Annotated in this window: 53 protein-coding genes and 1 tRNA gene (2 of these 54 cut by a window edge); 24 read left to right on the top strand and 30 right to left on the bottom strand. The window is 73.5% G+C overall.

The window, feature by feature from the left end; translation table 11 throughout:
- Positions 1-108 carry the start of an HhH-GPD-type base excision DNA repair protein gene (locus FZC61_RS13885; protein ID WP_148614769.1) on the bottom strand. 462 nt of this gene lie to the left of the window's left edge, so 108 of the gene's 570 nt are visible here — the first part of the coding sequence; it begins with the start codon at positions 106-108; its stop codon lies off the left edge, out of view.
- Positions 109-183: 75 nt separating this feature from the next.
- Here FZC61_RS13885 and FZC61_RS13880 point away from each other — a divergent pair, with 75 nt between their 5' ends.
- Positions 184-1,071 carry an alpha/beta fold hydrolase gene (locus tag FZC61_RS13880; protein ID WP_148614768.1) on the top strand — a complete coding sequence of 296 codons (888 nt, stop codon included), beginning with the start codon at positions 184-186 and terminating at the stop codon, positions 1,069-1,071.
- Positions 1,072-1,119: 48 nt separating this feature from the next.
- Here FZC61_RS13880 and FZC61_RS13875 read toward each other — a convergent pair whose 3' ends face one another.
- Complete coding sequence (locus FZC61_RS13875) at positions 1,120-1,497, bottom strand: universal stress protein (protein ID WP_148614767.1); 378 nt, start codon at positions 1,495-1,497, stop codon at positions 1,120-1,122.
- 86 nt (positions 1,498-1,583) lie between these two features.
- Here FZC61_RS13875 and FZC61_RS13870 point away from each other — a divergent pair, with 86 nt between their 5' ends.
- Complete coding sequence (locus FZC61_RS13870; protein ID WP_211357252.1) at positions 1,584-2,093, top strand: hypothetical protein; 510 nt, start codon at positions 1,584-1,586, stop codon at positions 2,091-2,093.
- Between the two features lie 115 nt (positions 2,094-2,208).
- On the opposite strand, the gene FZC61_RS13865 is transcribed toward FZC61_RS13870, so the two are convergent.
- Positions 2,209-3,684: a glutamate-cysteine ligase family protein gene (locus FZC61_RS13865; RefSeq protein WP_148614766.1), complete on the bottom strand. Its 1,476-nt coding sequence runs from the start codon at positions 3,682-3,684 to the stop codon at positions 2,209-2,211.
- A 100-nt stretch (positions 3,685-3,784) separates the two neighbouring features.
- Positions 3,785-4,825 carry a DUF4192 domain-containing protein gene (locus FZC61_RS13860; RefSeq protein WP_148614765.1) on the bottom strand — a complete coding sequence of 347 codons (1,041 nt, stop codon included), beginning with the start codon at positions 4,823-4,825 and terminating at the stop codon, positions 3,785-3,787.
- Between the two features lie 130 nt (positions 4,826-4,955).
- Between FZC61_RS13860 and FZC61_RS13855 the strand changes: the two genes are divergently transcribed.
- A complete protein-coding gene (locus FZC61_RS13855) occupies positions 4,956-6,308 on the top strand; it encodes a DNA polymerase IV (protein WP_148614764.1) in 1,353 nt (450 codons plus the stop codon).
- 11 nt (positions 6,309-6,319) lie between these two features.
- Positions 6,320-7,324: a GNAT family N-acetyltransferase gene (locus FZC61_RS13850; protein ID WP_148614763.1), complete on the top strand. Its 1,005-nt coding sequence runs from the start codon at positions 6,320-6,322 to the stop codon at positions 7,322-7,324.
- Here the strand turns inward: FZC61_RS13850 and FZC61_RS13845 are convergent.
- From FZC61_RS13845 to FZC61_RS13830, 4 genes are read right to left on the bottom strand one after another with little or no spacing between them, the layout of a single operon-like run.
- The gene (locus tag FZC61_RS13845; protein WP_148614762.1) at positions 7,311-8,168 is read right to left on the bottom strand and encodes a 5-oxoprolinase subunit C family protein; all 858 of its coding nucleotides are present in this window, start codon (positions 8,166-8,168) and stop codon (positions 7,311-7,313) included. The two genes, FZC61_RS13850 and FZC61_RS13845, sit on opposite strands and share 14 nt — an antisense overlap.
- Positions 8,165-8,758, bottom strand: a complete 594-nt coding sequence (locus tag FZC61_RS13840) for a 5-oxoprolinase subunit B family protein (RefSeq protein ID WP_148614761.1) — start codon at positions 8,756-8,758, stop codon at positions 8,165-8,167. Before FZC61_RS13840 ends, FZC61_RS13845 begins: the two co-directional genes overlap by 4 nt.
- Before the next feature lie 19 nt (positions 8,759-8,777).
- The gene (locus FZC61_RS13835; RefSeq protein ID WP_148614760.1) at positions 8,778-9,476 is read right to left on the bottom strand and encodes a 5-oxoprolinase subunit PxpA; all 699 of its coding nucleotides are present in this window, start codon (positions 9,474-9,476) and stop codon (positions 8,778-8,780) included.
- Positions 9,473-10,360 carry a GNAT family N-acetyltransferase gene (locus tag FZC61_RS13830; RefSeq protein WP_148614759.1) on the bottom strand — a complete coding sequence of 296 codons (888 nt, stop codon included), beginning with the start codon at positions 10,358-10,360 and terminating at the stop codon, positions 9,473-9,475. The genes FZC61_RS13835 and FZC61_RS13830 overlap by 4 nt, the downstream gene beginning before the upstream one ends.
- A gap of 73 nt (positions 10,361-10,433) precedes the next feature.
- Between FZC61_RS13830 and FZC61_RS13825 the strand changes: the two genes are divergently transcribed.
- The 3 genes from FZC61_RS13825 (at position 10,434) to FZC61_RS13815 (ending at position 14,289) form a co-directional block, all read left to right on the top strand.
- On the top strand, positions 10,434-12,587 hold the full coding sequence (locus FZC61_RS13825; protein WP_148614758.1) for a S9 family peptidase: 2,154 nt from the start codon (positions 10,434-10,436) through the stop codon (positions 12,585-12,587).
- 202 nt (positions 12,588-12,789) lie between these two features.
- Positions 12,790-13,737, top strand: a complete 948-nt coding sequence (locus FZC61_RS13820) for a sigma-70 family RNA polymerase sigma factor (protein ID WP_148614757.1) — start codon at positions 12,790-12,792, stop codon at positions 13,735-13,737.
- 96 nt (positions 13,738-13,833) lie between these two features.
- A complete protein-coding gene (locus tag FZC61_RS13815) occupies positions 13,834-14,289 on the top strand; it encodes a GNAT family N-acetyltransferase (RefSeq protein WP_148614756.1) in 456 nt (151 codons plus the stop codon).
- Here FZC61_RS13815 and FZC61_RS13810 read toward each other — a convergent pair.
- From FZC61_RS13810 to FZC61_RS13795, 4 genes are all read right to left on the bottom strand, one after another.
- Positions 14,270-15,493: an MFS transporter gene (locus FZC61_RS13810; protein ID WP_246142689.1), complete on the bottom strand. Its 1,224-nt coding sequence runs from the start codon at positions 15,491-15,493 to the stop codon at positions 14,270-14,272. The two genes, FZC61_RS13815 and FZC61_RS13810, sit on opposite strands and share 20 nt — an antisense overlap.
- Positions 15,490-16,074, bottom strand: a complete 585-nt coding sequence (gene coaE / locus FZC61_RS13805) for a dephospho-CoA kinase (protein WP_148614755.1) — start codon at positions 16,072-16,074, stop codon at positions 15,490-15,492. The genes FZC61_RS13810 and coaE overlap by 4 nt, the downstream gene beginning before the upstream one ends.
- 21 nt (positions 16,075-16,095) lie before the next feature.
- Positions 16,096-16,377: a hypothetical protein gene (locus tag FZC61_RS23440; RefSeq protein WP_148614754.1), complete on the bottom strand. Its 282-nt coding sequence runs from the start codon at positions 16,375-16,377 to the stop codon at positions 16,096-16,098.
- 70 nt (positions 16,378-16,447) lie between these two features.
- Complete coding sequence (locus FZC61_RS13795) at positions 16,448-17,410, bottom strand: NAD-dependent epimerase/dehydratase family protein (protein WP_148614753.1); 963 nt, start codon at positions 17,408-17,410, stop codon at positions 16,448-16,450.
- A 125-nt stretch (positions 17,411-17,535) separates the two neighbouring features.
- Between FZC61_RS13795 and FZC61_RS13790 the strand changes: the two genes are divergently transcribed.
- Complete coding sequence (locus FZC61_RS13790; protein WP_148614752.1) at positions 17,536-18,231, top strand: TetR/AcrR family transcriptional regulator; 696 nt, start codon at positions 17,536-17,538, stop codon at positions 18,229-18,231.
- Positions 18,228-19,496, top strand: a complete 1,269-nt coding sequence (locus FZC61_RS13785; protein ID WP_148614751.1) for a class I adenylate-forming enzyme family protein — start codon at positions 18,228-18,230, stop codon at positions 19,494-19,496. The genes FZC61_RS13790 and FZC61_RS13785 overlap by 4 nt, the downstream gene beginning before the upstream one ends.
- Before the next feature lie 15 nt (positions 19,497-19,511).
- Here FZC61_RS13785 and FZC61_RS13780 read toward each other — a convergent pair whose 3' ends face one another.
- Positions 19,512-20,864: a GDSL-type esterase/lipase family protein gene (locus tag FZC61_RS13780; protein WP_148614750.1), complete on the bottom strand. Its 1,353-nt coding sequence runs from the start codon at positions 20,862-20,864 to the stop codon at positions 19,512-19,514.
- 49 nt (positions 20,865-20,913) lie between these two features.
- Positions 20,914-21,858 (bottom strand): GlxA family transcriptional regulator, encoded by a 945-nt coding sequence (locus tag FZC61_RS13775; protein ID WP_148614749.1) that lies wholly within the window; start codon positions 21,856-21,858, stop codon positions 20,914-20,916.
- 93 nt (positions 21,859-21,951) lie between these two features.
- Here FZC61_RS13775 and FZC61_RS23120 point away from each other — a divergent pair, with 93 nt between their 5' ends.
- Positions 21,952-22,101, top strand: a complete 150-nt coding sequence (locus FZC61_RS23120) for a hypothetical protein (protein ID WP_170286111.1) — start codon at positions 21,952-21,954, stop codon at positions 22,099-22,101.
- Positions 22,102-22,219: 118 nt separating this feature from the next.
- On the opposite strand, the gene rpsA is transcribed toward FZC61_RS23120, so the two are convergent.
- From rpsA to FZC61_RS23115, 3 genes are all read right to left on the bottom strand, one after another.
- Positions 22,220-23,698: a 30S ribosomal protein S1 gene (gene rpsA / locus FZC61_RS13770; protein ID WP_148614748.1), complete on the bottom strand. Its 1,479-nt coding sequence runs from the start codon at positions 23,696-23,698 to the stop codon at positions 22,220-22,222.
- A gap of 184 nt (positions 23,699-23,882) precedes the next feature.
- Complete coding sequence (locus FZC61_RS13765; RefSeq protein WP_246142688.1) at positions 23,883-24,797, bottom strand: phosphotransferase family protein; 915 nt, start codon at positions 24,795-24,797, stop codon at positions 23,883-23,885.
- Complete coding sequence (locus FZC61_RS23115) at positions 24,794-25,222, bottom strand: hypothetical protein (RefSeq protein WP_170286110.1); 429 nt, start codon at positions 25,220-25,222, stop codon at positions 24,794-24,796. Before FZC61_RS23115 ends, FZC61_RS13765 begins: the two co-directional genes overlap by 4 nt.
- A gap of 32 nt (positions 25,223-25,254) precedes the next feature.
- Between FZC61_RS23115 and FZC61_RS13755 the strand changes: the two genes are divergently transcribed.
- From FZC61_RS13755 to FZC61_RS13740, 4 genes are read left to right on the top strand one after another with little or no spacing between them, the layout of a single operon-like run.
- The gene (locus FZC61_RS13755; protein WP_148614747.1) at positions 25,255-26,001 is read left to right on the top strand and encodes an ABC transporter; all 747 of its coding nucleotides are present in this window, start codon (positions 25,255-25,257) and stop codon (positions 25,999-26,001) included.
- A complete protein-coding gene (locus FZC61_RS13750) occupies positions 25,998-26,855 on the top strand; it encodes a class I SAM-dependent methyltransferase (RefSeq protein ID WP_170286109.1) in 858 nt (285 codons plus the stop codon). The genes FZC61_RS13755 and FZC61_RS13750 overlap by 4 nt, the downstream gene beginning before the upstream one ends.
- Before the next feature lie 9 nt (positions 26,856-26,864).
- Positions 26,865-27,563, top strand: coding sequence for a class I SAM-dependent methyltransferase (locus FZC61_RS13745; RefSeq protein WP_148614746.1), 699 nt, complete (start codon positions 26,865-26,867; stop codon positions 27,561-27,563).
- Positions 27,560-28,525, top strand: coding sequence for a hypothetical protein (locus FZC61_RS13740; RefSeq protein ID WP_148614745.1), 966 nt, complete (start codon positions 27,560-27,562; stop codon positions 28,523-28,525). The genes FZC61_RS13745 and FZC61_RS13740 overlap by 4 nt, the downstream gene beginning before the upstream one ends.
- A 116-nt stretch (positions 28,526-28,641) precedes the next feature.
- Here the strand turns inward: FZC61_RS13740 and pgfA are convergent, their stop codons facing one another.
- From pgfA to FZC61_RS13705, 7 genes are all read right to left on the bottom strand, one after another.
- Positions 28,642-29,658, bottom strand: coding sequence for a cell envelope lipid trafficking protein PgfA (pgfA, locus tag FZC61_RS13735; RefSeq protein WP_148614744.1), 1,017 nt, complete (start codon positions 29,656-29,658; stop codon positions 28,642-28,644).
- Between the two features lies 1 nt (position 29,659).
- A complete protein-coding gene (locus FZC61_RS13730; protein ID WP_148614743.1) occupies positions 29,660-30,910 on the bottom strand; it encodes a glycosyltransferase family 4 protein in 1,251 nt (416 codons plus the stop codon).
- Between the two features lies 1 nt (position 30,911).
- Positions 30,912-31,706, bottom strand: a complete 795-nt coding sequence (locus FZC61_RS13725) for a glycosyltransferase (RefSeq protein WP_148614742.1) — start codon at positions 31,704-31,706, stop codon at positions 30,912-30,914.
- Between the two features lie 141 nt (positions 31,707-31,847).
- Positions 31,848-31,979, bottom strand: a complete 132-nt coding sequence (locus FZC61_RS13720) for a DUF2613 family protein (protein ID WP_148614741.1) — start codon at positions 31,977-31,979, stop codon at positions 31,848-31,850.
- 2 nt (positions 31,980-31,981) lie between these two features.
- Complete coding sequence (locus tag FZC61_RS13715; RefSeq protein ID WP_148614740.1) at positions 31,982-33,775, bottom strand: MmpA family trehalose lipid delivery protein; 1,794 nt, start codon at positions 33,773-33,775, stop codon at positions 31,982-31,984.
- Positions 33,772-35,535 carry a hypothetical protein gene (locus FZC61_RS13710; protein ID WP_148614739.1) on the bottom strand — a complete coding sequence of 588 codons (1,764 nt, stop codon included), beginning with the start codon at positions 35,533-35,535 and terminating at the stop codon, positions 33,772-33,774. The genes FZC61_RS13715 and FZC61_RS13710 overlap by 4 nt, the downstream gene beginning before the upstream one ends.
- A gap of 5 nt (positions 35,536-35,540) precedes the next feature.
- Positions 35,541-39,656, bottom strand: a complete 4,116-nt coding sequence (locus FZC61_RS13705; RefSeq protein WP_148614738.1) for an alpha-(1->3)-arabinofuranosyltransferase domain-containing protein — start codon at positions 39,654-39,656, stop codon at positions 35,541-35,543.
- Between the two features lie 129 nt (positions 39,657-39,785).
- On the opposite strand from FZC61_RS13705, the gene FZC61_RS13700 reads away from it, so the two are divergent.
- Both FZC61_RS13700 and FZC61_RS13695 read left to right on the top strand, forming a co-directional pair.
- Positions 39,786-41,063: a lipopolysaccharide biosynthesis protein gene (locus tag FZC61_RS13700; protein ID WP_148614737.1), complete on the top strand. Its 1,278-nt coding sequence runs from the start codon at positions 39,786-39,788 to the stop codon at positions 41,061-41,063.
- A gap of 46 nt (positions 41,064-41,109) precedes the next feature.
- Entirely contained in the window at positions 41,110-42,138 is a 1,029-nt protein-coding gene (locus FZC61_RS13695; protein ID WP_148614736.1) for an Atu2307/SP_0267 family LLM class monooxygenase, read from the top strand.
- Between the two features lie 218 nt (positions 42,139-42,356).
- Here the strand turns inward: FZC61_RS13695 and polA are convergent, their stop codons facing one another.
- Positions 42,357-45,035 carry a DNA polymerase I gene (polA, locus tag FZC61_RS13690; protein ID WP_148614735.1) on the bottom strand — a complete coding sequence of 893 codons (2,679 nt, stop codon included), beginning with the start codon at positions 45,033-45,035 and terminating at the stop codon, positions 42,357-42,359.
- A 54-nt stretch (positions 45,036-45,089) separates the two neighbouring features.
- Here polA and FZC61_RS13685 point away from each other — a divergent pair, with 54 nt between their 5' ends.
- Complete coding sequence (locus FZC61_RS13685; protein WP_148614734.1) at positions 45,090-45,521, top strand: hotdog fold thioesterase; 432 nt, start codon at positions 45,090-45,092, stop codon at positions 45,519-45,521.
- Positions 45,522-45,554: 33 nt separating this feature from the next.
- Here the strand turns inward: FZC61_RS13685 and FZC61_RS13680 are convergent, their stop codons facing one another.
- Entirely contained in the window at positions 45,555-46,148 is a 594-nt protein-coding gene (locus FZC61_RS13680) for a GNAT family N-acetyltransferase (protein ID WP_148614733.1), read from the bottom strand.
- Between the two features lie 102 nt (positions 46,149-46,250).
- Between FZC61_RS13680 and FZC61_RS13675 the strand changes: the two genes are divergently transcribed.
- The 5 genes from FZC61_RS13675 to FZC61_RS13655 all read left to right on the top strand — a co-directional run bounded on the left by FZC61_RS13675 (position 46,251) and on the right by FZC61_RS13655 (position 51,338).
- Positions 46,251-46,997, top strand: coding sequence for a DUF554 domain-containing protein (locus FZC61_RS13675; protein WP_148614732.1), 747 nt, complete (start codon positions 46,251-46,253; stop codon positions 46,995-46,997).
- Between the two features lie 194 nt (positions 46,998-47,191).
- A complete protein-coding gene (locus FZC61_RS13670; RefSeq protein WP_170286108.1) occupies positions 47,192-48,574 on the top strand; it encodes a branched-chain amino acid ABC transporter permease in 1,383 nt (460 codons plus the stop codon).
- A 16-nt stretch (positions 48,575-48,590) separates the two neighbouring features.
- The gene (locus FZC61_RS13665; protein ID WP_148614730.1) at positions 48,591-49,568 is read left to right on the top strand and encodes a branched-chain amino acid ABC transporter permease; all 978 of its coding nucleotides are present in this window, start codon (positions 48,591-48,593) and stop codon (positions 49,566-49,568) included.
- Complete coding sequence (locus FZC61_RS13660) at positions 49,558-50,493, top strand: ABC transporter ATP-binding protein (protein WP_148614729.1); 936 nt, start codon at positions 49,558-49,560, stop codon at positions 50,491-50,493. Before FZC61_RS13665 ends, FZC61_RS13660 begins: the two co-directional genes overlap by 11 nt.
- Positions 50,490-51,338 (top strand): ABC transporter ATP-binding protein, encoded by an 849-nt coding sequence (locus FZC61_RS13655; RefSeq protein ID WP_148614728.1) that lies wholly within the window; start codon positions 50,490-50,492, stop codon positions 51,336-51,338. Before FZC61_RS13660 ends, FZC61_RS13655 begins: the two co-directional genes overlap by 4 nt.
- A gap of 177 nt (positions 51,339-51,515) precedes the next feature.
- Here the strand turns inward: FZC61_RS13655 and FZC61_RS23710 are convergent, their stop codons facing one another.
- Both FZC61_RS23710 and FZC61_RS13645 read right to left on the bottom strand, forming a co-directional pair.
- Positions 51,516-52,871, bottom strand: a complete 1,356-nt coding sequence (locus FZC61_RS23710; RefSeq protein WP_246142687.1) for an ABC transporter substrate-binding protein — start codon at positions 52,869-52,871, stop codon at positions 51,516-51,518.
- A 133-nt stretch (positions 52,872-53,004) separates the two neighbouring features.
- Positions 53,005-53,619 carry an ANTAR domain-containing response regulator gene (locus FZC61_RS13645; protein WP_211357250.1) on the bottom strand — a complete coding sequence of 205 codons (615 nt, stop codon included), beginning with the start codon at positions 53,617-53,619 and terminating at the stop codon, positions 53,005-53,007.
- A 153-nt stretch (positions 53,620-53,772) separates the two neighbouring features.
- Between FZC61_RS13645 and FZC61_RS13640 the strand changes: the two genes are divergently transcribed.
- Positions 53,773-53,854 (top strand) — tRNA-Leu (locus FZC61_RS13640).
- A 99-nt stretch (positions 53,855-53,953) separates the two neighbouring features.
- Positions 53,954-54,517: a hypothetical protein gene (locus tag FZC61_RS13635; protein ID WP_148614727.1), complete on the top strand. Its 564-nt coding sequence runs from the start codon at positions 53,954-53,956 to the stop codon at positions 54,515-54,517.
- A gap of 15 nt (positions 54,518-54,532) precedes the next feature.
- On the opposite strand, the gene pyk is transcribed toward FZC61_RS13635, so the two are convergent.
- The gene (gene pyk / locus FZC61_RS13630) at positions 54,533-55,996 is read right to left on the bottom strand and encodes a pyruvate kinase (protein ID WP_148614726.1); all 1,464 of its coding nucleotides are present in this window, start codon (positions 55,994-55,996) and stop codon (positions 54,533-54,535) included.
- 135 nt (positions 55,997-56,131) lie between these two features.
- Positions 56,132-57,235, bottom strand: the 3' portion of a protein-coding gene (locus FZC61_RS13625; protein ID WP_148614725.1) for a glutamate synthase subunit beta. Its footprint extends 384 nt past the window's final position; 1,104 of the gene's 1,488 nt are visible here — the last part of the coding sequence; the start codon falls outside the window, past its right edge; it ends in the stop codon at positions 56,132-56,134.

The following is a 57,235-nucleotide window of genomic DNA, read 5'->3' as shown; positions in this document are numbered from 1 at the left end:
GTGCTCCATGGGGTACTGCTGGTCCAGCATCATCGCCGCGAGCACCGCGAACGGCGACCCGTCGAGGACCTGGTCGGCTGCTGGATCACCGGTGATGTGGAAGCCCATGGCGGTCATCCTCTCGCAGCTCCGGTCAGCTCCCGTCGGCCGCACCATGCCGGCGGGCCGCCTAGGGTGATCGGCGTGGAGAACCTGACGCTTCCCGACGGACGCCTGCTCGCCTACGACCTCGGCCCCGGGGACGCCTCGCTGCCGGTCGCGGTCGCGCACCACGGCACCCCCGGCGCCGGTACCCGCGACCGCCACCTCGACGGCGCCGCCGCAGCGGTCGGCCTGCGGGTGGTGACGTTCTCGCGGGCCGGGTACGGCGGCTCCACGCGCCGGCCCGGGCGCTCGGTCGCCGACGTCGCCGACGACGTCGCGGCCCTGCTGGACCACCTCGGGGTCGAGCGCTGCGTGACCCTGGGCTCCTCCGGCGGCGGACCGCACGCGCTGGCGACCGCGGCCCTGCTGCCGCACCGGGTGGCCGGGGTGCTGAGCATCGCCGGGGTCGGGCCCTGGGACGCAGCCGACCTCGACTTCCTGACGGGGATGGGCGAGGACAACCTCGAGGAGTTCGGCCTCGCCGTCGACGGCGAGGACGCCCTGCGTCCGTGGCTGCAGGCGCAGGCCGAGGCCCTGCGCGAGGCGACCCCCGCCCAGATCGTCGACTCGATGACCTCGTTGCTGCCGCAGGTCGACCGCGACGCGATCCTCGACCCCCGCGGAGCCGGGGTGGGCGAGGACCTCGCCGCGTCCTTCGCCGAGGCGCTGCGCCTCGGCGTCGACGGGTGGGTCGACGACGACCTGGCCTTCACCCGCGCCTGGGGCTTCGACCCGGCCGACGTGCGCGTGCCCGCGTTCGTGTGGCAGGGCGACGCCGACCTGATGGTTCCGGCCGGCCACGGGGCGTGGCTGGCGAGCCACGTGCCCGGGGCGACAGGGCACCTGCTCGTCGGCGAGGGCCACCTGTCGATCGAGCTCGGCCACACCGAGCAGATGCTCGGCGAGCTGCGCGCGACGCTGGGCTGACGCTTGGGTGAGGCTGGGGTGAGGCTGGGGTGAGGTCCGGCTGACCGGTCAGGCCTTGACGGCCAGCACCGGGCAGTGGGCGTCGAGCAGCACGCGCTGGGCGTTGGAGCCCAAGATGAGCTTGCCGACCGGCGTACGGCGGCGCAGGCCGATCACGATGAGGTCGGCGTCCTGCGCCTCGGCGACGCTCACGAGGTCCTCGGCCGCCTCGAAGCCACGCACCAGCTGGCGGACCTCGTAGGTCACGCCCGACGCGTCGAGGCGGGCCCGCACAGCCGTGAGGTCGGGCTCGGCCTCGTCGCCGCGGGCCCGGTGGGAGTGGACGACGATCAGCTCCGAGCCCCGCAGCCTGGCCTCCTCGACGGCCTTGTCGAGGGCGGCTTCACCCTCGGGCTTGGGCACGTATCCCACGACCACGATCGACATGCCGTGCACGTTACCGCGCGCGACCGCACCGAGGGCTGTGGAGAACGCCGCCGGGCCGTCGTCGGGCTGGGGCAGGCTTGCGCGCCATGGACCCCGCCACCGTCGCACCGCCGCGCGTGATCACCGAGCCGGTCGACCGCGGGCTCCTGGCCCTGCTGCGTCGTGCGGTGCTGGCCCACGCCACCAGCGAGCCGCGCCGGGTGTTCCCGCCCGCGGTGCACGTGGGGGTGCCGGGAGCCTCGAGCGTCGTGCTGACCCTCGGCGACCAGCGTCTCGACCACGCCCTGCGCACCGACGCGCTCGAGGCGATGGCGCGTCGTGCGCGAGCGCCGTCGGCCGCGTCCACCCTGGTGTGGCTGACCCGACCCGGAGACCCTCTCGAGACCCGCGACGTCGACCTGGCGTGGTCGGCCGCGGCCCGCTCGGCCGCCGCCGAGCTGGGTCGGCCCCTGCCGATGGTGGTCGTCGGACGACGCAGCTGGTGCGACCCGGTGAGCGGCGTCCACCGCGCCTGGGTGCGCCTACGTCGCGCCGAGACCCACGACCCGGTGGGTCACGCCACCGGCCCGCGTGGTCAGGCTGGCGAGGCGGGCTGAGGGGTCGCCCTGGCGGGTTCGGCGTCGGAGGTCTCGACGCTCGGCCGCGGGCGGCCTCGCACCTCGACCACCGTGGGACGCCCGACGCTGCCGAGACCCACCGTGGCGGTCGGCGTCAGCTCCAGGTGTGGACGGGCTCGTTGGTGTGCATCCGCTCGCGGTAGTCGAGCAGCGTCGCGCGCAGCGCGTCGAACCGGTCCTGGCTCCCCCGCTGCTCCATCTCGCGCACGAACCACTCCGCCCCGTTGGTGCCGAGCAGGCAGCGCTGCTCGATGATGCCGAGGAGCCGGTCGCTGGTGCCGGCGTCGACCCCCCAGGCGTCGAGGCCCTGCTGGGCCAGCGGCAGCAGCCGGCGCAGCACCAGCTCGGTGGCCCGCACCTGGCCGACGCCGGGCCAGTAGACCTGTGCGTCGATGCCGTGCTGGGCCGCGAGGTGGAAGTTCTCCTCGGCGGCGCTGAACGACATCTGCGACCACAGCGGCCGCTCGCTCTCGGCCAGGTGGCGCACCAGCCCGAAGTAGAACGCCGCGTTGGCCATGGTGTCGGCCACCGTCGGGCCCGCGGCGAGCACCCTGTTCTCGACCCGCAGGTGGGGCGCGCGCTCGTCCGGCGGCCCGGTGACGTCGTAGACCGGACGGTTCCAGCGGTAGATCGTGCCGTTGTGCAGCCGCAGCTCGTGGAGCTCGGGGGTGCCGCCGGCCTCGAGCACCGCCAGCGGGTCCTCGGCGTCGGTGATCGGCAGCAGCGCGGAGAAGTAGCGGACGTTCTCCTCGAAGAGGTCGAAGACCGAGGTGATCCAGCGCTCGCCGAACCAGACTCGGGGGCGGACCCCCTGGGCCTTGAGCTCGATGCTGCGCGTGTCGGTGGCCTGCTCGAACAGCGGGATCCGGGTCTCGCGCCACAGCTGGCGACCCAGCAGGTAGGGCGAGTTGGCGCCGACGGCCAGCTGGATCGCCGAGATGGCCTGCGAGGCGTTCCAGTAGGAGGCGAACTGGTCGGGCGAGGTCTGCACGTGCAGCTGGGTGCTGGTGCAGGCCGCCTCCGGCAGGATCGAGTCGGAGGTGGTGTCGAGCCGGTCGACGCCGCTGATCGAGATCGCGAGGTCCTCGCCCCGGGCGTCGAGGATCTGCTCGCTCAGCAGCCGGTAGCGCGGGTTGGCGCTGATGCTCTGCGGCGCCATGTGGCCCGCGGCCAGCGTCGGCAGGATGCCGATCATCACCAGGTGCGCGCCGACCTCGGCCGACTTGGCCTCGGCGTCGTTGAGGCTGCGCCGCAGGTGGCCCTCGAACGTGTCGAGCCCGCCCTCGCGCAGCTTGGCGGGAGGGACGTTGATCTCGATGTTGAACTGACCCAGCTCGGTCTGGAAGTCGGGGTCGGCGATCGCCGCGAGGGCCTCGGCGTTCTTGAGCGCCGGGTCGCCCCGGTCGTCGACCAGGTTGAGCTCGACCTCGAGCCCGGTCATCGGGTCGTCGGTGTCGAACGCCGAGTCGCGCAGCATCCGGGCGAACACGTCGAGGCACCGACGCACCTTCTCGCGGTGACGGGTGCGGTCGGCGGGGGTGAACTCCTGGAGGTCGACCTCTTCGCCCATGACCTGAACCTAGGGCACGACGACCCTCCCAGGCTCGACACGAGGGGTGGAGCCGCGTCCCGGACCGACCTCAGCCGGCCTCAGCCGGCCTCAGCCGGCCTCAGCCGGTCTCGGTCGCGTCGAGACCGTCCCTCCAGTCGAAGCCCTCGGCCATCACCGTCGGGGGCACCGCGCGCTCGAGCGCCTCGGCGATGAGCGCGGCGAGCCCGTAGCCCGGGTCGACCGCCTCGCAGCGGTCGAGGGCGCACCAGGCCAGCGCACCGTCACCGGCCTGCCACGCCGCCCAGGCCAGCAGCGCCGCGGGCGCCGGCACCAGCTCGCGCGGCGTACGGCGCAGGACGTCGGTGAAGAGGGCCACCGCCGGGCGGGCCGCAGCCCGGGTGATGGCCGACCACGCCGCGTCGCGCACGCGCAACGACCGCATGCCGCACAGCAGGCGCGCAACCTCGGCGTCGGTCGGCGGAGGCGCCGGGTGCACCGGGTGCACCGGGGACGGCGGGGCCGCCGCGGCCGCGAGGTAGCGCGTCACGAGCGCGTGGGTCCAGGTGCCCTCGGCGAGCTCGGTCGACACCGAGGGCGGGTGGGTCGGTGCCCCGGCCACGAGCGCGGCGAGTCGGGCGACGGCCGCGGGGTCGGGCTCGAGGGCGGCGGCGAGGTCACCGCGCGAGCGGTGCAGGACCCGGCCGTCGACGACGGCCTGGGCCAGGAACGGGTGGACGGCCAGCCTCGCTGCGTCGAACGCGACGCCGACGCCGTCCTCGCCGTGGTCGTCGAGCAGGGGCCACCACCGGTCGCTGCCGACCCGCAGCGCCTCGACGACGACGATGTCGTGCTGCGCGAAGGCCGACCGCAGGGCGCGCCACGCGAGCCGGGCGCGCTCGGGGTGTGCGGTGTGGAGCATCAGCACGACCCGGCCGACGCCGTGGTGGGCCGCCGGCTGCACCAGGGTCCGGGCCAGCGCGGGCATCGCGGCTGCCTCGGGCGGTAGGTCGACGCGGGCGTGGAAGGGGTGGGCGGCGTCGAAGGTGAGCATGACGACCGACTCGCTGGGCCAAAAGCCCAGGACGACCGCGCTCGCGGCGAGCAGGTCCTCGGGGCAGCGGGCGGTGAGGCGGGTGGGCGGCGGGGTGGAAGGGGTCATGGGCCGACGGTCCCCACGCCCACCGACACCTGCTCCTCGGCGCCGTCGGGCCTGTGGAGGGCCCGCTCGGGAGGGCGCCTGTGGACCGCTCGTGGTCAGGTCGGCCGGTCCGCGGAGGTAGTTTCGGCCCGTGCGGAAGCAGGCGTCGATCCTCCACCTCGACCTCGACGCCTTCTACGCCTCGGTCGAGCAGCGCGACAAGCCGTCGCTGCGCGGCAAGCCGGTGGTCGTGGGGGGCGTGGGCGGTCGCGGGGTGGTGGCGACGGCCTCCTACGAGGCCCGCCGCTACGGCGTCCGCTCGGCCATGTCGACGCGCGAGGCGCGCTCGCGCTGCCCCCACGCGGCCTTCCTCACCGGCCGTTTCCACGCCTACCACGAGGCGAGCGCGATCGTGATGGGGCTGCTGCGCGAGGTGTCGCCGCTGGTGGAGCCGCTGTCGCTCGACGAGGCGTTCGTCGACCTCGCGCAGGCCGACCTGCCCGACCTCGAGGTGGCGACCGTGACGGCGTACGCCGCCGCCCTGCGCGACCGCGTCGCCGAGGCCACCGGCGGGCTGACCGCGTCGGTCGGGCTGGGCACCTCGAAGTTCATCGCCAAGGTGGCCAGCGACCTGGAGAAGCCCGACGCCCTGGTGGTGGTGCCCCCGGGCACCGAGCAGGAGCTGCTGCGCCCGATGAGCGTGACCGTCATCCCCGGGGTCGGCCCGGTGACCTCCGAGCGCCTGCGTCGCGCCGGAATCCTCACCGTCGCCGACCTCGAGGCCGTCGACCTCGAGGAGCTGGTCCGCCTCGTCGGTCAGGCCCAGGGCACCGGGCTGCACTCCCTGGCCCGCGCGCTCGACGACCGCCCGGTCGTCGCCGAGCGCGAGGCCAAGTCGGTCAGCGCCGAGGGCACCTACGAGACCGACCTGACCGACCGCCGGCTGATGGAGGGGCTGCTGACCCGCCAGGCCAGCGAGGTCGCCGCGCGGCTGCGCAAGCACGGGCTGTCGGGGCGCACCGTGACGATCAAGGTGCGCCTGCACGACTTCACCACGCTCAACCGCTCCACGACCCTGCCCGCGCCCACCGACAGCGCCGCCGTCGTCGGCCGGCTCGCACGCGCCCTGCTGACCGACCTCGACACCTCCGGCGGCGTCCGGCTGCTGGGGGTGGGCGTCTCGGGCCTGGCCGACTGGATCCAGGACGACCTGTTCGGCGAGTCGGCCGAGGGCGAGCCGCAGGACGCGGACCCGCCCGGCCTCGACGCCGTGGAGGCCGGCGTGCGGGCACGGCGCGCGACCTACGCCCCCGGCCAGGACGTCGAGCACGACGAGATGGGTCGCGGCTGGGTGTGGGGGTCGGGTCGCGGGGTGGTGACGGTGCGCTTCGAGACCGCCGGTACGCCGTCGGGCCCGGTGCGGTCCTTCGCGCTCGACGACCCGGCGCTGCACCCGTGGGCCCCGCCGGAAATGCAGGTGCTCGAGGACCCGCCGCACGCGTAGCGTCGATCGTCGTGGACATCACCCCCGTCGACCTCGACAGCGACCTGGCGCTGCGCGCCGCCTACGACGTCGAGCGCCGCGCGATGCTCGTGGGCCGCGAGGACCTGCCCCACTGGTCGTGGCCCGAGATGGCCTCGAGCTGGCGCCACGACGACGTCGGCGAGAAGAAGGTGCTGCTCGGCGGCTGGGAGGACGGCCGGATGGTCGCCACCGGCGGGCTGGTCGGCGGGCTGCTCGACAACACCGAGAAGTGCTGGCTGGGCGTCTGCGTCGACCCCGACCACCAGGGTCGCGGACTGGGCCGGCAGCTGCTCGAGGCGGTCGAGCGGCTCGCCGTCGACGACGGACGCACCGTGCTCCTCGCCGAGACCAAGCTGCCCTTCGACCAGGTCACCTCGCACCGCAACCGTCGCTTCGCCGAGGAGGCCGGCTACTCCTTCTCCAACGTCGAGGTCGTGCGCCACCTGGCGCTGCCGGTCGCCACCTCCGCGCTCGAGCGCTGGGCCGCGCAGGCGGCGGTCGAGCACGAGGGCTACCGGATCGAGACGTTCCGCGACCGCGTCCCCGACGATCTGCTCGACTCGCTGGCCGCGATCTACGGCCAGCTCTCGGTCGACGCGCCCACCGGCGAGGTCGACTGGGAGGAGGAGGTGGTGACCCCCGAGCGGCTGCGCGACCAGGAGGACATGCTCGTCTCGTCGGGCCGGCGCGTGCACTGCACGCTGGCGCTCGCCCCGGACGGCTCGGTGGCGGCGTACTCCACCATCGCGGTGCCGCCGGCCGGCGGTCGCACCGACGCCTCGCAGTGGGGCACCTTCGTGGGGCGCGAGCACCGCGGACGCCGGCTGGGCCTGGCCACCAAGGCCGCCAACCTGCGCTCGGTGCAGGAGGCGCACCCCGAGATCCGCCGCGTCGTCACCCAGAACGCCGAGGCCAACGACTGGATGGTCGCGATCAACGAGCAGATGGGCTTCGAGCCCGTGGAGGCGTCGGTCGAGCTGGTCAAGCGGGTCTGAACCGCACCGGGTCGCCGGGGCGCAGCTGGGCGACCCGGGCGAGGTCGTCGGCGGGCACCACCGCGACCACGGGGTAGCCGCCGGTCGCCGGGTGGTCGGCCAGGAGCACGACGGGCTGCCCGTCGGGCGGTACCTGCACCGCGCCGAGCACCATCCCCTCGCTGGCCAGCTCGCGGACGTCGGTCCGTTCGAGCACCTCGCCCGCCACGGCGGCCAGGCGCAGGCCGACGCGGTCGGACGCCGGCCCGACGGCGTACGACGTGGCGCAGAGCCGCGCGAGGGTGCCGGCCGCGAACCGGTCGAGCCGGGGGCCGGGGTGCACGCGCAGGACCACGGGGCCGGGCGACCAGCGACCCGGCACCTCGACGGTCGCGGGCGGGCCCGCCGGCGGGCCGACCGGCAGCAGGGTGCCGGCCAGGACGCGCGGCGGTCCGACCCAGGCCAGCGTGTCGGTCGAGCGCGAGCCCAGCACGGGCTCGACCGCCCAGCCGCCGGCGACGGCGAGGTAGGAGCGCACGCCGGCCGTCGCGGGGCCCAGGCGCAGGACCGCACCGGCGGGCACCCGCTCGGCTCGCCCGTGGCCGCGGGCGCGCCCGTCGACGGTGACCTCGCAGGCCGCCCCGGTGACCGCGACCCAGCGCGCCTCGCCTGCCCGCAGCACCAGGCCGCTGAGGGTGACCTCGAGGACCGCCGCGTGCGGCGGGTTGCCGACCAGGCGCCCGGCGAGCCCCGCCGCCGGGCGGTCCAGCGGCCCCGCGCGGGGCACGCCCAGGTGGGCCAGGCCCGTGCGGCCGCCGTCCTGCACGGTGACCAGGCCGGGGGCCTCGAGCACCTCCCAGGTCATGCGGGCACGAACCGGACGCGGGTGCCCGGCGCGAGCAGCGCGGGCTGCGGGCGGGCCGGGTCCCACAGCGACACGTCGGTGCGGCCCAGCAGCCGCCAGCCCCCCGGCGACGACGTCGGGTAGACCCCGCACCACGACCCCGCCAGGCCCACCGACCCCGCGGGCACGCGGGGGCGCGGGCTGTCGAGCCGGGGCACGGCGAGCCCGTCGGGCAACCCGGTGAGGTAGGCGAAGCCCGGCGCGAACCCGCAGAACGCCGAGGTGAAGGTCAGCTCCGCGTGACGGGCGACGACCCCGGCCCGGTCGGTGCCCCACCGCTCGGCGACGTCGTCGAGGTCGTCGCCGTCGTAGGTCGTCGGCACCTCGACCAGGTCGCCGTCGACCGCCGCAGCCCCCGGACGCCACCGCTGCAGGACCCGGCGCAGGGCGGCGGGGTCGACGACGCCGTCGAAGAGCACGGTCCGGGCCGCGGGCACGACCTCGACCGCGTCGACGCCCGTGCGCCGGGCCCACGACGCCAGGTCGAGCGCGACGGCGGCGCCGGCGACCTCGGCCAGGTACGCCGACGGGCCGACCGGGACCAGGTGCATGCCACCAGTGTCCCCGGGACTAGGGCGCGACCGCGATCCCCTCCAGGCGCCACCCGGCGTCCTCGAGCGCGGCCCGGACCGCCCGGGCGTGGTCGACCGCGCCGGGGGTGTCGCCGTGGACGCACAGCGAGTGGACCGACGGCGCCAGCGCGACCGCCCGGGCCGCGATCGCGGCGCTGTCGTCGAGCACCGCCCCCGGCTCCCCCCGCGGGAGCAGCCGACCGTCGGCACCGGCGCCGCGGTCGGGGAACCCCTCGAGCAGCACCGGGCGGCCGGCGCCGGCGGCCTGGTCGAGCAGCTCGCCGGGCATGCCGAGCACGGGCAGGAAGCCCGACCCCGCGAGGACCGCCGCCGCCTGCTCCTCGTCGTCGAGCACCCGGTGGTAGAGCGCCCCGTGCGGCTTGAGGTAGCGCACGTGCGTGCCCGCGGCCACCGCGACCTCGGACAGGACGCCGACCTGGTGGGCGACCTGCTCGCGCAGGATCTCGTAGGCCACGTCGACGGCCACGCGACCGAAGCCGGCCCGGTCGGCGTAGGACACCTGCGCCCCGACCGACACCCCGAGCTCGGCCGCCTGCTCGCAGACCGCGCGCATGATCGCCACCGACCCGGCGTGGTAGCCGCAGGCCACGTTGGCGCTGGTCACGACCGCGAGCAGCGCCGCGTCGTCGGTGACCTCCTCGCCGAGGTCGGCGTTGAGGTCGAGCGGCCGGTTCACAGCTCCTTGCCGACGAACGTCTCGACCGTCTCGTAGCCCAGCGCGTCGTAGAGGGCCCGGGCGCCGGTGTTGTAGCCGAAGACGTTGAGGCCCAGGGCGTGCGAGCCGTGCTCACGCGCCCACAGCGCGCCCGCGCGCATCAGTCCCCCGCCGTAGCCCCTGCGGCGGTGGGCCTCGTCGACGGCGACGTCATAGACGAACGCCATCGGCCGCTCGGTGCCGATCCACAGCGTGCCGACCGGCTCGCCGTCGACGAGACCGACGAAGAACTCGTGGTGCTCGGTCGCGAGCCCGTCGGGCAGCAGCTCGGCGTGCTGCTCGCGGGAGACCTCCAGCGCCCGCTCGGGGGTCTCCCCCGACCTGGCGCGCGCCTCGGCGTAGGACTCGATCTCGTCGGCCTCCCACACGGCGTACGCCGCCTGGTCCATGGGCTGCAGCACCACGACGTGCTCGGGCGGCAGGTCGTCGGTGAGCGGCAGCCGCATCTGGACCGCCGCGGTCTGCATGCCCGGGTCGTCGGCAAACGCCTCGGTGGCGGGGTCGCCGGGGTAGACCCCCACGGTCAGCCGCCGCGCGCCCTGCTCACGGGCGAGGGCCTCGACCAGCGTTCGTACGGCGGGCGCGTCGTGGGGGTCGTCGAGCACCAGCCGCAGCACCGCCCGGTCGTCGCCCTGCTCGACGAGCCAGACCCGGCCGACGGCGCGCGCGGCGTCGAGGACGTCGAGCACCTGGACGCGCTCGCGGAACCGCTCGACGCCGGCCTCGGCCGCGGCGCGGGCCCGGTCGGGGTCGGCCTGCTCGGCGAGGTGACGACGGACGACGAGGTGCTCGACGAGCTCGTCGAACGGCGGGTGGGGCAGCGGCTGGAGGGTGAGGTCTGGCACGAGGCGACTCTCTCAGACCGACCGGGTGGGACCGCCAGCCGATTTCGTCGCGGCCGGCGGCTACGGTCGTCGCATGTCCGAGCCCAGCGCCGCGTCGCCGGCGGTCCCCCCGACCGCCCCACGCCGACCGGTCACCACCGAGCACCACGGCCGTAGCCGCACCGACGACTTCGACTGGCTGCGTGACAAGGAGTCCCCCGAGGTGCTGGCCCACCTCGAGGCCGAGAACGCCTGGACCGAGCTGCGCACCGCCCACCTGGCCGGGCTGCGCGAGGCGATCTACGGCGAGATCAAGGCCCGCACCCGCGAGACCGACCTGTCGGTGCCGACGCGGGTGCGCGAGCACTGGTACTACGGCCGGTCCTTCGAGGGCCGCGAGTACGGCGCCAGCTGCCGGGTGCCGGTCGCCGGCCCCGACGACTGGACCCCGCCGCGCCCGGCCGAGGACGCGACCCCCGACCAGCCGGCCCTGCCCGGCGAGGAGGTGCTGCTCGACCTCGACGCGCTCGCCGAGGGCCACGACTTCTTCTCGCTCGGCGGCTCCACGGTCACCCCCGACGGCCGGCTGCTGGCCTACGCGGTCGACGTCGTCGGCGACGAGCGCTACACGATCCGCTTCAAGGACCTCGCGACCGGCGACCTGCTGCCCGACGAGATCACCGGCACCCTCGGCGGCGGCACGTGGGACCGCACCGGCGAGCACCTCTACTACACGACCGTCGACGAGACCTGGCGCGCCGACAAGGTCTGGCGCCACCGCCTGGGCACCACCCAGGCCGACGACGAGCTGGTCCTCCACGAGACCGACGGACGGTTCTGGGTGGGCTGCGGCCGCACCCGCAGCGACCGCTACCTGGTCATCGCGTCGGGATCCAAGACCACCAGCGAGTACCACGTGCTCGACGCCGACGCCCCCGAGCTCGGCTTCCGGGTGTTCGCCGCGCGCGAGGAGGGCGTCGAGTACTCCCTCGACCACGCCGTCCTCGGCGGCCAGGACCGCTTCCTGGTCCTGCACAACGCCAGCGGGCCCGACTTCGAGCTGGCCGTCACCCCGGCCGAGCCGACCCCCCGCGCCGGCTGGGTGCCGCTCGTCGCCCACGACCCGGCCACCCGGCTCGAGGACGTCGACGCGTTCGCGGGCCACCTGGTCGTCCACCAGCGCAGCAACGGGCTGACCCAGCTGCGCATCCTCGAGCTCGACGACACCGCACCCACCGGGGTCGGCGACGACTACCTCGTCGAGTTCGACGAGGAGGTCTACACCGTCGGGTCGGGCGCCAACCCGCGCTTCGACCAACCCACCGTGCGCCTGGGCTACGTCACGATGTCGGTGCCGTCGTCGGTCTACGACTACGACGTGCGCACCCGCACGCTGACCCTGCTCAAGCAGGCCCCGGTCCTCGGCGGCTACGACCGCGACGACTACGAGGAGCACCGGCTCTGGGCGGCCTCGGCCGACGGCGAGCCGGTGCCGATCTCGCTGGTCTGCCGCCGCGACGCCCGCGCCTCGGGCGGGCCGGTGCCGCTGCACCTCTACGCCTACGGCGCCTACGAGATGTCGACCGACCCGGCCTTCTCCATCGCCCGACTCTCGTTGCTCGACCGGGGCGCGGCCTTCGCCATCGCCCACGTGCGCGGCGGCGGCGAGATGGGCCGGCGCTGGTACGACCACGGCAAGCTCCAGCACAAGCAGCACACCTTCGACGACTTCATCGCCTGCGCGCGCCACCTCGTCGACGTCGGCTGGACCACCGCCGACCGGCTGGTCGGCGAGGGCGGCAGCGCCGGCGGCCTGCTCATCGGTGCCGTGGCCAACCAGGCGCCCGACGCGTTCGCCGGGCTGGTCGCCCAGGTGCCGTTCGTCGACCCGCTGACCTCGATGCTCGACGCGAGCCTGCCCCTGACCGTCACCGAGTACGACGAGTGGGGCAACCCCGAGGCCGACGCGGCGGCCTACGACACGATCGCGGCCTACTCGCCGTACGACAACGTCGGCGCCCACCACTACCCGCGGATCCTGGCCGAGACCTCGTTGCACGACACCCGGGTGCTCTACGTCGAGCCCGCCAAGTGGATCGCCCGGCTGCGGGCCGAGGCCGGCGAGGTCGACGCGCTGCTCAAGATCGAGATGACCGCCGGCCACGGCGGGGTCTCGGGGCGCTACCAGGCGTGGAAGGACCGCGCGTTCACCCTGGCGTGGGTCCTCGACGTGATGGGCCTGGCCTGAGGATTCCCGGCTGGTGAGGCGCAGGCCCTGAGAAGTCCCTGAGATCTGGGCGCCACGGCAACTCTGGCGCCATCCGAAGCGTCGTTGCTGTCGAAGGCCTGGCACGAGATGCCTTCCGGGTGATGTGGGAATCCCCCTCGTCGCACGAACGTTGGCACAGACGTGGCCGCAAGGTCGGCTGCACGACCGAAGGAGGGTCCCCATGGCAACCAGGACCGCAACGCGCGAGATCGAGGGACGCGACAGCGTCGGCCTCTACCTCGACGAGATCGCCCGCAACCCCCTGCTCGACGCGGCCATGGAGGTCGAGCTCTCCAAGACCATCGAGGCCGGCCTGATGGCCGAGGCCCTGCTCGCCGAGGGACGCGTCGGCCGCAAGAAGGGCGGCGCCCCGATGCGGGCCACCGAGGAGGAGCTCGAGTGGCTCGCCGAGGAGGGTCGCAAAGCCGTCGACACCTTCATCACCGCCAACCTGCGCCTGGTCGTCTCGATCGCGCGCAAGTACGGCCGGGCCCAGATGCCGATGCTCGACCTGATCCAGGAGGGCAACACCGGCCTGATCCGTGCGGTCGAGAAGTTCGACTACACCAAGGGCTACAAGTTCTCGACCTACGCCACCTGGTGGGTGCGCCAGGCCATCACCCGCGGCATCGCCCAGCAGGCCCGCGTGGTGCGGCTGCCCGTCCACGTCGTCGAGGAGCTCAACCAGGTCGGCGGTGCCCGCCGGACCCTCGAGCGCCAGCTGGGCCGTGACCCCGACCCGGCCGAGATCGCCGCCGAGCTCGGCATGGAGGTCGACCGCGTGCTCGACCTGATGGCGTGGGGCCGTGAGCACGTCAGCCTCGACACCCCCGTCGACGAGGACGGTGACACCTCGCTGGGCGACCTGATGGCCCAGGAGACCTCCCCGTCGCCCGACCTGTCGGTGCTCGACACCGAGTCGCGCGACCGGCTCAACAAGCTGGTCGGGTCGCTCGACGAGCGCGCCGCCGACATCATCCGCTCGCGGTACGGCCTGGTCGACGGTCGTCAGCACAAGCTCGCCGACATCGGCGCCAAGCACGGCATCTCCGCCGAGCGGGTCCGCCAGCTCGAGCGCGAGGCCCTGCAGAAGCTGCGCCGCCTCGGCGACCCCGACCTGGCGGCCTGACGCCCAGCATCCCAGAGCCCGAGAGCCCCGCCGGACCACCACGGCGGGGCTCTCGTGCGTCGTGGGGCCGCGCGACGTCCTGGCAGGCTTGTCCCCGTGGAGATCGCGTCCGACGAGCTGACCAGCAGCGAGATCGTGGCGTTCCTTGAGGCCCACGTCGCCCAGCTCCGCTCGCTGTCCCCGCCCGAGTCGACCCACGCGCTCGACCTCGCAGGGCTGCGGGCCCCGGGGGTGTCGTTCTGGTCGGCGTACGACGCGGGCGAGCTGGTGGGGTGCGCGGCGCTGAAGGCGCTCACCGACGACCACGCCGAGCTCAAGTCGATGCGGACCGCGCCGCACCGCGTCGGCGAGGGCATCGGCGCCGGCCTCGTCACGTTCGTGCTCGAGCGCGCGCGTGAGCGCGGGTTCTCGCGGGTCAGCCTCGAGACCGGCAGCGAGGAGTTCTTCGCGCCTGCGCGTCGCCTCTACGCCCGCCACGGGTTCGTGGAGTGCCCGCCGTTCGGCGACTACCGTCCGGACCCGCTGAGCACCTTCATGACGCGGGCGCTGTGACCTCTCCGGCGAGGCCGAGCTCGTCCTCGACGTAGGTGGGGCGCGCCAGCGCCAGGCCGCACCACACCAACGGGACGACCAGGGCGGTGAGGGCCACGAGCGGGACCGTCCAGCCGTCGGTGAGGTCGTGCAGCACCCCGAAGCCGAACGGGCCCACGGCCGCGAACAGGTAGCCCACCGACTGGGTGAACGCCGACAGCGACGCCGTGCCCTCAGGCGTGCGCGAGCGCAGGCCGATGAGGACCAGGACGAGCGGGAAGGTGCAGGTGCCGGCCCCGATGAAGACGGCCCACAGCACGGCGAGCTCGCGCGGTGCGAGCGCGAGGCCGAGGTAGCCCACCGGGTAGCAGGCAGCGAGGGCGAGGACGAGGGGGGTCAGGTCGCGCATCCGGCCGGCCAGCGTCGGCACCACGAACGACAGCGGGACGGCGGTGCCCGTGATGACGCCGAGCAGCAGGCCGGCCGTTCCGGCCGAGAAGCCGGCGTCGCGGTAGATCGCGGCGAACCATCCGAACACGGCGTAGGCCTGCAGCGACTGCAGCGCGAAGAACGCCGCCATGAACCGCCCGGTGCGCGTGCGGGCGATCGCCGAGAGCGGGATCCGGTCGGCGGCCACGGGCCGCTCGCGGCCCCGGTCGCGACCCAGGAGCGCCAGCCACGGCACGAGCGCGACCGCAGCCAGCAGGGCCCACGCCGCCAGTCCGGTGCGCCAGCCGTCGGGCCCCCCGCCGGCCTCGCTGATCGGCACGGTCAGCACCGACGACCCGGTGATGCCGAGCGCCAGTGCGGTCGAGTAGACCGCGGTCACGGTGCCGACGCGGTCGGGGAAGTGCTGCTTGACCAGCGCAGGCAGCACGACGTTGGCGGTCGCCATACCGCCGAGCGCGACCAGCGACAGCAGCAGGAAGGCGACGACGCCGTCGGCCCGGCTGCGGGCCGCGAGACCGACGGTGACCGCGACGAGGGCCAGCGCGGTCACCCGGTGCGGGCCGACGAGGCCCGCGAGCCGGGAGCCCAGCGACCCGACGACCGCGAACGCGACGACCGGCAGGGCGGTGAGGATGCCGGCCTCGGTGCCCGACATGTCGAGCCCGGCGCGGACCTCGTCGAGCACCGGCCCGATGCTGACGGCGGCCGGTCGCAGGTTGAGGGCCAGGACGACGATCCCGACCAGGACGAGGACCCGGCCGCCGGCGCGGCTCACGTGGTGAGCTCGGCGAAGACCTGCTCGACCCGCGCGCGCAGCTCGTCGCGGGTGCCTGCGTTGTCGATGACGTGGGTGGCGATGGCCAGGCGCTGCTCGCGGGTGGCCTGCGAGGCGATCCGGGACTCGGCGTCCTCGCGGGTCCAGCCGCGGTCGCGGAGCATCCGCTCGATGCGCACCTCGTCGGGGACGTCGACGACCAGCACCGCGTCGAACCCGTCGGCGCGACCGGTCTCGGCGAGCAGCGGGATGTCGTGGACCACCAGGTCGTCGGGCCCGGTGGCGGCCTCGAGGGCGGCGTACCGCTCGAAGACGAGGGGGTGCACGATCGACTCGAGGACCTGGCGACGCTCGGCGTCGTTGAAGACGATCGCCCCCAGGCGGGGCCGGTCGAGGTCGCCGTCGGGGGTCAGGATGTCGCGACCGAAGGCCTCGACGACCTGGTCGAGCCCCGGGGTGCCCTTCTCGACGACCTCGCGGGCGAGCACGTCACCGTCGATGATCGTCGCGCCGAGCTCGCGCAGGATCTCGGCCACGGTGCTCTTGCCCGAGGCCACACCACCGGTCAGTCCCACTCTCACGTCAGGAGCCTACTGACGCCCTCAGTCACCGCCACCGCCACCGTCTCCCCCGCCGGAGTCGCCACCGCCGCTGTCGCCGCCCCAGCCGCTGTCGGACGAGCCGGCGTCGTGGTCGTGCCCGTGGTCGTGCCCGTGGTCGTGCCCGTCGTACCCGGCGAACCCGGAGGTCCCGGCCCAGGCGTCGTCGGAGGACGGACGTCGGCCACGTCCGCGAGAGGTCCCGCCGGTCACGACGCCGACCACGACCAGGACGAAGCACAGAGCGATGAAGCCGAGGACGAGCACGGTGAGGACGTCGGTCATGGGTGACCCCTTCCCTGCCGGGCCGGCCTGACACCTGGGCGACCCCGACCAGGTGGTGGCCGCAGCGCCCCTACCTGCCGCTGGTGACCGGGCGGCCCGGCACCGGCGTGCCGAGAGCGGTCTCGGCGGTCGCCCGGCAGACCTCGTCCCACGGCGTGGGGGCCAGGCCGAGCTCGCGCTCGGAGGCCGACGAGTCGAGCACGTAGGGGCGCTGGAACTGGTAGACGGTCTCGCGCATCTCCCTCAGGAAGGGCATGACGACGCCGCCGAGGGTCAGCATCGCCGACGGCCAGGTGCCCACCGCGACGGGCTCGCGGCCGGCGGCGCGGCACACGTCGGCGACGGTCTCGGCCTGGGTGCGGGCGGGGTTGGTCGGCGCGTGCCAGACGCGGCCGTGGGTGTCGGGACGCGCGGCGACCGCCACGAGGGTGCGCGCCATGTCACGCACGTCGGTGAACGAGTGCGGCAGGTCGGCGGACCCGAAGACGCGCACCCTCGAGCCCTTGAGGGCCCTGGGTGCGACGACCGGCACGTGCGCGTTGGTGACCTCGGGCCCCAGGTAGTCCGACCCACGGACCTCGACGGCCCGCAGGGTCCCGGCCTCGTGGGCGGCACGGGCCTCGGCCCACATGGTCGCGCGCAGGCGGCCCTTGGTGCCCTGGGCCGCGTCGACCTGTCCCTCGACCATCGGGGCGTCGGTCGGCCCGTAGGCGTAGAGGCACGACGCCGTCGCCAGCACAGCGCCGGTGCGCTCGGCCGTGACGAGGAAGGCCTGCGCCACCGGCGGCCACCAGGTCGGCCACACGTCGTACGACGGCGGGTTGACGCAGTTGTAGAGCGCGTCGGCGCCCTGCGTGAGCGACACCAGCGCCTCGACGTCGGTGACGTCGACACCCACGCGTCGTACGCCGTCGATCGGCTCGCCGCCGCCCGACCGGTTGACCAGGACCACCTCGTCGTGTCCCCGGGCCACCAGCTCTCGCGCCGTCGCCGTCCCCACCGGACCGGACCCGACCACCACGTGCTTGCTCATCGTTGCTCCTCAGGATTGGGAGAGCAGTGCTCTCGTTTCTCCGAGGATGACACGCGTCTGCGAAAAGAACAAGAGCAGTGCTCTCGTTTGTTGCCGGCGCTCTCGCCGCGGGGCAGGATGGGGACATGCCCACCGCACCGAGCACCGCCCGCGCGACGGCGCGTGCCGAGCTGACCCGCGCGATCCTCGACAACGCCTCGACCCAGCTGGCCGAGGTCGGCCCCGCCGCCCTGTCGGTCCGAGCGATCGCGCGCGACCTCGGCATGGCGTCCTCGGCCGTCTACCGCTACTTCCCGAGCCGTGACGCCCTGCTGACCGCACTGCTCGTGGAGGCCTACGACGACCTCGGTGCCGCCGTCGAGGCCGCCGACGCCGGCGTCCGGCGCGGCGACCTGCGGGGCCGCCTGCGGGCGATCGCCCGCGCCCTGCGGTCCTGGGCGATCGCCCACCCGCACCAGTACGCCCTGGCCTACGGCTCCCCCGTGCCCGGCTACGCCGCACCCCAGGACACCGTCGGGCCGGCCCGGCGCGTGCCGCTGGTGCTGATCTCGCTGCTCGGCGACGCCCAGCAGTCCGGCCGCCGGCCCCGCGGCCCCGACCGGGTGCCGGCCGCCGAGAAGGCCGCCCTGGCCCCCGTGCTGGCCTTCGTCGACCCGCCGCTGAGCCCGGCGTACGGCGTGCGCGGGCTGGGGGTCTGGTCGGCGCTGTTCGGGCACGTGTCGCTCGAGCTCTTCGGCCACATGCACCGCGGCGTGCTCGACCCCGAGGCCCACTTCGCCGCCGTGGTCGACCAGCACGCGGTCGACCTCGGCCTGACGTGAGCCCCACCCACCCGGACGAGCTCGTCGAGGGCGACCGGGTGGCCCTGCTGGTGCCGCCGTCGACCGCCTATCTCGACGCGGTGCTCTCGCTGCTCGCGCGCGGCGTCGTGCCGATCCCGCTCGACCCGCGACTGACCGCCGCCGAGCGCGAGCGCATCCTGACCCCGCTAGCACCGCGGGTCGTCGTGACCGACGGCGCCGGACTGGCCGAGGTCACCACCGCCGACCGCGGCACCCCGCGGGCCCGGCCGATGCACTGCACCAGCGGCACGACCGGCACCCCCAAGGGCGTGTGGAGCGGGCTGCTGGAGCCCGCCGACGCCGAGGCGCTGGTGGCCGAGGAACGCGACCTGTGGGGGTTCGCGGCCGACGACGTCAACCTCGTGCTCAGCCCGCTCTACCACTCCGCGCCGTTGCGCTTCGCGATGGGCACGGCGCTCGCGGGCGGGCGCGTGGTGCTGCCCGGCCCGTTCGACCCGGCAGGCGTCACCGCGGCGATCGAGCGCGAGCACCCCACCACGATGTTCTGCGTGCCGACCCACCTGCAGCGGCTCTTCGCCCACTGGGACGACGTCGGCGTGCCCGACCTGTCGTCGTTCCGCCTGGTCGCGCACGCGGGCGCCCCCTGCCCCACCGAGGTCAAGCGGCGCCTCATCGCGCTGTTCCCGGCCGGCTCGACGTGGGAGTTCTACGGCTCCACCGAGGGCCAGTTCACCGCCTGCCGCAGCGAGGAGTGGCTGGGGCGGCCGGGCACCGTCGGGCGGGCGAGACCGGGGCGCACGCTGTCGGTCGACGACGACGGCACGATCTGGTGCTCGGTGCCGCCGCACGCGCGCTTCGAGTACTTCCGCGACCCCGCCAAGACCGCCGCCGCCTGGCGCGGCGACCGGTTCACCGTCGGCGACCTCGGCCGGCTCGACGCCGACGGCTACCTCTACCTCGACGGTCGGCGTGAGGACCTGGTGATCAGCGGCGGCGTCAACGTCTACCCGCTCGAGGTCGAGCAGGTGCTCGGCGAGCACCCCGGGGTCGAGGACGTCGCCGTCTACGGCGTCGACGACCCCGAGTGGGGCCAGCGCGTCTGCGCGGCCGTGGTGGGCACGGCGACGGCCGACGAGCTGGCGGCGTACGCGCGCGAGCGGCTCGCACCGCCCAAGCGCCCCAAGACGTGGGTGCTGCTCGACGAGCTGCCCCGCACCCTCACCGGGAAGGTCCTCCGGCCGCAGCTGCGACGAAGGGGCAGGTCCGAGCCCGGAGGAGATTGAGCGGGCCCCAGCGGACTAACGGACCCGGACGCAGCGCGACCCGCCCGCCACCCCGGCACCGGCCACGTTGCTGGCCACGAGCCGCACGCGGACGACGTCGGCCCACGTCTGCAGCACCACGCGCGGGCGGGTCACCGCACCACCGCGAGTGGCGTAACGCGCGCCCGCGGCCTCGCGCGCGGCGCAGGAGCGCACCCTGGCGACCTGCAGGCGGTACGACGTCGCACCGGCCACCGCGGCTCCGACGACCTCGACCCGGTCGCGCCGCGGGGAGGTGGCACTGGTCAGCCGGACGGGCCCCGGGCGCGGCGGCAGCGGCCGCAGGCGTACCTCAGGCGACCAGTCGCCGGCCGCCCAGCCCTTGAGCGACCGCACCCGCGCGCCGTAGGTGTGCCCGTCGACCAGCCCCGTGACCTCGCGCGCGGTCGTCCCGCCCTCGGGCGGCACCACGACCCACGGGCCGCCGGTGGTGACGTCGCGCAGCTGGGCCTCGTCGTCGGTGGCGCCCGGCACCCGGGTCCACGCGATCCGGACCGCCCCGTCACCGGCCGCGCTCGCGACCGAGGGTGCCCCGGGGCCGGGGGCGGGCTCCGGCAGCGGTCGGGGGTATGGCTCGGCCAGCCCGAGGCCGGCCAGGGCGTCGGCGAAGGCCGCGGCGATGCGCACCTCGCCACGGGCGTTGGGGTGCGCGGGGTCCCAGGTGTCGACGCGTTGCTCGAACCCGACGTCGGTCGCCGCGACGGCGACCCGGGACCCGGTGGTGTCGAGCTCGGTCGCGAGCGCGTCGATGTCTGCGTTGAGCTCGGGCACCTGGTCGAACCAGGTCTGGGTCAGGTGACCCAGGACGACGTCGACCGCGGGGTCGACCGAACGGGCGTCGGCGACGAAGGTGCGCAGGTCGTCGGTCACGCGGGCGGCGGTGTGGTTCAAGAAGTTGAGGTCGTTGACCCCGAGCATCTCGACGACCACGTCGGGGCGGTAGTCCTCGACCAGCTTTGCGACCGGCCAGTCGTCGCCCATGAACGCCAGGGTCATTCCCCAGCGCGAGGCGTGGTCACGGTCGAAGGCCGGGTCGGCGTACGCCGTCGAGCCCTGGACGTCGGCCACGTTGTCGTAGAGGTCGTCGCGCGGGCCGACGAGGTCGACGGCCCGGCCGTCGGCGGTGAGGTGCTGCGATAGCCGGTAGCGCCAGGTCCAGTCGCCGGCCGACCCCTGGGTGACCGAGTCGCCGACCACCAGCACCCGCAGCGGTGCGTCCGCCCCGGCCGTGGGCGGCGTGGCCGGGCTCGCACCGGCGCCCACCACCGGCAGGCCGAGGAGGGCCAGGACGGTCGCGAGCACCACCAGCAGACGTGCGGCCCGAGTCACCGCCTCAGCCTAGGAACCTCGGCGACGCCGCGCAGCCGAACACCCCGGCTCAGCACGCGAACTGGCGGCGGTAGGCCTGCGGGCTGACCCCGCGCACCCGGGTGAAGTGCAGACGCAGCGTCGCTGCGTTGCCGAAGCCGACCGCGGCGGCGATCTGGTCGACGGTGTGGTCGGTGCGCTCGAGCATCTCCTCGGCCAGGGCGAGCCGCTGCGCGGTGACCCACGAGTGCGGGGTCGTGCCGGTCTCGTCGCGGAAGCGTCGGGCGAAGGTGCGCGGCGACATGTGGGCCTGTCGTGCGAGGGTCTCGACGTCGAGGTTCTCGGCGAGGTTCTCCGACGCCCAGGTCAGCACGGCCCCGAGGGTCTCGGCCTGCACGTCGACGACCTGGCGGGCGATGAACTGGGCCTGCCCCCCGTCGCGGTGGGGCGGCACGACGATGCGGCGTGCGGTCGTGGCGGCCACCCGGGCCCCGAAGGTCTGGCGCATCAGGTGCAGGGAGGCATCCAGGCCGGCGGCCGAGCCCGCGCCGGTCAGGACGGTGCCGTCGTGGCAGTAGAGCACGTCGGGGCGCACCCGGGCGCGGGGGTAGCGCGCGGCGAGCAGGTCGGTGAAGCGCCAGTGGGTGGTGCACTCGCGCCCGTCGAGCAGGCCGGCCTCGCCGAGGGTGAAGGCGGCGCTGCAGGCGGCGTAGATGATCGCCCCCCGCTCGTGGGCCGCGCGCACCGCGTCGAGCACCGAGGCGTCGAAGTCGAGCAGGTCGTAGCGCGGGGCGATGCACACCAGGTCGGCGTCCTGGGTCGCCTCCAGGCCGCGGTCGACGACCAGGTCGTAGTCGGAGCGGCCCCGGACCCGCCCGGGCCGCGGGGTGCAGATCCGGAAGTCGAAGACCGGGTTGTCGTCCTCGGGGTGGTAGGCCTCGCCCCACACCTCGACCAGCGCCCCGAGCCCGAACGGCTCCGCCCCGTCCTGCACCACCACCGCGACTGTCTGCACGCGCCGACCCTAGCCCGAATCTGGCAGGAAATCGACTACCAACGTCATGTCTGCCACTCGTGGCAGGATCGCCACAGGCGCACGATGACAGACATGACCTTGCTGATGATCCTCACCCTCGTCGCGGTGGTGGCCGTCGCCGCCACCGTGCACTCGCTGCGCCACGACGGGCCCCGCCGCCCGCCCCGCTCGCACGACGTCGACCCCGACTTCGTGGCCCCCAGCGCCCGCCTCACGTCCTGAACGCCGGCGCACCCCCACCACCCTCAGGCCGCACACACGCCGAAGGCCCGGCCCCTCACGGGGGCCGGGCCTTCGGTACGTCTCAGGTGGTGCTGGGCGCTACCGGGGAGTCAGGCGATCAGGCCTGGCCACCGGTGAGCTTCTCGCGCAGCGCCTGCAGCGCCTCGTCGGAGGCGAGCGAACCGCCGTCGCCCTCACCCTCGGCGACGTCGCCACCGGAGGAGTACGACGTGGCCTCGCCGGCCTCGGCGTCGGCCGCCTTGGCCTCGGCCTGCTGCTTGACGTGGGCCTCCCAGCGAGCGTGCGCCTTGGCGTACTGCTCCTCCCAGACGGCGCGCTGGTCGTCGAAGCCCTCGAGCCACTCGCCGGTCTCGGAGTCGAAGCCCTCCGGGTAGACGTAGTTGCCCTGCTCGTCGTAGGTCGCCGCCATGCCGTAGAGCGTGGGGTCGAACTCCTCGACGTCGGCCGCGGTCGCGGTCTCGTTGGCCTGCTTGAGCGACAGCGAGATCCGACGACGCTCGAGGTCGATGTCGATGATCTTGACCATCACGTCGTCGTTGACCTGGACGACCTGCTCGGGGATCTCCACGTGGCGCTCGGCCAGCTCGGAGATGTGCACCAGGCCCTCGATGCCCTCCTCGACGCGGACGAACGAACCGAAGGGCACCAGCTTGGTGACCTTGCCCGGCACGATCTGACCGATCTGGTGGGTCCGGGCGAAGTGCTGCCACGGGTCTTCCTGGGTCGCCTTGAGCGACAGCGAGACGCGCTCGCGGTCCATGTCGACGTCGAGCACCTCGACGGTGACCTCGTCGCCGACGGTGACGACCTCGGACGGGTGGTCGATGTGCTTCCAGGACAGCTCGGAGACGTGGACGAGACCGTCGACGCCGCCGAGGTCGACGAACGCACCGAAGTTGACGATCGAGGACACGACACCCTTGCGGATCTGGCCCTTCTGCAGCTGGGTGAGGAAGCCGTGGCGGACCTCGGACTGGGTCTGCTCGAGCCACGCACGGCGCGACAGGACCACGTTGTTGCGGTTCTTGTCGAGCTCGATGATCTTGGCCTCGAGGACCTGGCCCACGTAGGGCTGCAGGTCGCGCACGCGGCGCATCTCGACCAGCGAGGCGGGCAGGAAGCCGCGCAGGCCGATGTCGATGATGAGGCCGCCCTTGACGACCTCGATGACGGTGCCCTCGACGACGCCGTCCTCCTCCTTGACCTGCTCGATGGTGCCCCAGGCGCGCTCGTACTGGGCGCGCTTCTTGGACAGGATCAGGCGGCCTTCCTTGTCCTCCTTCTGGAGGACCAGGGCCTCGACCTGGTCGCCGACCGAGACGACCTCGGACGGGTCGACGTCGTGCTTGATCGAGAGCTCGCGCGAGGGGATGACGCCCTCGGTCTTGTAGCCGATGTCGAGCAGCACCTCGTCGCGGTCGACCTTGACGATGGTGCCCTCGACGATGTCGCCATCGTTGAAGTACTTGATCGTCAGGTCGATGGCGGCCAGGAAGTCCGCCTCGGACCCGATGTCGTTGATCGCCACCTGGGGCGCGTCGTAGTCCGGAAGAGCAGCAAATGTGGTCAAGAGAATGGATTCCTCGAAGGTGGACAGAAGTCGTGTGGACGCGCCGGAGACCCGGTTTCACTACCGATCGGCACCGCTTGCACGGCGAACGAGACTGGCTCTGCCGCGACGAGTCACGACCGGGCCCTGATAGCGAGCCGAGATCCGCTCCGTACGGGACGACGGCAGACCTCTGGCGCAGTCTGTGAGTCTACGCGCCGGGTGGCGGGGTGTCGAAACCGGTCGCGACCGCGCGCAGCAGGTCGTGGGCACGCGCCGCCACGGGGTTCGCGTCGCGCCGGCTCGCGAGGTCGACCAGCGCCCACAGGTCGGCGGCCCGGGCCAGGGCGAGCGCCTCAGGCGCCGGCACACCGCGGCGGTGGTGGTAGGCCGCCAGCACCGCGTCCTGGTAGGCCGGCCGGCGCTCGAAGCGCAGCACGTTGCCCAGGTCGGTGAAGGGGTGTCCGGCGTGGGCGAACTCCCAGTCGAGCAGCCCGGTGACCTCGAGGGTGTCGGGGTCGAGCAGCAGGTTCTTGGGGTTGAGGTCGCTGTGGACCAGGCAGCTGCGGTCGACGGTGTCGAGCAGCTCCTGGGCGTCGTGGGCGACCGCCCGCAACCCCGCCCGCTCGTCGTCGGTCCAGTGGGCCAGGGCGGGCAGGTGGGCCTCGACCCACCCCGGCAGCCCGTCGGGCCCGTCCCAGGGACGCACCTGCAGGTCGGGCCCGGCGAGCTCGCCGGGACGCAGCACCGGCATGCCGCCGAGCGTCGCCACGAGGTCACCGACGTGGCGCCCGACCGTGGCCAGCGCGGCGTCGTCGAGGTCGGGCAGGAGCAGGTCGCCCCGCACGCCCGGGAGGAACGAGGTGACGAGCAGCGCCGGCATCTCCCCCGTCGCGGGCCGTACGTCGAGCACCTCGGCGACCGGCACCAGGCCGCGCACCAGGCGCAGCAGCGCCGCGTCGACCTCTGCGCGGGCGGGGTCGCGGGCGTAGATGCGCACCACCTGCCGCTCACCGCCACCGGACCCCCCGCCGACACGGGCCACGAACGTCTCCCCCGACCAGCCGCCCTCCAGCGGCTCGAGCGAGGCGAAGTCGGTCACGCCGCCCGCCATGTCCTCGCTCACGTCGAGCCCCCGGCGCCACCGTCGGGCGCGACCACCCGGTCGGGCTCGACGTGGCGGACGCCGTCTCGGGCCTCGAAGGCCGCGACCAGCGCCGCCTCGGCCCGGTCGCCGAGCGGCCGGTCGGTGCCGACCACGAGCGCGTCGCCCAGCACCGGCGTCACCTCGGTCAACGTCAGGCACAGTTGCTCACCCACGTCGGCGAGCAGCGTGGCGCGGGCCCGGGCGTCGTCGGCCGGCGCCGACCCGGGCTGCAGCAGCACGACGAACCGGTCGTGGCGCTGCTCGCCCGGGGTCACGGCGGCGTACGACGGGCAGGTCGGGGCCGCGGTCGTCGTGGGGTCGGCACCACGGTCGGCCCCACAACCGGCAGAGGCGCCGGCGAGGGCGAGCGCCCCCACGGCCCACCACGATCGCCGAAACCTCATGACCCGACCCTAGGCCCGGCTACGGTGACGGGGTGACCCGCGCCACCGTCGTCCGTGCCGCCCCGCCGACCCTGGCCACGACCCTCGCCGAGGCCGCGACGCTGCCCTGGCGACTCGCGGTCGCCGCCACCCGGGCGACGCTCGCCGTGGGTCATCTCGCCGCGCCCGACGGCCCGATCCGGCGTCCCGACGGCTACGCCGAGCTGGTCTTGCAGGTGATCGGCGAGCGCGGCTACCTGGCCCAGCTGATGGAGCTGGTGCGCGACGACGGCGGGCCGATGCGCCTGGCCAACACCCTCACCGAGCTGATCGCGCCCGACCGCCCGCTGGGTCGGCTGCTGGCGCGCGACGGCGTCCTGGACGGGCTGATGGACGACGACGGACCGCTGGTGCGGCTGCTCGCCCGCGACGGCGCCCTCGAGCGGCTGCTGGCCGACGACGGACCGCTGGACCGGCTGGTCGCCGAGGAGGGCGTGCTCGAGCGGCTGCTGGCCCCGGGCGGGCCGGTCGACCGGCTCACCGAGCGCGGCGGGCTCATCGACACCGTCCTCGAGCGCGACGGCTTCGTCGACAAGCTCGTCGCCGAGGGCGGCACCCTCGACCAGCTCGTGGCCCTGGGCGAGACCCTGCAGCACATCAAGCCCCGCCTCGAGGCCATCGGCGAGCTCATCCCCGAGCTGTCCGCGGCCGCCGACGGGCTCAACCGCGCCGTCGGGCCGCTGAGCGACCTGGTCGGCCGGCTCCCCGGCGGACGTCGTCGTACCGCTGCGCTGTCGTGAAGGACGCGGACCCGACCGCCCCCGACTCCCGTCACCACGCGCCGCTGCCGGCGTCGGTCCGTTCGCAGCGCAGCGTCGTCGACGAGGCCGCGTCGCGCCGGGCCAACGGCCCCGACTGGGACGCCTACGCCGACGAGTACCAGGCCACCCACGGTGCGTTCCTCGGCGACGTCGGCTTCGTGTGGGGCCCCGAGGGCCTGACCGAGGCCGAGGCCGGGGTGCTGGGGCCGCTGGCCGGCCGCGACGTGCTCGAGGTCGGCTCCGGGGCCGGTCAGTGCTCGCGCTGGGTGCGTGCGCAGGGCGGACGCGCCGTGGGGCTCGACCTCTCGTGGCGCCAGCTGCAGCACTCGCGCCGCATCGACGACGAGACCGGGGTGGTCGTGCCGTCGGTGCTCGGCACCGCGACGCACCTGCCCTTCGCCGACGGCTCCTTCGACGTGGTCTTCTGCAGCTTCGGGGCCCTGCAGTTCGTCCACGACATCGACCTGGCGGTCGCCGAGGCCGCGCGGGTGCTGCGACCCGGCGGGCGCTTCGCGTTCTCGATCACCCACCCCACGCGGTGGATGTTCCCCGACGACCCGGGCCCGGCCGGGCTGACCGCCAGCCAGTCCTACTGGGACCGCACCCCCTACGTCGAGGTCGACGACGACACCGGCCGCGTCACCTACGTCGAGCACCATCGCACGCTCGGCGACTGGGTCGGGCTGCTGGCCGGCGCGGGGTTCGTGATCTCGGCGCTGCTCGAGCCGGAGTGGCCCGAGGGCCACGACCGGGTGTGGGGCGGGTGGTCGGCCGAGCGCGGCCGGTGGACCCCGGGCACCGCGATCTTCGCCGCCGACCGTCCGACGGCCTAGGGTCGGCGCGTGGACGAGGACGAGATCCGCAAGTCGGCCGCGCTCGAGCAGCGTCACTGGTGGTACGCCGAGCGCCGCGCGCTCGTGCGACGCCTCGTCTCGCCGCTGACCCCGGGCCGGGCGCTCGACGTGGGCTGCGGCGGCGGTGGCAACACCGGCGTGCTGCGCGACCTCGGCTGGTCGGTGACCGGACTCGAGTACTCCCCCGCAGCGGCCGGCCTGGCCCGCTCGCGCGGCCTGGCCGTCGTCCGCGGCGACGCCCGGCGACTGCCGGTGCGCAGCGACGCGATGGACCTGGTCATGTCGACCGACATGTGGGAGCACATCGACGACCACGAGGCGGTCGCGGCCGAGACCTTCCGGGTGCTGCGCCCCGGCGGCCGGGCGCTCGTCGCCGTGCCGTGCAGCATGGCGCTGTGGAGCGGCCACGACGTGGCCCTGGGCCACGTGCGCCGCTACGAGCGCGACTCACTGGTCGCGGTCATGGAGGGCGCCGGTCTCGAGGTCGTCGACGTCCGCTCCTGGAACGTCCTGCTGCGTCCCGTCGTGCGGATGCGCCGCCGACGAAAGGTCACCAGCGAGAGCGAGATGGAGGAGGTGCACCCGCTGCTCAACGCCGGGCTGCGCGCCGCCGTCATGACCGAGCGGGTGCTGCCGCTCGACCGGCTCCCCGGGGTCTCGCTGGTCGCCCGCGCCGTCAAGCCGTGAACGCCGACCCGTCGATCGCGTGGCGGATCCTGCTCACGGCCGGGCTCGAGCACGCCCCTGACCCCGCGGGCCTGCGTGCCGCGCTCACCTCGCTCCACGCCGCCCAGGGCTGGCCCGGCGACGGCCTGGTCCTCGTCGACGCCGACCTCGCAGCGCTGCGACGACACCTGGGCGGGCTGAGGGCCCCGGTCGTCGCGGTGGGCGTGGCCGGCCCGCGGCTCGTCGTCACGGCCGACCACGCGGCCGTCGACGGGCTCGGCCTGCTCTCGGTGCTGGCGGCGCTGACCGGGTCGCCGGCCACCTCCTCCGCGCGCGGGGTCGGTGACCGCCCCGACGCCGCGGGCCCGGCCCGCACCGTCGTACGACGCCTCGGCGAGGTCGCGCTCGCCCCGCCCGCCCGGGTGCGCGGCACCGGCGGCGACGTCCACGCCGACCACGACACCTACGTCGAGACCACCGTGGCCGGGTCGCCCCGCACGGCCCACCTGATCGCCGCGTCGGTGCGGGCCCTGGCCGGGGTGGGCGCCACGCGGCGGGTCGCCGTGGCCGTCGGGGTCGCCCGCGACGTCGACCACGAGCGGATCGCCGACCGCAGCGCCCTGCTGCGGCTGCGCGGCGCCGAGCGGCTCACGCCTGACGAGATCACCGCTCTCGTGCGCACGGCCCCGACCCAGGCGGCGCCCGCCGCCGGCGGGACGGGCGGCGCCGCGGTCCGGCTCGGGCTGCGGGTGCTCGCGCCCCGCCTCGGCTCCACCCTGCTGGTCAGCCACCTCGGCACGGTCACGGCTCCCGGGGTCACGTCCCTGGCCTTCCACCCGGTCACCGCGGGCGGGAGCGGGTTGTCGCTGGGGGCCTCGACCCTGGGTGACGCCACGACGCTCACGCTGCGGGCACGAGCGCGGTCCTGGGGCCACGACGACCTGGCCCGGCTGCTCGACCGCGTCGTCGACGCGCTGGCCTGACCGTACGACGACCCGCACCCACGGTGGTCGTACGACGAACCGACACCACGACGGCCCCGGACCGTGAGGTCCAGGGCCGCCGCGGGGAGGTACCCAGGTGTCCCGTGCGGGGACGGTCAGGCGTTGACCAGGTGACGCCGGTCGGCCGGGGTGGCCGAGCCGTCGCCGCGGTCGCCGCGGCCGAGCAGCACCCCACCGGCGATGGCAAGCAGCCCGAGGACCAGCGCGATCAGCGGGAACAGCAGCTGCATCCCGCCCAGCACCATGCCCTTGGACTTGGCCGTGTCGACGGAGTCCTTGACCTGCGCCGCGGTGTACTGGACGGTGCCGGTGAAGGCGGTGACCCGGGTGCCGTCGTACTCGAACTCCTGGGTGCGGTCCTCGACGCGGTTGACCGGGGCACCGGTGGCCGGGTCGATGTAGAAGGTGCGCGTCATCGTGTAGTAGGTGCTGGCGTCGACGGTGGGGTCGGTCAGGCCGAAGACCTTGCCGGGCAGCTCACGGGTGCCGTCGAGCAGCGTCTCGGGGATGGTCTGCACGAACTTGTAGACCTCGAGGCCGTCGATCTTCTCGGTGCCGGAGTAGACGGCGGGCGTGGCCTTCTCGATGTTGCCGTCCCACTGCAGGTAGTCCTTCTTCTGGGTGTCGAAGGGGAACTTCAGCCACTGGCCCGAGCGCTCGACCGGGTCGGAGGTGACGTCGCCGGTGGTGGAGTCGGACACGTCGATCGAGCTCGCGCACACCTCGCACCCGATCGCGGCACCCGAGACCTCGTCGAACGCGCCGCGCTCGGAGGTCTGCTGGAAGCAGCCCGGCTTGGTGCTGCCCTCGCACGTGGCCCCGGGGACGTCGTCCCGGGTGATCGAGGACCGGTTGACCCAGACGGCCACGCCGTCGGGGGCGTCGACGCTGCTGTCGGCGATCGTGAAGGACTCGACGGTCAGGTCGGTGGTGAGCGGGGCGAGGGTCGTGGCGTCGAAGATCTCGGCGTCCTTGGCCTCGAGCATGGTGGTCGACTCGTAGTTGGTCGGGACCTTCGCGAGGGCCGGGTAGGCGTAGAACTTCATCAGGGCCGCGGCCACGATCAAGAACGCGCCGAGGCCGATCAGGCCGGAGCTGGCGATGCGACGCATGTCAGTACCTCTCAGTGGGTGCAGCGACGAGGACCGACGCTGCGGTGGTGGGAGCAGGGGAAAGGGGAACGGGGGTGGGGTGCCGACCGAGCTCGGCGGCGACGAGGTCGACGCCCTCGCGGTGCATCCGCTCCCAGCTGAAGTGGGCGGCCCACTCCTGGCAGGCGCGGTGGGTGCGGCCGCGATGGTCGGGGTCGTCGAGGTCGGTGAGGGCCGTGCGGACGGCGTCGGTGAGGCGCCGGCCCACGACGTCGGGGTCGGCGTCGTCGGGCACGAGGGTGCCGGTCACACCGGGGCGGACCGAGTCGCGCAGCCCGGGGACGTCACGCGCCACCGTCGTGACCCCGTGACCGGCGGCCTCGATGACCACCTGGCCCCAGCCCTCGCTGTCGGAGGCGCAGACGTGCAGCGCGGCGCGGCGGAGCACGGCCCGCTTGGTCTCCTCGGTCACGAAGCCGTGGAAGGTGACGCGGTCGTCGAGGTCGAGCTCGGTGGCCAGCGCGCGCAGGCGGTCGAGCTCGGGGCCCTTGCCGCAGACGTCGAGGTGGAGACCGGGGCGCTCCTCGCGCAGGGCGTGCAGCGTGCGCAGCACCAGGTCGACGCGCTTGTGGGGCACGAGGCGGCCCAGGACCACCATCCGGTCGACGTCGGCGGCGAGATGGCCTGTGTGGTCGGGCGCGGGCACCGTGGCGCCGTTCTCGAGCAGCCCGACCGGGGTCGTCCACCCCAGGGCGCGGACCATCTCGACGCGCGTGGAGTCGGACACCGCGACCACCCGGGCCCGGCGGTAGACCCGCGGCATCGCGACCTTCTCGAGCCACTGCCCGAACCGGGCGACCGGACCGAGGAAGTAGGTCGCGAACTGCTCCTGGTGGACGTGGTGCATCACCATCACCACCGGGGTCGCACGACGCACGAACAGCGGCGAGAACGTGGGGATGCCGCACGACGGGTCGATCACGACGTCGACGGTGCGGCGGCGCCGCAGCAACGACCAGGCGGCGTAGGCGTAGAAGCCGAAGGTGCCGCCGCCGCGGCGTACGTCGATGCCGTCGCGCACCGTGCGCCGGGCCGCGCCGCGCTCGCGGGCGGTGACGAACGTGACCTGCGCCCCCGCCCGGCGCAGGCCGGTGGCCAGCTCCCAGGCGTAGTGCTCGGAACCGCCGGCGAGCGAGTGGTCGAGGTCGCGCCAGTTGACGACCACGACGCGCGCACCGGCGAGTCTCGAGGGGGCGGAGGCGGTCGACGGCATCTCAGGCCTCGACCGCGACCAGGAGAGCGGGGGCCGGGGCCAGCGGCAGGGCCGGCACCGCGGTGGCGGGTCCGGCCGGGGCCGCACGCAGCAGCCACGCGATGACCGCGAGGTTGAGGAACGAGCCGGCGCCGTGGCGCAGCGGCGCGAACGTCGAGCCGGGCACGTCGGCCCACTGCACGGGGAACTCCTCGATGACCGCGCCGCCGCGCTGCAGGCGCGCGAGCAGCTCGACGTCGAAGGAGAACCCGGTGGTGCGCAGCGCGGCGAAGACCGTGACGGCGAGGTCGCCGCGCAGGGCCTTGAAGCCGCACTGGGTGTCGCGGATGCCGGGCACGACCTTGGCGGTCAGCGCGCGGTAGCGCAGGGCGCCGGCCTCGCGCAGCCGACTGTGGCGCACGGCGGTGTCGGAGCCCTCGGCGGCCCGCGAGCCGATGGCGACGTCGGCGCCGAGCGCCAGCAGCCGCCAGGACTCGAGCAGCGCGTCGAGGTGGGTGGCGCCGTCGGCGTCCATGAAGACCACGACGTCGGACGAGGTCGCCCCCGTCGCCGCGACCCCGGCCGCGACCGCGGCACCCTTGCCGCGCACGGCGCACGTGACGACGCGCACGGGCACCGCGTCGGTGCTGGCCTCGAGCGCGACCGCAGCGGTCGCGTCGGTGCTGAGGTTGTCGACGACGACGACCTCGACCGGTTGGAGCACCGACGCGTGCTCGCGCACGAAGCGCCGCAGCTCGCGCAGGGTGCGCGGCAGCCGGAGCTCCTCGTTGTACGCCGGTATGACGATGTGCAGCATGCGGGCCCTCCCAAGCCGTGAGCAGCATCGGGTCCCTCCCTCCCGGGGGACCCGCCAGCAGGTGACGGCGTGCCTGTAGGCCGACGACCGGTGCGCACGACTCTCGTGTGCTGGCGGTCGGGCGTCAGGCACGCACCGGCGTCACTCGCTGGAGTACTGAGCCAGCTGCTCGCTGGAGACCTTCTGCTGGTCCCCCTGGGCGGCCTTGACGCCGCCGACCATGGCTGCGGTCGCCAGGGCGACTCCGACGACGGCCGAAATGATCATGTTCATGCTCAGTCCCCTCCCAAAGACTTGAGCGGCCACCGTCGCGAAGATGTGATGGTGGTTACTCCCGAGTGCAGTATGCGCATGAGACCACACAGGAGCAACACGAACACACATCCATGACCCACAATGACCAGGCCCGCATGGTCATCGTGACTACTCGGCCCGTCCGTTCGGACCTGCGCCGGGTCCTTGGACCCTGTCGCCGGGGCCGCGAGGTCGAGCAGCAGCAGCGTGTCCCCGTCGTACGCCGTCCCACCGGCCGGCAGGGCGGCTGCGGCCCGGTCGGCGCCGGGCTCCACGAGCACCCAGCGCACCCCGAGGTCGCGCAAGGCGCTGCTCACCTCGGTCGGGGACCCGGCGGCCAGGGCACCGGTGACCGCGGTGACGCGGGGGTCCTCGGAGGGCACCTCGCGACCGTCGACGAGGGTGCGGTCGTCGACCAGCACCTCGCCCGGCAGCAGCCGCGGCGCAGGGTCGAGCACGGCGCGACCGTCGTTGAAGGCGAAGCGTCGGTAGCTGCCCTGCCAAGGCAGCACGACGGTCGCGGCGTCCCCCGGGCCGGTCGGGTCCCCGACGAGGTCGGCCACGGCGGCCCAGTCGCGAGGGTAGGAGGAGCGGGCGAGCTCGCCGCCGCCCCACGCCAGGCTCGGCAGCAGGACCACCGGCGCGACGACGGCCAGCCCGACCACCGCCCACCACGCCTCGCGTCCGGGGGCCACCTGCTCGCGGACCCAGGTCACCGCGGCGGCGAGGCCCACCGCCAGGGCCAGGGCGGCGGGGGCCAGGAAGCGCTGCGAGTCGCGCAGCAGCGCGGCCGCGGGGACCCGGTCGCCCACCTGCTCGAGCAGCGCCGCGCCCGCGCCACCGGTCAGGCTGGTCGGCAGCGCCGCGACGACGAGCGCGACGCCGGCCAGCGCGAGCAGCCGGCGTACCTCGCTCGGGTCGGAGCCGCGGCGCAGGGCGCGGCGCAGCCCGGCGAGGGCGGCCGCGGCGAGCAGGCAGGAGAGCAGCACGACGACGGCGCTGGTGCGTTCGGGCGCGAGGATCGAGGTCTTCCAGGTGCCGCCGAGCGAGAGCAGGCTCGCCAGCACGCCGGCCGCGGACTCGGCGCGTGCGGCGAACAGGTCGAAGACGCCGTCGGTGGTGACCGCAGCTGCGTCGGCAGTCAGCGACGGCAGCAGCCAGGTCAGGTTGGCCACGACGCCCAGGGCGACCACGACGGCCCAGGACCGCGGGTCGCGCCACCGGACGCCCAGCACCACCAGCACCACCACCGCCATCACGCCCGACGACGGGCTGCACACCGCCGAGACCGCCAACGCCACCGCGGCGGGCGCCCACCCGGCACGCAGGTCGCGGCGCAGCCGGCGGGCGGCGAGCGCGACCCAGGGCAGCGCGAGGTAGCCGGCCAGGATCGCCCACTGCCCGAGCAGCAGCCGCTCGTGGACCCAGGGGTTCCACAGGTAGAGCACGGTCGCGGCCGCGCGGGCCGCGGCGAGCCCGGCGTACGGGCGCACCAGGCGGGCGGCGCCGAGCCCGCCGAGCACGAAGGCCGTGACCAGGAAGGTCTTCTGCACCCACGACCCGGGCACGAGATGGGTGAGCACCGAGACGATCGCGTCCATCGGCACCGCCCGGGGCAGGGACCCGTCGAGACCGAGCCAGGCGTCCTTCCAGGGCTGACGAGGCACGAAGACCATGTCGCCGAACAGCCAGTAGCCGGGACCCACGAGCAGCGGCCCGAGGACGACGAACGCCACCAGGCCCGAGACGGCGAGGTCGAGACGGGTCGACCTCACGGGAGCTCCGGCAGCCCGACCTCGAGGGAGGCCACGCAGACGGTCGAGGCGCCGTCGACCCGCAAGGACACCGACTCGACCTCCCGCCCCTCGTCGGGCAGCACGAACCAGATCTCGTTGGGTCCGGTCCGGGCCAGGAAGCGGTCGCTCCACGAGCCTGCGGCGACCTCGACGACGGCCTCGGTGTCGGTGAAGTAGCCCAGGTGCGCGACCAACCGGCCGCGGATGCCGACGGCGAGTGGCACGTCGGTGGTCGTGGAGTCGACGGGCCAGCCGCACCGGTCGACGGGCCCGGGGCGCATCGGGATCGACCCGGCGAGCCGGACGGGCACCAGGTGGCCGGTGCGGTCGACCATCCGCATCCGCGGTGAGGGCTCGTCGAAGACCGGGTCCTCGGGCAGCGGGGCGAAGACGCGCGACAGGCGTGAGTCGTCGCCGACCAGCGGCAGGACGATGTCGGCGGGCACGAGCGCGTCGACGACCACCTGCTGGGGGTCGGCGGCGAGGTCGGCCCGGAAGTGGTCGACGTAGGCACGGTCCTCGAGGTTCTGGAAGTGCGGCACCAGCACGGCGGTGCCGAACGCCGCCCCGACCAGGTAGGCACCACCCAGGACGCCGAGCACCGCCGTACGACGTCGGGCCCAGGCCGGGCGGCTCAGGTGCAGCCCGTAGTGCTCGGGCGCGCCACGCAGCGCGAACGCCGCGGCGAGGACGGCGGCGTGGATGGTGTCGGAGGCGTAGCGCGGGTCGAGGCCGATGACCCGTCCGAACCCGCTGCGCCCGGCGAGGACCAGGGCGAGGTCGGCCAGGACGTAGGCCACGAAGAACGCGACCGCCCAGCGCCGGGCGGGGCCGCCGCGCCACAGCAGCAGGCCCGCCGTGAGGGCCGCGAGGACCAGGGAGACCGCGACGACCCAGCCGTCGGTGTCGACGGCGCCGCCCTTGAGGGTCGCCGCCCACGGACCGGAGAACACGCCGGGCAGCACGTTGCTGCCGACGAAGGCCCAGGAGATGTCGAGCCACGCGCCGACGTCGTTGTCGCCGCCCTCGACGGTGGTGACCTGGCGGTGCAGCACGAGGTAGGTGACCAGGAGCACGACCAGGCCGACCCACAACGGCCAGAACCGCCGCAGGGCCGCGGTGACCCGACGCCAGCCGCTGGCCTCGTCGGCCAGGAGCACGGCCGTCGCGAGCAGCACCGGCGTGATGAGGATGGCCCGCTCGTGCCAGGCCAGGCCCATCACCACCGAGCCGACGACGACCGCGTGGTTGACCCAGGCCCGGCCGACCCCCTGGCGCTGCCGGGTCAGGAACAGCACCCCCAGCAGCGAGAAGAACAGGTGCGGCCACAGGCACACCGCGGCCGCCCACCACAGCGAGGTCATCAGCGACAGCGGCGACCACGCGAGCACCGCGAGCAGGAGCACGCGGACCCTGCGCCCGGGCAGCAGGCGGGTCAGCACGTGCCACAGCACCACCACCGTCAGGGTCTGCATCACCACGACGATCGTGGCGACCAGCGGCCAGCCGAAGGGGTCGAGGTTGACCACCAGCCAGAAGGTCAGCTGCTGCATCGGGTTGACGTGACCGGCGTTGGGGGTCAGGAAGAGGAAGTCGAAGCTCAGAGGCACCTCGAAGGCGCGGTGGTGGAAGAAGTAGTCGTCCTGGTTGAAGTAGGACCCGGCCATCAGCACGCTGCGCCACACGACCATGACGACCACGACCGCGAGCGCCGCCGCCCCCTGGCGTCCGCCCCACATCCGCCTCACGAGGCGGCCCCCGGGGCGTGGGCCGGGGCTGGGGCCGGTGCCGGCGTCGCGACGTCGGCCCAGGGCGGCGGGGGCACGAGCGCGAGCCCGGCGAGCAGCCCGACGCCGAGGGCGGCGGCCGCGTCACCGAACGCCCACCACCACGCGGCCCCGCCGAGCACGTCGATCCCGGCGGCGACGACCACGAGTGCACCGGCCGCGACGGCGACGGGCGTGAAGCGCGCGCGCAGGGCCGCGGAAGCCACGAGGCCGACGGCGGCCACCGGGCCCAGCAGCAGCGTCGCCAGCCCTGCGAGGGCCGGGTAGCCCCAGCGCGGCAGGGGGCGGTGCCGCGCCGGTGGCCAGCTCAGGTCGGGGCTCGTGCGGCGTCGTACGGCGGCCAGGGCGGTGAGGAGCAGCAGCACGACCCCGGCCAGCAGCAGGGCGCCGCTCACCCCGAGGCCCAGCGGGAGCAGCACGCGGTAGACGTCCTGGGGGCGGTAGGTGAGCTCGACGGTGGTCGCCCCGCCCGCGGGCAGCACCCAGCCCTGCTGCCACCCGTCGACCCGCAGCGCCTGCAGCGGCCGACCGTCGGCCTCGGCGACCCAGCCCGGGTTGAAGTTCTCGGGCAGGTGGAGCAGCGTCGCTGCTCCCCCTCCGACCTCGACGGTACGACGGCTGGCGGACCAGCGGGTGACGTCGAGGTCGCGCGGGGCCTCGCTCGGCGCCCGCGGCGGCGAGGTCGTGAGCCCGGCCACCGCGACGGCCTGGAACTCCACCGTCGGCGGCACCGTGAGCCGGTGCTCGCCGGCGGCCAGGACCAGGTCGTCGCAGCCCTCGAGGCGCAGCGGACTGCCCTGGACGACGTCGGCCATGGTGCCGACCACGCGGGTCGGCACCCGGCGGCCGTCGACGACCACGGGCGGACCGAGCCCGCACACGGCGCCGGTCGGGGTCGCGGCGTCGAAGGCACGGGCCAGGGGGGCACCTCGCAGGGAGAGCTCGCGCACCGCGACCCGGGGCGACCCGTCGGCCTTGACGAAGGTGACCTCGAAGCGCCGCCCGCTCAGCGCCGGGAAGCGCACCATCGCGCCACGGTCGCCGGCGCCGGACAGGTCGACCTCGCGCACCTGGGTCTCGGAGCGCACCACGGCCGACGAGGGCGCCCCGGGTCCCGGCTCGACCTGCAACCCCGAGACCGTGCGCCGCTTGGCGAAGCGGACGAAGAGCGTGGGGCTGCGGTCCTCGTCGGCCGAGACCCACCCGGTGTCGGGGTTGCCGTCGTAGACGAAGCGGGTCGCGACGCGCGGGTCGGCGCCGTAGACCGACGTCGCACCGACCTGGCGGGTGGTGAGGGGCTCGAGCAACCGACCGGTCTCGCGGGTGCTGCGCGCGATCACCTGGCCGCGCAGCGACCACGTGCCGGTGCCGGTGGTGGTGAAGGTGCGGTCGAGCCCGTCGGGCTCCTCGTTGCCCCGGATGCGCGACACGTCGCAGTCGGGCAGGGCCCCGGCCACGTCGCCCTGCGTGGCCGCGACGCAGGCCCGGCGCTCGGCCGTCGTGGTGAAGACCCAGGAGCCGGCGGGGGCCACCGTGCCGGGGACCAGCAGGGTGCGCGTCGCGGAGCGACCGTCGACGGTGACCTCGCGCAGCCCGATCCGGCCCCGGTCACCGGCGGTGCCGACGTCGTCGACGCGCACCTCGACGGCGTCGACGAGCCGGCCGTCGAACCGCGCCGTGACCGGCGCGCCCGACGGGCTGGTCTCGACCGTGCGGGTCTGGTCACCGGCGCGGACCTCGAGCGAGCGGATCGGCAGCAGCGCGGCGTCGTCGGCGACCGGCAGCACCGTCACCTGACGCACCGGGCGGGGGCGGGCGAGCGCGAGGCGCAGCCACTGGTCGCGCGGGTCGGTCGACGACGAGGTGACCCAGCGGGTGCGGGGGTCGCCGTCGACGGCGAAGTAGGGGGCCGCCTGCAGCACCACCGGGCCGAAGTTGTCGGCGTAGGCCTGCGACGACGACGCGGTCAGGCCCGCGAGCCCGTCGTAACGGGCGGTGACCTGGGTGGCGCCGGAGACGGTCGGGTAGTCGTGGACCGAGCGCTCCACGCGCCAGTCGTCGTCGGCCCCGAGGACGGCGGAGACCGACTCGTCGCCGGACCCGAACGCACGCTCGCGGCGCTGGTCGCCGTCGGTCACGACGTCGGCGGGGGCGTCCCAGCCGGGCTCCCCCTCGAGCACCGTCGCGCGGGTGCCGTCGGCCAACCCCTCGTCCTGCAGGGCGAGCACGCTCTCGGGGGCGCCGCGCACCGTCACGACCTCGTCGACCGGCGTGGCCCGCAGGGTCGGCAGGGCTTCCCCGACCTCGTAGACCGCGACCTCCGGCCCGCCCTCGCGGTCGTCGCCCCACGACGCGACCGGCGACAGGCCGGCGGTGGCCAGGGAGACCGTCGCCCCGGCCGGGTGGGGCGAGCCCGTGGTGGTGCGGTCGAGGTCGCGACGTACGACGACGTGGCCGATCCCGGCGCGGGCCAGCTGCTCGCCCAGGCCGTTGGACGCGCGGCCCGTCGAGGCCAGCTGGTCGAGCGCGGCCAGGAACCGCAGCGACTGTCCGGGCACGATCGGGACCTGGCTGCGGGTCACCAGGTCGGCACCGCCGAGCACGAGCAGGGGCTCGTCGAGGGTCCACCCCCAGGTCTGCTCCGCGAAGCCCGAGCCCGGCAGCACCAGGGTGGTGCGGCCGTCCTGGTGCGCGGCGAGGTAGTCGCGGGCCTGCACCCAGGGGTCGGCGACCTCGTCCCACCCCGGGGTGCGGGCGTTGTTGACGAGGTAGGGCTGCCCAAGGGTGAGCACCACGGCGAGGGGCACCATGACCAGCAGCGGGGTGCTGGGGGTCCACGACGGGCGCCGGGCCAGCAGCGCCGCCACGGCGAGCGCGACGGCGTGGCCGAAGCCGATCGCCAGGGGCAGCCGTACCGTCGGGTCGATCTTGTGGACGTTGCGGAAGATCTGCAGCGGGCCGTCGAGCAGCGCGCGGACCGACCCGGCGACGGGGCTGCCCTCCCACCCGCCGTGGGCGATGGTCAGGGACCCGAGCCCGACCAGCACGGCCAGGACCAGCGGCCCGCGCAGCACGTGCCGCAGGTGCGCCAGCCCCACGACGCCGATCCCGGCGACGAGGGCCGACACGAGCACCAGCTGGGGCTCGGAGACCAGGTCGTTGGCCGCGGGCCACCACTGCTGGCCGCCCACGACGAGGTAGGCCACCCAGTGCGACGCGCCGCGCGAGGCCTCGGACCACCCGACGAGCGCGGTCGTGTCGGCCGCGCTCTCGACGTACTCGTAGAACGGCGGGGAGTAGCCCGCCAGCACCAGCAGCGGCAGCGCCCACCAGGTCGACGCGACCCCGACCGCAGCGGCCCAGCCGGCCGCGAAGCGCCACGACACCAGGTGGCGCCAGGCGCCCCAGCCGACCAGGATCGCAGCCAGCGGCAACGACCCTGCGTTCTCGACCGCGTTGACCCCGCCCATGCAGACCACGGCCGCGCCGCTGAGCAGCGCCGCCCGCCACGGCACCATCCGCCCGCCCAGCGCCAGCACCACGGGCAGCACGACCCACGGCATCACCGCACCGGGCAGGGTCTCGCCGGTGATCACCGAGACGGTGCCGAGCAGGCGCGGCGCGAAGCCGTAGACGACCCCGGCCAGCAGCGCGTACGCCGGCGCCAGGCCGACCGCGCCGGCGACCCGTCGCGCGCCCTCGACGGCGACGACGAGCACGAGCGCCGACCAGAGCCGCTGGCTCACCCAGTCGGGGAGCCCGACCAGGTCGCCCAGCACGAACCAGCTGCCCTGCGGGAACAGGTAGCCGTAGGCCTGGTTCTGGAACTCGCCGAAGTTGGACTCCGGGTGCCACAGCGTGAACGCGCTGGCCAGGAAGTCGGCCGGGCGCTGGGTGAGCTCGGCGCGGGTGTCGTAGGTCGTGGTGCCCGGCGACTGCAGCAGCGACATCAGCACGAAGAGCAGGTAGAGCCCGGCCGCGGCGCCCGCGGCGCCGCGAGACCCGCGCGGGGCCTGCTGCGGGGCCTGGTGTGGGGCCTGCTGCGGGGTCGCCGTGGCGCGCCGACCACCCACCCCACACCTCCCGCGTGCCGTCGCACCTCGCCCTGGTGTGGCAGCCCACACTCGCGACCCCAGGCTAACGCTCGCCGCCAGCGCCGGTGCCGGGCGTCGGTGACGGGTGCTGTGGAACACTCCACTCTCGTGTCCGAGCCGCTCCCACCCCCCGGCGTCGACCCGGCACCCACCACCAAGGCCGCGCACGGCAGCGTGATCGCCGTCGCGATCGGCGTCATGAACATCGCCACCTACGGCTTCACCATCATCGCCGCCCGCGCTCTCGGCCCCCAGGCCTACGGCGCCTTCGCCGCCGTGATGAACGTGCTGATCGTCGTGTCGGTCGCCTCGCTGGCCCTGCAGGCCACCGCCGCGCGCCGCATCGCCTCGACGCCCGGGGACGTCCACCAGATCGAGGCCGGCATCCGCCACGTCACGCTCCGCGCCGCCCTCACCCTCGGCGCCCTGCTCGTCCTCGCCGCGCCGCTGATCAACACCGCCCTACGGCTCGACAGCCTGCTGACCGCCGCCCTCATCGGCCTGACCGCCGTCCCCCTCACCGTCATGGGCGGCCAGGCCGGCATCCTGCAGGGCGAACGCCGCTGGCGGCCCCTGGCGGTGCTCTACACCGCCGCCGGGGTGCCACGCCTGGTCGTCGGCACCGCCCTGATCCTGTGGCGCCCCGAGGAGCTCACCGCCACCCTCGGCGTCCTCGTCGGCGCCACCGCACCCGTCCTGGTCGGCTGGTGGGCACTCCGCGAGCGCGGCGACCTGCACCACGACCACCCGCACCACCCCGACCTCAGCGGGGCCGACCACGGCAGCCGTGCCCTGGTCCGCGAGTCGGTCCGCAACTCCCAGGCACTCCTGGCCTTCTTCGCCATGTCCAACATCGACATCATCGTGGCCCGCAACGTGCTGCCCGACCACGACTCCGGCCTCTACGCCGGTGGCCTCATCCTCACCAAGGCCATGCTGTTCCTGCCCCAGTTCGTCGTCGTCCTGGCCTTCCCCGACATGGCCGACCACACCGCCCGACGACGCGCGCTGCGACTCAGCCTCGCCATCGTCGGGGTCCTCGGCGTCGTCGGCATCGCCGCGTCCTACCTGCTCTCGCACGTGGCCCTGGTCTTCATCGGCGGCAACGACTACACCGACGTCCAGGACCAGCTCTGGCTCTTCGCCGTGCTCGGCACCCTGCTGTCGATGATCCAGCTCCTGGTCTACGCCCTGCTCGCCCAGGAGAACGGCCGCCTCGTCGCCCTGCCCTGGCTCGCCCTCGCCCTGATCACCACCCTGGCCGCCACCCTCGCCGACACCGTCGGATCGCTTCTGGCCGTCGTCATCAGCATCGACACCGTCCTGCTCGTCGTGCTGCTCGTGCCCGCCCTGCGCCGCGCCCCGGACGGCGCTGGGACCCGCTGACCGCCGGTCCTGTTGAATCGAGGTCCCGGACCCAGGAGGACCCCTGATGCACGTCGGCGTCGACAGCTTCGTCTCGACCGTGACCGACCCGAGCGACGAGCGGGTGATCGGTCCGGCCGAGCGCCTGGAGCACCTGCTGGAGGAGATCACCCTCGCCGACCGGGTCGGGCTCTACTCGTTCGGGATCGGCGAGCACCACCGCAGCGAGTACTACGACTCCGCACCCCAGATCATCCTCGCGGCCGCGGCGGCCCGCACCGAGCGGATCCGGCTGGGCAGTGCGGTCAAGGTCCTCAGCGCCGACGACCCGGTGCGGGTGTTCCAGCAGTTCGCCACCCTCGACCTGATCGCCAAGGGACGCATCGACCTGGTGGTGGGCCGAGGCTCGTTCACCGAGGCGTTCCCGCTCTTCGGCCTCGACCTGGCCGACTACGACTCGCTGTTCAGCGAGAAGCTCGAGCTGCTGCTGCAGATCCGCGACGGCGGACCGATCACCTGGTCGGGCCGGCACCGGCCCGCGCTCGTCGAGCAGACGGTCTACCCCCGCCCGTTCCAGGACCCGCTGCCGGTCTGGGTGGGTGTCGGCGGCACCCCCGAGTCGTTCGCCCGCGCCGGGCTGCTCGGCCTTCCGCTGATGATCGCGATCATCGGCGGCGAGCCCCAGCAGTTCGCTCCCCACGTCGACCTCTACCGCCGCGCGGGCGCCCACGCCGGCCACCCGCCCGAGCAGCTCAAGGTCGGCCTGCACGTCTTCGGGTTCGTGGCCGACACCCTGCGGGCCGCGGCCGACACGATCTACCCCGGCTGGCACCAGATGTTCACCCAGGTCTCGCGCGAGCGCGGCTTCCCGCAACCGACGCGGGCCCAGTTCGACGCGACCTCGGGACCCGACGGCGCGTTCTTCCTGGGCGACCCGCAGACCGTCGCCGACAAGATGCGGCGCGTGTCGGACCAGCTCGGCGGCGTCGACCGGCTGTCGCTGCAGATGACCAACCCCCGCCTGGCCCACGCCGACCTGCTGCGCGGCATCGAGCTGCTCGGCACCGAGGTCGCCCCCCTCGTCGCCGACGTCTGACTCCTCGCTGGTCGAGGTGCGAGGAGCCCTGGCGACGAGCCTCGAGACCACCGCCGCCACCGCTCGACCGGGCCATCGCTGCCAGGGACGAGGTGGGTCAGGCATGTCGGCTGCGGGGGTCTCGACACCGCCTCGCGACCTCGCAGGCTCGGTCGGCGACCTGGATGCTCGACCACCATCGACGCGAGCACCCAGTCGCTTCGCTCCTGGGTCTCGCGTCAGTGTGCGGCGTCGTGCCAGCTGCGGCCGGTGCCGACGGAGACGTCGAGCGGCACGGTGAGGTCGGCCGCGCCGGCCATCTGCTCGCGGACCAGCTGCTCGAGGGCCTCGGCCTCGCCGGGGGCGACCTCGAAGACGAGCTCGTCGTGGACCTGGAGCAGCATCCGCGACCGCAGCGCACCGGCGTCGAGGGCCTCCTGGGTGCGCAGCATCGCCACCTTGATGAGGTCGGCGGCCGAGCCCTGGATCGGCGCGTTGAGCGCCATCCGCTCGGCCATCTCGCGGCGCTGCCGGTTGTCGCTGTTGAGGTCGGGCAGGTAGCGGCGCCGTCCCATGATGGTCTCGGTGTAGTCGTCCTTGCGCGCCTGGACCACGACGCTCTGCAGGTAGTCGCGGATGCCGCCGAAGGTCTCGAAGTAGTCGTCCATCAACCCGCGTGCCTCGCTCGGCTCGATGCCGAGCTGCTGGCTGAGCCCGAAGGCCGACAGGCCGTAGGCCAGGCCGTAGTTCATCGCCTTGATCTTGGCGCGCTGCTCGATCGTGACCTGGTCGGCCGGGGTGTCGAAGACCCGCGACGCGGTGATCGAGTGGAAGTCGCTGCCGGACCGGAAGGCCTCGATGAGCAGCGCGTCCTCGGACAGGTGCGCCATGATGCGCATCTCGATCTGGCTGTAGTCGGCCGTCATCAGCGACTCCATCCCCTCCCCCACGACGAAGCCCTCGCGGATGCGGCGGCCCTCCTCGGTGCGGATCGGGATGTTCTGCAGGTTGGGCTCGGTGCTGGAGAGTCGACCGGTCGCCGCGATGGTCTGGTTGAACGTGGTGTGGATGCGTCCGTCGGGCGCGACGGTCTTGAGCAGCCCGTCGATGGTCTGGCGCAGCCGGATGACGTCGCGGTGGCGCAGCAGGTGGGCCAGGAAGGGGTGCTCGGTCTTGACGTAGAGGGCCTGGAGCGCGTCGGCGTCGGTCGTGTAGCCGGTCTTGGTCTTCTTGGTCTTGGGCATCTCGAGCTCGTCGAAGAGCACCGCCTGGAGCTGCTTGGGCGAGCCGAGGTTGATCTCGCGGCCGATCGTGTCGTACGCCGACTCGGCGGCGCGGCGTACCTCGGTGTCGAACTCGCTCTGCAGCGCCTCGAGGTAGTCGACGTCGACGGCGATGCCGCTTCGCTCCATGCGGGCCAGCAGGTGCACGAGCGGCAGCTCGACCCCGGCCAGCAGCGGCGCGCCACCCCGCTCCTCGAGCTCGACGTCGAGCGCCTCGGCGAGGTCGAGGACCGCCCGGGCGTGCAGCATCGCCGGACCCGCGAGGTCGACACCGGCGTCGAAGAGCAGACCCTGGTCGTCCTCGGCCTGCTCCTGCTTGAGCTCGCGCTTGAGGTAGCGCACCGTCAGGTCGGCGAGGTCGTAGGAGCGCTGGTCGGGACGCACCAGGTAGGCGGCCAGCGCGGTGTCGGAGACGACCCCGGCCAGCGTCCAGCCGTGGGCGGCCAGCGCGAGCTCGGGGCCCTTGGCGTCGTGGAACACCTTGGGCTTGGCGGGGTCGGCCAGCCACGCGCCGAGGGCCGCGTCGTCGTCGGGGGTCAGCGTCGTGGTGTCGACGTAGGCCGAGCGGCCGGTCGCGGTGGCCAGGCCCAGGCCCTCGACCTGGCCGGTGCCGCTGCCCCAGGTGCCGCGGACGTGGAGACCGGTGCGCTCGCTGCCGAGCTCGGCGAGCCACGCCCCGACCGCCCCGGGCTCGAGCGCTGCGCCCTGCAGCTCGAAGCCGCCCTCCTCGAGCACCTCGACCGACCCGACCTCCTCGAACAGCCGGTTGCGCAGCACCCGGAACTCGAGGCCGTCGAAGAGCGTGTGCACCTCCTGGCGGTCCCAGGCCTGGCGGACCATGTCGGAGGGGTGCAGCTCGAGGTCGAGGTCGCGGACCAGGGCGTTGAGGCGCCGGTTGCGGATCACGTCGCCGAGGTGGGCCCGCAGGCTGTCACCGGCCTTGCCCTTGATCTCGTCGGCGTGGGTGATGAGGTTGTCGAGGCCGTCGTACTGGGCGATCCACTTGGCGGCGGTCTTGGGGCCGACGCCGGGGATGCCCGGCAGGTTGTCGGAGTCCTCGCCCACCAGCGCGGCGAGCTCGGGGTAGCGGTCGGGCGCCACGCCGTACTTGGCCTCGACGGTGGCCGGGGTGTGCCGGGCCATCTCGGACACGCCGCGCATGGGGTAGAGCAGCGTCGAGCGCTCGGTGACCAGCTGGAAGGCGTCGCGATCGCCGGAGAGGATCAGCACCTCCATGCCGGCCGCGAGCGCCTGGGTGGTGAGGGTGGCGATGATGTCGTCGGCCTCGAAGCCCGGCTTCTTCAGGTAGGGGATGCGCAGCGCGTCGAGGACCTCCTCGATCAGCGCCAGCTGACCGGAGAACTCGTCGGGGCTCTTGTTGCGCTTGGCCTTGTAGTCGGCGTACTCGTCCATGCGGAAGGTCTGGCGCGAGACGTCGAAGGCGACCGCGATGTGGGTCGGCTTCTCGTCGCGCAGCATGTTGATGAGCATCGAGGTGAAGCCGAAGACCGCGTTGGTGTGCTGCCCGGTGGTCGTGGAGAAGTTCTCCACGGGCAGGGCGAAGAAGGCCCGGTAGGCCAGCGAGTGGCCGTCGAGCAGGAGCAGCCGCGGGCGGTCGGTGGGTGCCTCAGTCACGGGCCGACCCTAGCCGGGCGCACGGACAGTCGGGCGCCCGGCAGGATGGTGCTCATGAACGACGAGAACCAGAATGTCGCCGAGGTCCTGGCCGCGATGCCGATGGGCACGCTCAACGACAAGATGGGCGTGGTGCTGGGCGAGGTGACCGCCGAGCGGATCACCGCCACCATGCCGGTCGAGGGCAACCAGCAGCCCTACGGGCTGCTGCACGGCGGCGCCTCCGTGGTGCTGGCCGAGAGCCTCGGCTCGGTGGGCTCGGCGATCCACGCCCACCCGATGGGCAAGGTCGCGGTGGGCGTCGACATCAACGCGACCCACCACCGCTCGGCCACCTCGGGAGTCGTGACCGGCGTGGCCACGCCGGTGCACCTGGGCCGGTCGAGCGCGTGCTGGGAGATCGTCATCACCGACGAGCGGGGCAAGCGGGTGTGCACCGCCCGGATCACCTGTGCGCTGATCCCGAAGGAGAACGTCGGGATGTAGGACCGGCCCCCGGCGGTGGCGCCGGGGCCCGGGTCAGCTGCTGGGGGGCGTGGACGGCTGGGCGCGACGCATCGACCGGCGCGCCGCGAGCACCTTGCTCAGCTGCCGACCGCTGCCGGTCGGCGTGGCGACCAGCGCCGTCGGGCGCTGGGCCGCGAGCCGGGCCCGGACGGCGGTGACGGGCGCGACCCGATAGGTCGCCAGCGGCCCCAGCGCGAGCCGTGCCATGAAGCGGTTGCCGTCGCGCGAGCCGGCGGCCACCGCGGTGCAGACCTGCGGCACGCCGGACTCCTCCGCGAACGTCGCCGCGCACTCCATCAGCATCCGGCCGATGCCGTGGCGCCGGAAGGCGGGGGCGACGTGGGGCGACAGGACCTGGAGCGCCGGCTCGAGGTTGAGCGAGGTGACGGTGGTGACCTTCAGCAGCACCGCACCGGCGGGCTGCCCGTCGTAGTCGGCCACGACGAGGCGCTGGTGGGGTGAGGCGGCGGCGGCCTCGATGATGCGCTCGAGGTCGGCGACCTGCTCGGGGAAGTCGACCCGGCGCAGCGCGTCGGACCAGAGGTCGGCGAGGAAGGGCGCGTCACCGCGCTCGGCAGCACGTAGCGTGACGAGCGACCGGGTCACCGGCAACCTCCTGCTCCTGCAGGGAGCCGCCCACCGGCCCCCGCGTCGCCGACGAACATTACGCTCAGGGCGCTCGCCCCGACAGAGGAGGCCCCGAGTTTCGTGTTCCCCGGCATCGGCACCGCCGTCAACGTCGCCACCGTCCTGGTCGGGGCCGTGCTCGGCAGGCTCCTGGGCGACCGTCTGCCCGAGCGGACCCGCGACCTGGTCACCGACGGCCTGGGCCTGGTCACGCTCCTCATCGCCGCCACCTCGGCGACCGCCGTGCTCGACCCCGCGCTCGCCGACGAGGTCGGCGACAGCGCGCCCCTGCTGATCGTCCTGGGTGCGGTGCTCCTCGGGGGGATCACCGGGTCCCTGCTGCGTCTCGAGGACCGCGTCGAGGGGGTCGGCGCCTGGCTGCAGCGCCGACTGGCCGGCGCACAGGACTCCGCGGAGCGACGCCGCTTCATCGAGGGCTTCGTCGTCTCGTCGCTGATCTTCTGCACCGGGCCGCTGACCATCCTCGGCTCGCTCAACGACGGCCTGGGCAACGGCGCGGATCAGCTGTTCCTCAAGGCCACCCTCGACGGTTTCGCCGCGATCGCCTTCGCGGCCTCGTTCGGGTGGGGCGTGGCGGCCAGCGCGCTGACCGTCGTCGTCGTGCAGGGCTCGCTGACCGTGCTGGGGCTGGTCCTGGGCGACGTGCTGCCCGCGGCCCACCTCGCCGCCATCACCGCGACCGGTGGCCTGCTGCTGGTGGGTGTCGGCCTGCGGCTGCTGCGGATCAAGGAGGTCGCGGTGGCCGACCTGCTGCCGGCGCTGCTGGTCGCCCCGGCGCTCGTCGCGGTGGTCGCGTCACTGCGGTGACTCCGCGGGGCCCCACCGGGCCGCGAGATCGCACTGTGGCCGCCTCGTTACTCGCGAGTCCGCCGTTGCGGGGCCCGAGAGGCGTATCGTGCCCACGGCCGAGGTCCGGTTCCGGCGCTCGCGACACGGATATGCTGCCGCGATCCACGGGCCCCGATATCGGCCGAGACCAACGCACCGGTGACAGGAGCTCCATGCACATCCGCACTCGTACGTCCCCAGGGCGAGCCCGGCGCGGCCGCCGGCTCGGCACCGCGGTGACCGTCCTGCTGTCCCTCGTCACGCTCCTGCTGCTCGGCGGCGCCACCTCCAGCAGCGCCGCCCCCGGTGCGGCTCCTGCGGCCGGCTGCCAGGGCACCGCCATCGACAAGACCGTCAAGGGCACCCTGAAGAACTCCGCCGCCGACGACACGCCGGTGCCCGACGTCAAGATCACCGTCACCAACTGCGACGGCAAAGAGTTCGTGGGCGCCACCGACGAGGCGGGCAACTTCGAGATCCCCTTCACCAGCGGGCTGGGCCCGGTGCGGGTGACCATCGACCCCGACACGCTCCCCGAGGGCGTCGAGCTGCGCACCGACAAGACGACCAACGTCATCACGGGGTCGCTGTCGACGATCAACACGGCGTTCCCGATCGGTCCCGACAACCGCAAGCTCGAGACCAAGTGGGACCGGGTCCCCGACCTGATCTACAGCGGTCTGCTCTTCGGGCTGGTGCTCGCGCTGGCCGCGCTGGGCCTCAACATGATCTTCGGCACGACCGGGCTCACCAACTTCGCCCACGGCGAGCTGATCAGCCTCGGCGCGATCCTGGCGTTCTACCTCAGCAGCGGCATCCCGCTGCCGTTCACCGACAACGACATCAACCTGCCGTTCCTGGTCGCCGCACCCCTCGCGGTGGTGCTCGGGATGCTGTTCGGCTGGCTGCTCGACTCCCGGCTCTGGCGCCCGCTGCGCGACCGGGGCATCGGGCTGATCGCCGCGATGATCGTGTCGATCGGTCTGCAGTTCTTCCTGCGCAACATGTACGCCTACGTGACCGGCTCGCGCTTCCAGACCTACGACGAGTTCTACACGCCCGTCGGCAAGGACTTCCACGGCCTGTTCACCTACACCACGCGCGACATCGTGGTCGCGGGGACCTGCATCGTGGTGCTCGTGGTCGTGATCCTGGGCCTGTCCTACACGCGCATCGGCCGGGCGACGCGAGCCGTCGCCGACAACCCCGCCCTGGCGGCGTCCACCGGCATCAACGTCGACCGGGTCATCTCGGTCGTGTGGATCGTCGGCACCGGCCTGGCCGCGCTGGCCGGCGTGTTCCTCGGCTTCCAGCTCGGCGTGACCTACCAGATCGGCCAGCTCGTCCTGCTGCTGCTGTTCGCCGCGATCTGCGTCGGCGGGCTGGGCTCGATCTGGGGCGCGGTCCTCGGCTCGCTGCTGATCGGGGTCCTCATCGACCTGTCCACGCTGTTCATCAACGCCGACCTCAAGAACGCCGGGGCCCTTCTCCTGCTCATCGTGATCCTTCTTGTCCGCCCCCAAGGCCTGCTGGGCCGCCGGGAACGGATCGGCTGAGGCGAAAGGACAGCTCATGCCTGACTTCATCTCCATCCCGTTCCACGACGGCCTGTCGCCCATCGCCATCTCCTACGTGCTCGCCGCGATGGGCCTCAACATCCACTTCGGCTACACGGGCCTGCTCAACTTCGGCCAGGCAGCGTTCGCCGCCGTCGGCGGCTACGCGCTGGCCGTCAGCATCGTCTCCTTCGACGTGCCGTTCATCCCCGCGCTGCTCCTGGGCCTGCTGGGGGCGGTGATCCTGTCGCTGATCATGGGCATCCCGACGCTGCGTCTGCGCGCGGACTACCTGGCAATCGTCACGATCGCGGTCGCCGAGATCCTGCGGCTGGTGGTGACGACCTCCTACAAGGACTACTTCCACGCGCGCGACGGCGTCAGCGGCTTCACCGAGACCTTCCGGTCCTGGAGCCCCTACAGGAGCATGGACGGCAACTTCCTGACCTTCAGCCCTGGCGACCTGTGGGTCATGACGGTCGGGTGGACCATGGTGGTCCTGCTGTCGCTGCTCACCTACCTGCTGGTGCGCAGCCCCTGGGGCCGCGTGCTGAAGTCGATCCGCGAGGACGAGGACGCGGTCCGCTCGCTGGGCAAGAACGTCTACTCCTACAAGCTCCAGGCCCTGATCCTCGGCGGCATGATCGGTGCCATCGGCGGTTTCGTCGGCGCTCTCGGGCTGGCCTCGGTGCAGCCCGACACGTTCACCACCGACTTCACCTTCATCGCGTTCACGATGCTCATCCTCGGCGGCGCGGGCCGGGTGCTCGCGCCGGTCGTCGGCGCGGTCGCCTTCTGGGCGCTGCTCTCGCTGCTCGCGGTGCTGCTCGGCGAGCTCTCCGACCTGTCGTGGATGCCCGACAGCCTGCTCGACAACACCAGGATCGGCAACCTGCGCTTCGCCGCGGTCGGCATCGCGCTCATGCTGTTGATGATCTACCGCCCACAAGGAATCTTCGGGGACAAGAAGGAGATCGCGATCGATGCCCGCTGACGACAGCACGACCGACACCAACGCCACGACCGGACGCGCCGGGCTGGTCGGCCTTGCCGCGGAGCCCGGCGTGGCCAAGCCCGACCCGATCCTGGTCGCCCACGGCATCACCCGCCAGTTCGGCGGGCTGAAGGCGGTCGACGTCGACCACGTCGAGGTGCAGCGCGGCGTGATCACCGCGCTCATCGGCCCCAACGGCGCCGGCAAGACGACGTTCTTCAACCTGCTGACCGGGTTCGACGCGGCGGACTCCGGCGACCGCTCCTTCAACGGCCGGTCGCTCAAGCGCGTCTCGGCCAGCAAGGTGGCGCGCCTGGGGATGGTCCGCACCTTCCAGCTCACCAAGGTGCTGTCCAAGCTCACCGTCATGGAGAACATGCGGCTCGGCGCCACCGGCCAGCGTGGCGAGCAGATCTGGGCCGCCCCCCTGCGCTTCTTGTGGGCCGACCAGGAGAGGGAGGTCACCGAGCGGGCCATGGAGCTGCTCAAGCGCTTCAAGCTCGACGCCAAGGCCGACGACCTCGCCGGCTCCCTGTCCGGTGGTCAGCGCAAGCTCCTGGAGATGGCTCGCTCGCTGATGGTCGGCCCCGAGCTCGTGATGCTCGACGAGCCGATGGCCGGCGTCAACCCGGCGCTGAAGCAGTCGCTGCTGGGGCACGTGAAGTCGCTGCGCGAGTCGGGCATGTCGGTGCTGTTCGTCGAGCACGACATGGACATGGTCCGCGACATCTCCGACTGGGTCATCGTGATGGCCCAGGGCCAGGTGATCGCCGAGGGGCCCCCCGAGTCCGTGATGGGCGACCAACGGGTCATCGACGCCTACCTCGGCGCCCACCACGACACCGACATCACCGAGCTTGACCTCGACGCCCTGGCTGCCGAGGCCGAGGCCGAGACGCTGTCCAACCGAGGAGACTCCGCGTGAGCGACCAGCCCGAACGACCCGCCACCGAGCTCGACGACCTCGAGAACGAGGCGGTCGCCCCCGTCGACGACGCGGTCGCCGAGCGTGCCGCCCGGGCCCGCGAGAAGCACCTGGCCGCGGCCGACGGCGCCGTGCTGCGCGCCGACAACCTGATCGCCGGCTACCTGCCCGGGGTCAACATCCTCAACGGGGCCGACCTCTACTGCCAGCCCGGCGAGCTGGTCGGCATCATCGGCCCCAACGGCGCCGGCAAGTCGACCCTGCTCAAGGCGCTCTTCGGCCTGGTCAAGGTGCACACCGGCTCCGTGGTGCTGCGCGGCGAGGAGATCACCAACGAGCGCGCCGACACCCTGGTGACCAAGGGCATCGGCTTCGTGCCGCAGTCCAACAACGTGTTCCCGAGCCTGACGATCGGCGAGAACCTCCAGATGGGCTGCTACCAGGCGCCCTCGAAGTTCTCGTCCCGCTTCGACTTCGTGACCTCGATCTTCCCCGCCCTCGGGACCCGCCGCGGCCAGCGTGCGGGATCGTTGTCCGGCGGCGAGCGACAGATGGTCGCGATGGGCCGCGCGCTGATGATGGAGCCGTCGGTCCTGCTCCTCGACGAGCCGTCGGCCGGGCTCTCCCCCGCCCTGCAGGACGAGGTGTTCGTGCAGACGCGCGAGATCAACAAGGCCGGGGTCAGCGTCGTCATGGTCGAGCAGAACGCCGCCCGCTGCCTGCAGATCTGCGACCGTGGCTACGTGCTCGACCAGGGCCGCAACGCCTACACCGCCAGTGGTCGCGAGCTCGCCGCCGACCCCAAGGTGATCGAGCTCTACCTCGGCACGCTCGCCAAGGGCTGATCCGCCGCCGCTGACACCGCCAGGACACGACGAGGCCCCGAGTGCTGGGATGCACCCGGGGCCTCGTGCCGTGCTGGTGTTGCGGTGACTCAGGGTGACGCAGGGTGAGCAGGGTGACGCAGGGTGACGCAGGGTGACTCAGAGTGGTTCGGGGAGCCACCCTGAGTCACCCGGGGATCAGGAGCCCTGACCGAGGCCGGCCTGGATGAGCGCCGGGACGATCTTCTTGGTCTCGTCGAAGGCGATCAGGACGATCGCGTCGGGGTCCTCGGCCGCGATGGCCTGGACCTCGGCGTTGTAGTTGGCCGCCTCGGGCGAGTACAGCTGGAACGACACCACGGTGCCGCCGGCCTCCTCGTAGAACTTCTTGACGTTGTCGGCCAGCGCCTCGCCGTAGGAGTCCTGGCGGGCCAGGATCGCGATGTTCTGCTTGCCGTCACCGATGACCGTGGAGGCCATGACCTGGCCCTGGAGGACGTCGGAGGGGGCGGTGCGGAAGTACAGGCCGCTGTCGGCGTAGGTGTCGAAGGCCGTCGAGGTGTTGGCCGGCGAGATCTGCGCGACGCCGGCCTGGGTGATCTTGTCGATCACCGACAGCGACACCGAGGAAGACGCGGCACCGATGATGACGTCGGACTTGGCGGCGAGCAGCTTGTCGACCTCGCCGGGTGCGATGTTGGGGGTGCCGTCGCCGGAGTCGGCCTTGGACTGCACGACGTCCTTGCCGAGCACGCCGCCGGCCGCGTTGATGTCCTTGACCGCCAGGTCGACACCCGCGAACTCCGGGGGGCCGAGGAAGGCGAGGTCGCCACTGGCGGGCAGCAGGGTGCCGACGGTGAAGACACCGTCGCCCTTCGCGGGCGCGCCCTGGATCTTCTGGTCGGGCTTGACGTCGGTGGAGTCGGGGATCTGACCGGTGATGTAGTCCAGCGGCGAGTAGTTGTTGTCCGCGCCGTACTGGAAGATGCCGATCGTCGCGGCCGACGGGCTTCCGGTCGAGTTGAGGTCGATGGGCCCGGAGACACCGTCGTAGTCGATGTCGGTGCCGGCGGCCAGCAGGTCGGCGCACGCCTTGAACTCGGTGCACTTCTCACCGCCGGCGGTCACCTCCTGCATCTTGCTGCCGACCGCGGTGCCCGAGTCGTTGTCGGCGGCGATCGCGGCCAGGGCCGCGACGATCGTCGCGTCGTAGGACTCCGGACCGTAGGTGAAGTCCTTGAGCTTCTTGTTGACGCTCAGCAGACGCTGCTTGAAGTCGTCGCCCAGCTCGGCACCGGGGTAGGTCGCCTTGACGCCCTCAAGGGTGCCGGGGTCGAAGTCGTCGGTGTAGTTGGCGGTGTTGCCGTCGACGAAGTACAGCTGACGACCCGTCTCCGCAGGCGCGGAGGTCGAGGCCGAATCCGAGGTGCTGGGCTGAGGAGTCGCCGACGATTCGGCCTGGTTGTCGTCGCTGTTGCTACCGCACGCAGCGAGCACGAGCGTGCTCGCGATGGCGACGATCCCGAGCCGCGCGTTCTTGTTGAGGGGTTTCATGGAGCCTCCGGATTGTCAGGGCCGCCGGCCCCTGCCGACGACCTCGCTCAACCTAGTCGGTGGGGAGGCCTTCGGGGGTGCACGCGGACCCTGTGTCCAATTCGTGATCTTTCCGTGGCGTCGGCGACCGCGGTCAGGAGGACGGGCTGGGCGGCACCCCGTGCTCGACGACGCCGTCGGCGACCTGCCGCATCGACAGCCGCAGGTCCATCGCGGTCTTCTGGATCCAACGGAACGCCTCGGGCTCGGAGATCTGGAGCTGCTGCTGCAGGATGCCCTTGGCCCGGTCGACCGCCTTGCGGGTCTCCAAGCGGTCCTGCAGGTCGGAGACCTCCGCCTCGAGCTGGGCGAGCTCGGCGAAGCGCGACAGGGCCATCTCGATGGCCGGCACCAGGTCGGACTGCGTGAACGGCTTGACCAGGTAGGCCATCGCGCCCGCGTCGCGAGCCCGCTCCACCAGGTCGCGCTGGCTGAAGGCGGTGAGGATGACGACCGGGGCGATCCGCTTGCTGGCGATGGCCTCGGCGGCCGCGATGCCGTCGAGCACGGGCATCTTCACGTCGAGGATGACCAGGTCGGGACGCAGCTCGGTCGCCAGCTCGATGGCCTTCGCGCCGTCACCGGCCTGGCCGACGACGTCGTAGCCCTCCTCGGTGAGCATCTCGGCGAGGTCCATGCGAATGAGGGTCTCGTCCTCGGCGATGACGACCGTGCGGGACGGGCTGGAGGGGGCTGCAGCGTCAGTCACCCGGGCAATCTAGTGCCTGCGCCCCCTCCCACAGGTGGGATCACCAGCAGCATGTGGACGCGGTGTGCCGGTGGTCACCCGTCGCACCGGGATGACCACGCGATCCGGCACGGCGTCAGGCGGTGCGGACGATCCGTTAGTGTTCCTCCCCTGGCCGGGTTGGTGGAACGGTAGACACGGCGCACTCAAAATGCGTTGCCCTCTGGGCGTGCGGGTTCGATTCCCGCACCCGGTACCGGATCGTCGGTGGTCCTTCGACCATGGACACGCCGGCCCGTCGTCGGCGATCGCCACACCGGTGCGGATCCGCACCCGGGTCACCTATCCTCGTCGGGTGCGTGCCCGCACCCTGCCGCCCACCTGGTCCGTGGCCCTGGCCTGCCTGCTGCTGACGGGGTGCTCGAGCGAGGAGCCGACCGACTCCCCCACGCCGCGCCACCGCGCCCAGTGCGTCGTCTCCGACCCCCAGGGCGAGGTGATCCTGCACTCGGGGTCGCTCACCGCCCGGGCCGGACTCACCCTCGACGACGCCACGCTCGAGGAGGCCGTCAACCTCGACGTCGTCGAGCGCGCGGTCGTGCAATTCACCGGCCGGGCCGGCGTCCAGGGCATCGTGCTGGACTACCCGCCGCTGAAGACGGCCGGGCTGGCCGACTCGCTGGCCAGGTGGGAGGACCGACGCGCCCTGCCTGGCCTCACGCTGGGGCCGGACGACGGCCAGCAGGCCGTGCTGGTCGCCGTACGGCTGCACGACCCGGCCACGCCGGGGCACCTGGTCGGGGTGCGACTGACGACCGACGCCGGCGTGCGCGTCTACGCCCAACCGGTGCTGGTGAAGCCGCCCGGCGAGATCTGCACCGTGGCCGACTACGACGGGACGCTCGACTGGGTGCCGTGAGCGCCCCGACGGCGGTCAGCGATCGCGACGGTAGGCGGGCGCGACCTCGTTGATCGCGTCGCCCATCCGGTGGATGCGCAGCGCGTTGGTCGAGCCGGGGATGCCGGGCGGGCTGCCGGCCACGATGACGACGAGGTCCCCCTCCTGGACGCGACCGATCGCGAGCAGCTGCTCGTCGACCTGGCGGACCATCTCGTCGGTGTGGTCGACCGCGTTGGTCCGGAAGGTCTCGACCCCCCAGCTCAACGACAGCTGCGAGCGCACGCGGTTCTCGGGGGTGAAGGCCAGGACCGGGATGGCGCTGCGCAGCCGCGCGAGACGGCGCGCGGAGTCGCCGCTCTGGGTGAACGCGACGACGTACTTGGCGCCGACGCGGGCCGCGACCTCCTCGGCCGCCTTGGCGATCACGCCGCCACCGGTGTGGGGGTCCCACTCGATGGAGGTGAAGCGACCCGAGGCGGGGCCGTTGAGCGCGTGCTCCTCGGTGGAGGAGATGATGCGCGCCATCGTCTCGACGGTGTGGATCGGGTGGTCGCCGACGCTGGTCTCGCCGGAGAGCATGACGGCGTCGGCCCCGTCGAGGACGGCGTTGGCGACGTCGCTGGCCTCGGCGCGGGTCGGCGAGGCACTGGTGATCATCGACTCCAGCATCTGCGTCGCGACGATGACCGGCTTGGCGTTGAGCCGCGCCTTGCGCACGATCTCCTTCTGCAGGAACGGCACGTCCTCGAGCGGGCACTCCACCGCGAGGTCGCCGCGCGCGACCATGAAGCCGTCGAAGGCCTCGATGACCTCGTCGAGGTTGTCGATGGCCTGCGGCTTCTCGATCTTGGCGATGACGGGCAGCATCTGGCCCTCCTCGCGCATGATGGCGCGGACGTCCTCGACGTCCTTGGCGTCGCGCACGAAGCTCAGCGCGATGAAGTCGACACCCAGGCCCAGCGCGAACCGGAGGTCGGCGACGTCCTTCTCGGACAGCGCCGGCACCGACACCGCGACCCCGGGCAGGTTGATGCCCTTGTGGTTGCTCACCGGGCCACCGACCAGCACCTCGGTCTCGACGTCGGTGTCGGTGGCCGACACCACGCGCAGGCGCACCTTGCCGTCGTCGATCAGGATCGGGTCGCCCGGCCTCACGTCACCGGGCAGGCCGGCGTACGTCGTGCCGGCGACGACACCGTCGCCGGGCACGTCGCGCGTCGTGATGGTCCAGCGCTGGCCACGGTTGAGGATCGCGTGGCCCTCGGCGAAGGTCGCCAGACGGATCTTGGGACCCTGCAGGTCGGCGAAGATGCCGACCCCGTGGCCCGACGCGTCGGCCGCCTCGCGCACCAGCCGGTAGGTCTCGGCGTGCACGGCGTGGCTGCCGTGGCTCATGTTGAGCCGGGCCACGTCCATCCCCGCGTAGACCAGCTCGCGGATGCGACGCTCCGAGCTGGTGGCCGGACCCAGGGTGCACACGATCTTTGCTCTTCGCACCCCACCACCCTAGCGCGAACTTGGATCGTTCAAACCCCGTCCGCCGAGCCCTCAGCACGCCGACCCGTCGCGTAGACGCGACGGGTCGGCCAGAGGGCCCGTCGACCCGTCGCGTGGACGCGACGGGTCGACGGGTCAGACGACGAGGGGGCGGGCGGTCGGCGGGATGGGGCTGGGCAGCGTGGTCGAGCCGGTGAGGTACTGGTCGACCGCCGCGGCCGCGGCGCGCCCCTCGGCGATCGCCCAGACGATCAGCGACTGACCGCGACCGACGTCGCCGGCGGAGAAGACGCCGGGCACGGAGGTCTGGTAGCCCTTGTCGCGCGCGACGTTGCCGCGCTCGTCGAGGTCGACGCCCAGCTGCTCGATCAGGCCGGTCCGCTCCGGGCCCACGAAGCCCATCGCGAAGAGCACCAGCTCGGCCGGGATCTCGCGCTCGGTGCCCTCGACCTCGGCGAGCCTGCCGCCCTCGAAGACCACGTCGACCAGGCGCAGGGCCCGGACGTTGCCGTGCTCGTCGCCGAGGAACTCCTTGGTCGACACCGCGTAGACCCGCTCGCCGGCCTCCTCGTGGGCCGAGGAGACCCGGAACGTCATCGGGTACGTCGGCCACGGCTGTCCGGCAGGGCGCGAGGTCGGCGGCTCCGGCATGATCTCGAGCTGCGTGATCGAGGCGGCGCCGTGGCGGGTGGAGGTGCCGAGGCAGTCGGCCCCGGTGTCGCCGCCACCGATGATCACCACGTGCTTGCCGGTCGCCAGGATCTGCTCGGAGCCGTCGAGCGTCGGCGGCTCGCCGAGGGCGGCCCGGTTGGCCTGGGGCAGGAACTCCATGGCCTGGTGGATGCCGCCGAGCTCGCGCCCGGCGATCTGCAGGTCACGGGCCTCGGTGGCGCCCATGGCCAGGACCACGGCGTCGTAGCGCTCGCGCAGCTGCTCGCCGGACAGGCCGGACTCGGCGGAGCCCACCTCGACACCGGTGCGGAAGACGGTGCCCTCGCGCTTCATCTGCGCCAGGCGCCGGTCGAGGTGCTGCTTCTCCATCTTGAACTCGGGGATGCCGTAGCGCAGCAGCCCGCCGACCTTGTCGGCGCGCTCGTAGACCGCGACGGTGTGCCCGGCCCGGGTCAGCTGCTGGGCGGCGGCCAGGCCCGCCGGGCCCGAGCCGACGACGGCGACCGTGCGGCCCGAGAGCCACTCGGGCGCCTGCGGGCGCACGAGGCCGGACTCCCAGGCCTTGTC

Origin of the sequence: Nocardioides rubriscoriae (assembly GCF_008087085.1) — a bacterium.
Lineage (GTDB): Bacteria > Actinomycetota > Actinomycetes > Propionibacteriales > Nocardioidaceae > Nocardioides > Nocardioides rubriscoriae.
Note: the sequence above shows the minus strand (reverse complement) of the source record. Positions and strands in the feature narration are given on the sequence as shown.

Coding starts and splice junctions, on each gene's coding strand:
- FZC61_RS13875 (WP_148614767.1), bottom strand. CDS start 1,497: ATGTCGATCGTGGTCGTGGGATACGTGCCCAAGCCCGAGGGTGAAGCC.
- FZC61_RS13870 (WP_211357252.1), top strand. CDS start 1,584: ATGGACCCCGCCACCGTCGCACCGCCGCGCGTGATCACCGAGCCGGTC.
- FZC61_RS13865 (WP_148614766.1), bottom strand. CDS start 3,684: ATGGGCGAAGAGGTCGACCTCCAGGAGTTCACCCCCGCCGACCGCACC.
- FZC61_RS13860 (WP_148614765.1), bottom strand. CDS start 4,825: ATGACCCCTTCCACCCCGCCGCCCACCCGCCTCACCGCCCGCTGCCCC.
- FZC61_RS13845 (WP_148614762.1), bottom strand. CDS start 8,168: ATGACCTGGGAGGTGCTCGAGGCCCCCGGCCTGGTCACCGTGCAGGAC.
- FZC61_RS13840 (WP_148614761.1), bottom strand. CDS start 8,758: ATGCACCTGGTCCCGGTCGGCCCGTCGGCGTACCTGGCCGAGGTCGCC.
- FZC61_RS13825 (WP_148614758.1), top strand. CDS start 10,434: ATGTCCGAGCCCAGCGCCGCGTCGCCGGCGGTCCCCCCGACCGCCCCA.
- FZC61_RS13820 (WP_148614757.1), top strand. CDS start 12,790: ATGGCAACCAGGACCGCAACGCGCGAGATCGAGGGACGCGACAGCGTC.
- FZC61_RS23440 (WP_148614754.1), bottom strand. CDS start 16,377: ATGACCGACGTCCTCACCGTGCTCGTCCTCGGCTTCATCGCTCTGTGC.
- FZC61_RS13795 (WP_148614753.1), bottom strand. CDS start 17,410: ATGAGCAAGCACGTGGTGGTCGGGTCCGGTCCGGTGGGGACGGCGACG.
- FZC61_RS13790 (WP_148614752.1), top strand. CDS start 17,536: ATGCCCACCGCACCGAGCACCGCCCGCGCGACGGCGCGTGCCGAGCTG.
- FZC61_RS23120 (WP_170286111.1), top strand. CDS start 21,952: ATGACCTTGCTGATGATCCTCACCCTCGTCGCGGTGGTGGCCGTCGCC.
- FZC61_RS23115 (WP_170286110.1), bottom strand. CDS start 25,222: ATGAGGTTTCGGCGATCGTGGTGGGCCGTGGGGGCGCTCGCCCTCGCC.
- pgfA (WP_148614744.1), bottom strand. CDS start 29,658: ATGCGTCGCATCGCCAGCTCCGGCCTGATCGGCCTCGGCGCGTTCTTG.
- FZC61_RS13730 (WP_148614743.1), bottom strand. CDS start 30,910: ATGCCGTCGACCGCCTCCGCCCCCTCGAGACTCGCCGGTGCGCGCGTC.
- FZC61_RS13725 (WP_148614742.1), bottom strand. CDS start 31,706: ATGCTGCACATCGTCATACCGGCGTACAACGAGGAGCTCCGGCTGCCG.
- FZC61_RS13720 (WP_148614741.1), bottom strand. CDS start 31,979: ATGAACATGATCATTTCGGCCGTCGTCGGAGTCGCCCTGGCGACCGCA.
- FZC61_RS13710 (WP_148614739.1), bottom strand. CDS start 35,535: ATGTGGGGCGGACGCCAGGGGGCGGCGGCGCTCGCGGTCGTGGTCGTC.
- FZC61_RS13695 (WP_148614736.1), top strand. CDS start 41,110: ATGCACGTCGGCGTCGACAGCTTCGTCTCGACCGTGACCGACCCGAGC.
- FZC61_RS13685 (WP_148614734.1), top strand. CDS start 45,090: ATGAACGACGAGAACCAGAATGTCGCCGAGGTCCTGGCCGCGATGCCG.
- FZC61_RS13670 (WP_170286108.1), top strand. CDS start 47,192: ATGCACATCCGCACTCGTACGTCCCCAGGGCGAGCCCGGCGCGGCCGC.
- FZC61_RS13665 (WP_148614730.1), top strand. CDS start 48,591: ATGCCTGACTTCATCTCCATCCCGTTCCACGACGGCCTGTCGCCCATC.
- FZC61_RS13660 (WP_148614729.1), top strand. CDS start 49,558: ATGCCCGCTGACGACAGCACGACCGACACCAACGCCACGACCGGACGC.
- FZC61_RS23710 (WP_246142687.1), bottom strand. CDS start 52,871: ATGAAACCCCTCAACAAGAACGCGCGGCTCGGGATCGTCGCCATCGCG.